The sequence below is a fragment of the Streptomyces sp. NPDC055254 genome (assembly GCF_053606025.1).
Genome location: NZ_JBSGQV010000005.1, coordinates 1 through 56,086, shown reverse-complemented (window position 1 = coordinate 56,086; position 56,086 = coordinate 1). Strand labels below are relative to the sequence as shown.

The window sequence follows — 56,086 nt, the reverse complement described above, 5'->3', positions numbered from 1 at the left end:
CGGACGAGAGCGACCGCAGCTTCCACAAGTACGCCCCGCAGGTCGCGATCATCCTCAACGCCGAGCTCGACCACCACGCGAACTACGCGTCGCTGGAGGAGATCTACGAGTCCTTCGAGACCTTCGTCGGCAAGGTCGTCCCCGGCGGCACCCTGGTCGTCGCCCACGGCCAGGAGGGCGCGGCCGAGATCGCCCGCCGGGTCGCCGGCAACGAAGGACTGAACGTCGTCACGTACGGCGAGGAGCCCGAGGCCGACGTCCGCATCACCAAGATCACCCCGCGCGGTCTGACCAGCGAGGTCACCGTCGTCCTGGACGGCCGGATGCTCACCTTCACCGTTTCCGTGCCCGGCCGCCACTACGCCCACAACGCCGTCGCGGCCCTCGCCGCCGGCGTCGCGCTGGGCATCCCGGCGCACAACCTCGCCTCCGCGCTCGGCAAGTACACGGGGGTCAAGCGCCGCCTCCAGCTCAAGGGCGAGGCCGCCGGCGTACAGGTGATCGACTCCTACGCGCACCACCCCACGGAGATGACCGCCGACCTGGAGGCCATCCGCGGCGCCGCCGGGGACTCCCGCATCCTGGTCGTCTTCCAGCCGCACCTCTTCTCCCGCACCCAGGAGCTGGGCCAGGAGATGGGCCGGGCGCTGTCCCTCGCCGACGCCTCCGTGGTCCTGGACATCTACCCGGCCCGCGAGGACCCGGTCCCCGGGGTGACCAGCGAGATCATCATCGCCGCCGCCCGGGCCGTGAACGCCGACGTCACCGCCGAGCCCGACCAGGGCGCCGTCGCCGACGTCATCGCGGGAATGGCCAAGCCCGGCGATCTCGTTCTCACCATGGGCGCGGGCGACGTCACGGACCTTGGACCGCAGATCCTCGCCCGGCTGTCGAACCGGTCGAACTGAGGGAGCGGGAACACCATGGCGTACGAGGTCGAGAAGACGGACGAGCAGTGGCAGGCGGAGCTGACCCCGTCCGAATACCAGGTGCTCCGCCTCGCGGGCACCGAGCCGGCCTTCCGGGGTGAGTACACGGACACCAGGACCGAGGGCGTCTACTCCTGCCGGGGCTGCGGGGCCGAGCTGTTCCGCTCCTCGGAGAAGTTCGAGTCGCACTGCGGCTGGCCGTCCTTCTTCGACCCGAAGGACACCGAGGCCGTCGAGCTGATCGCGGACACCTCCCACGGCATGGTCCGTACCGAGGTCCGCTGTGCGACCTGCGGCTCCCACCTGGGCCACGTCTTCGAGGGCGAGGGCTACCCCACCCCCACCGATCAGCGCTACTGCATCAACTCGATCTCCCTGCGGCTGACCCCGGCCACCGACGAGGGCTGATCGGCTCGGCGGCCGCAGACGTCAGGGCCCCCGAGACGTCGATGGGCGGACAGGTGCCCGAAGCACCTCAGCGGTGGGGTGGGGTCATGGTGATGTCGCGGGGGCGCTGCCCGCCGTCGCGCACGGCGGACCTCCGCCGGTTGTCCGGCGGTCGCCTCACGAGGCGCGGGCTTACCGCCATGGTGTCGAGGGTGTCGCGGTTGGGTTTCGATCAGATCTCTCGTCTGCGATGATCCGCCGCCAATAGCATGCTTCGGTCGCGGAAGACACCTATCAGTTTCCGCGGCGTGGCTGGTTATGATCGGCACCCCCACATCCCGCCGCAGCCGTCCTGGTTGCGCCCGTCCCTCCCCAGGACCGTCAGGTCCGGCCGATGGGCTGCCCCGCCGTCTCCTGCCCCGAGGACCGATGTCTGCCACAGAACCCGAAGTCGTACGAGGGCAGTCGACGACCCGTCGGCGGCGCACCGTGCGCCTGCGCACCCTGCTCATCTGGCTGGCGGTGCTCCCCACCGCGGCGATGGGCACCCAAGTGGCGGTGACGGCCGGGCGGCTGCTGGCGCAGTCGGAGCACCTGCGGGCCGATGTCGCGGCCGCCGAGCGGGTCGGCTCCCCGCTGTACACGCTCATGGTCGACATGCAGGCCGAGCGGACGGTGACCGCCGCGCTGTGGGCGGGTACCGCCGGGGCCGAGGAGGAGCTGCGGAACCGGCGGGAGGCCACGGACCTGGCCGCAGCCGAATTCCGTCGGCTGGCGACCGGTCCGGACGCGTCCTTCGGGGAAGTGAACCGGCGACTCGACGGCCTGGCCGCGTACCGCCTGCACGCGGATGCCCGCAGCGGCGGCGCCGACGGCACCCTCGCCTACTACACCGGGGTGATCGGCGCGGTCATCCAGGTGTACCAGCAGGCTTTCAGCCACGCGGAGGACGCCGAACTCGCCCAGGAGAGCCGGCCCGTGGTGTCCATGCTCTCGGCCACCGAGATGGTGGCGCGCGAGGACACGATCCTGGCCCTGGCCGGGCCGTCCGGGGAGCTGAACTCCGCCGCCTTCGACCAGTTCATCAGCGCCATGGGGGCCCAGCGGTACCTGCACGAGACATCGATCGCGCCCTATCTGTCCGAGCGGGACCGGCGGTTCTACGAGCGGATCCTCGCCTCCCCGGACTGGCAGACGAAGATCCGTATCGAGAACGCGATCCTCTCCGACCACAAGGACGTCGCATCCGGCATCAAGCTGCCCGCCGAGGTCAGCGGTTGGCGGTCCGCACACGAGAACTTCTCGGTGCAGATGGCCACGCTCAATGTCGACCGGGCGCGGCAGGTGCTCACGCGCGGCGAGGCCAGGGCCGCGGAGCTGCAGACCGAGGTCGCCTGGCTGATCGGCGCGAGCGGCGCCGGGCTGCTGGTCGTCGTGGTCGCGGTCGTGGTCACCACGCGGTCGGTGCTCCGCCGCCTGCACGTCCTGCACGAACGCACGGTGACCGTCGCCGAGGAGACCCTTCCCGACGTCGTCGCCCGGCTCCAGCACGGGCAGCCCGTCGACGATGCGGCGCTGCCGGCGGTGCGCGGAGACCGGGACGAGGTCGGACGCATCAGCGACGCGTTCGCCCGGGCCGTCGCCGTGTCCGTCGACGGACACCGGCGGCTCGCGGCCGAGCGACACGGCTTCGGTCTGTTCGCCGCGGGCATCGCCTCGCGCACCGGCAACCTGGTCAGCCGCCAGCTGAGCCTCACCGAAGACCTCCAGGACACCTTCGGCCACGACGAAACGCTGCTCGCCCAGTTGATGCGGGCCGACCAGTTGACGGTGGGCATGCGGCGTCAGATCGAGAACCTCCTCATCCTGGCGGGCGGCGAGGTCCCCGACCCGCACACCGAGCCCATGCGCATCGCCGACCTGCTGCGCGAAGCCGCCGCGGAGGTCGAGGACTTCCGGCGCATCGAGCGGCAGGCCCTGGACGAGACCAGCGTGGAACCGCGCGTGATCAGCCAGATCAGCCACCTGCTCGCGGAGCTGCTGGACAACGCCACCCGGTTCTCCCCGCCGCGGTCGAAGGTGGTCATCCGCGCCGAAGTGGTCGCGGACGGGTTGTCGGTCGAGATCGAGGACCGCGGGCCGCGGGTGACCCCCGAGAGGTACGAGGAGATGAACGGGCGCCTGCACCAGGCCCCGCCGTACTCCGTCCTGGCGCAGAACGCGCACCGGCTCGGGCTCTTCGTGGTCGGTCACCTCGCCGACCGGCTCGGGGCGACGGTCACCCTGCGCCGCTCGGTGTACGGAGGGACCTCCGCCGTGGTGATCCTCCCCGGGGAGCTGCTGGTGGCGACCGAGGGGGAGGCACCGCGCGAAGCCGCGCGGCCGGTCTCGACCCGGGCCCCGGCGGCGTCCGCCGCCGCTCCGTCCGCCCCCGCACCGCGCCGTGCGGAGGAACGCGAGCCCGAGCCGGTCCTGCCCGCGGGCGCCGGGCTGCCGCGCCGCCGTACGACGGTGCCTGCGCCCGGGCCCGCGGTCCGGCCGGCCCAGGCGGACGCCCCCGCGCGGCCGGCCCTCCCCGAGCGCGTCCCGCAGACCCATATCGCCGAGCAGCTACGCGCGCCCAGCGCACCGGAAACGGCCGTCCGGCAGGACACAGCGACTCCCGAAGAGGTGGCCGACGCCTGGGCGGACTACGAACACGGGACCCAGACAGTGGAAGAAGAGCTCCGACGGGATCAGCCATGACTACCTCCTCATCGAACACGACGACATCCAACGACGCGATCTACAGCGTCCTGGACAACAACCTGAGCAGGATCGCCGGCATCCAGGGAGCGGTGCTCCTGTCCAACGACGGCATCAAGCTCAGCGCCTACCTGCTGGACCAGCCCCAGGCCGAGCGCATGGCGGCCGCGGCCTCCGGCATCGCGGCCACGATGAAGGCCATATCCCGAGAGGTCGACGGCGGCCGTGTCATCCGCCAGTTGGTCGAGATGGACGACAGGTACCTCTGCATCGTCGGGTGCGGTGAGGGCAGCACGCTCATCGTGGTGACCTCCCGCAAGGCGCGGCTGGGGGAGCTGGGCGGCGAGGCCGTGCGGACCGCCCAGGCGCTCGGCGAGTGGCTGAGCACCCCGGAGCGCGCCCAGTTGCCGACCGCGTAATGCCGCAGGACGAGCCCCAGCCCGCAAGGCGCCGCCGGACACGGCTGTACGCCCTGACCGACGGACGTACAGCCGCTGCGCACACCGTCCTGACCATGGACACCACGATCACGGCGGTGGCCGAGGACACCCATGCCGGTCTGCCCACCGAGTGGCAGGAGATCCTCGCCATGTGCACGGCGCCGGGCGGCCGGGCGGTCGCCGAGATAGCGGCGCGCATGCACATCCGCCTCACCCCGATGACGCTGCTCCTCGGTGAACTCGCCGACCGCGGGCTGATCCACCACCGGCCGCCCCTGGCGGGCGCCGAGACCACCAACGTCCACCTGCTCATGAAAATCAGGGACAACCTTGCCCGGATATGACACGCCCGCCCCTCAGGAACCGGCCCCGGTCAAGATCCTCGTCGCCGGTGGATTCGGAGTCGGCAAGACGACTCTGGTGGAGACGATCTCCGAGATCGAGCCGCTGCGTACGGAGGAGCGGCTGACGTCCGCGGGTGTCGGCGTCGACGACCTCGACGGCATCGAGTCCAAGACGGTCACCACCGTGGCGATGGACTTCGGCCGGATCACCCTCACCGACGCCGCAGTCGTCCTGTACCTGTTCGGCACACCGGGCCAGGAACGTTTCTGGTTCATGTGGGACGACCTGCTGGCCGGGGCACTCGGGGCGATCGTGCTGGTCGACACGCGACGCCTGGACCGCAGCTTCCCGGCCGTCGACTTCTTCGAGAGCCGCGGACTGCCGTTCGTGGTCGGCGCGAACTGCTTCCACGGCGAGCAGCCGTACACCGCGGAGGAGATCGCCGCTGCCCTGCACCTGCGCGATCCGAACACCCCCGTGCTCATGCTCGACGCCCGCTCCCGTCAGGACGTCCGCGCCTGCCTGCTCTCGCTCCTCGACCGGCTCATCGCCGACGCGGGGGTCGGGGCGACCGTCTGAAGCGGTCGAGCCGGCCGCCCGGCCCCGAACCAGGTGGACGGTGCGTCTTCGGGCGCGAGGGCTGACCCGGCCCCCGACCGGCGTCATCGCGGCAACCCGATCCCGCTGCGGCTGCCCCCTGCCACCGACGCCGCGTGGTCCGCCAGGGTGCGGCGCGGGATCCAGCCCTGGGACCGGGCGCGGGTCAGGTCCAGGACCACCGGGTGCGCCAGCTGGTCCACCGCGTAGCGGCTGAGCGCCGGTTCGCGGCCCGTGCCGCGGGCCGCGGCCTCGGCGGCGCGGGCCGCCGCACGGGCCACCGGCAGCGGCAGGTGGCGGATCCGGGCGCCGACGCCGTGGGCGCGCAGGACCCGGGCCACCGCCGCGTCGCGGGCGTAGGGTTCGGCGTCGGCCACGTTGTACGCGCCCGGCGGCCAGCCGGCCGCCAGCAGGCAGGCCTCGGCGAGGTTCTCCACCGCCGTCAGGCTCAGGCGGACGTCCGGCCCCGGCAGCAGCAGGGTCGCGGCCCGCACCCGCGAGAGCAGCCGGGGCAGCAACTGGGTGTCGCCCGGCCCGTAGACGGCCCGCGGCCGCAGCACCACCGCGCCCGCGGCCAGGGCGAGTTCCTCACCGGCCGCCTTGGTCCGCCCGTACGCGTTGAGCCAGCCGCCGCGCGGATGGTCCTCGCCGACCAGGCTCCGGTCCGGCCGCGGATCGTAGACGCTGGCGCTGCTCACCCACACGACGGGCCGGCCTCCCGCAGCGCGCAGCAACCGCTCCGTCCCGTCCACGTTGACCGCGCGCATCAGCGCCTCCTGCGGGGAGCCCGGAGCCGGATCGCCCACGGCCGCCGCGCAGTGCACGACCAGGTCCATCCCCGTGAGGTCCGGTGCGCCCAGCGCGGCGTCCCAGAAGCGGTGCTCCCCCAGCGGGCCGGGCCGGCGGCCCAGGCACACCACCGCCGCCCCGCTCGCCGCCGCTGCCCGCGCCACGTGGCCGCCGCAGAAGCCGCTCGCACCGGTCACCGCCACCCGCACCCGGTCCGTACCGCCGCCCGGGCCCGTACCGCCGCTCATGCCCCGGCCCGTACCGTCAGCGCGCGCCACCCGGGCAGGGCCGCCCCCCGGTCCACCCGCGCCCGCGTCACCACCGGCCGCGACGGGGCCAGCGCCGCCAGGACGTCGGCCAGCTGTACGCGGGCCAGCCGGGCCCCCGGACAGGCGTGCGGCCCCGCCCCGAAGACCAGCCGGGCGACGGACGCGGGGCCGGGTTCGCGCGCGTCGGGATCGGACCGGTGTGCCTCGGCGGCGTGCCGCGCGACGAGCAGCAGCCGGTCCCCGGCGCGCACCGGGCACCCGCCTACCGAGCCGGCCCCGGCGGCCACCCGGGGCAGCAGCGGCGAGGCCGCCGTCACCCGCAGCAGTTCGGCCGCCAGCACCGGCCGCAACGCCTCGTCGGCGGCCTGCTCCCACAGCCCGGCGTCGGCGCACCAGGCGACCGCCCGGGGGAGCGCCGCGACGGTGGTGCTGACGGCGGCCACCGCCACCATCGCCGACCGGGCGCCGGCGCCCGGACCCAGCAGGCGGCGCAGCCGGTCCGCCGCGCGGGCGGCGGCGGCCTCCGCGCCCGGCCTGCGCGGCCCGGGCAAATGGGCACGTACGGACGCGGCCGCGGCCCCGGCGGCGGCCTCCGCGAGGAGGCGGGGGTCGGCGGCGCAGTCCAGCAGCGCGCACACCACCGAACCGGCCATCTCCCGCGCGAGTTCCACCAGGTCCACCTCGCCACCGCGGTCGAGCGGCGCGAGGCGGCGTACGAGCAGCGGCCGCCACACGGCGCGCAGCCGCTCCACCCCGGCCGCGCCGAGCTGCTCGGCGACCTCCCGGCGGCCCGCCCGGTGCGCGTCGCCCTCCTGGTCGAACAGCACGTCCCCGGCGCGGTCGTCCGTGTCCGAGAGCGCGGAGCGGGCCGCGCCGCCGGTCGTGCCGGCCGCCGTACGGTCGAGGGGCAGTCGGGTCAGCGCCTCCCGGTAGGCGTCGGCCCCGTGCACCAGCAGGGTCCCGCCGATCCGGCGCACGGGCCGCCCGCGCGTGGCCGCGAGCAGTCCGAAGAGCAGGGGGTGGCCGCCCAGGTACACGCGCCGGTCCCGGCGCCGGGCCCGTGCGGAGGACGTACTGGTCATGGATGAGCCCGTTCGTGTCGGTCGGCGGGGGCGGCGGGGGCGGTGAAGGCGGTGGGGTCGGCGTCCGCCGCCGCGAGATGCTTCATCGCAGGCCCAGGCGCCGGGCCGCGAGGGCGGAGGTCGCCGCGCGGTCCGGTTTGCGGGAGCGGCCGGAGAGCGGGATCCGGGCGAACAGCAGCGCGTCGGGGCGGGCGCTGCCCATCCGGCGCAGGGGCTGCGACAGGGCGGCGCGCAGGGCGCTCTCGCAGGCGCCGCCGCACGGCTGTACGACGGCCACCAGCCGCTCGTCGCCGTCGCCGTCGAGGACCCCGACGAGCACGGCCAGTTCCACGCCCGGCACCTGCAGCGTCGGCTCGTACAGCCCGGGGTAGATGTTCTCGGCGCGGCGCAGCACCATGTCCTTGCAGCGGCCCTCCAGGACGATCCGGCCCGCTGCGTCCAGGCGCGCCCGGTCGCCCGTACGGACCCACGGGTCGGGTTCCTCGCCGAGGTAGCGGTGCCGGGCCGCGGGGCCCGAGAGCAGCAGCTGACCGTCCGCGTCGGGCTCGGCGCGGACGCCCGGGAGCGGGGCGCCCACCAGGTCACCCGGTCCGTCGAAGGCGGCCTTCTCCCGCGCCTCGACGGCGGCCGCGGGGAACAGCTCGGTGAGCGCGTACACGCCCCACGCCCGGTCCGCGCCCGCGTCCCGCACCCGTTCCAGCAGTCCGGCGCCGGCCGGGGCCGAGCCCGTCCAGACCCGACCGTGGAAGCGTGCGCCGGCGCCGAGCGCGTCCCGCAGCCGCGGCGGCGTCAGATAGGTGTCCTGCGGCCGCAGCCGGTGCAACTGCCGGGCCAGGACGCGGGCGGAGCGGGCCGGGAGGGCGACCGGGGCGCCGCGCGTCAGCGAGGGGACCAGGACGAAGAAGGTGCCGCCGAGCACCGGCCGGTCCCCCTCCGCGTCGAAGAGGGAGGTGACCGAGTCCATCCCGGCGGCCAGGCTCGCCCGGGTGTGCACCACGGCCCGGGGCCGGGAGGTGGTGCCGGAGGTGAACACGATCACCGCGTCGGCGTCCCCGCCGGCGTCGCCGTGGACGGGCACGCCGAGCCGCGCCGCCGTCCGGTCCAGCGCGGGCGCGCAGCCCGGCAGGCGGGGCCCGACGGTGGCCACCGGCCCCAGCCCGGCCAGCTCCGGCAGCGCGAGCCCGGCCCGGCGGGCCAGCGGCCGGGCCCAGCCCGCCACCGCCTGCGCCGCAGCATCGGCCAGCACCAGCGCGGGCCGGGCCAGCGCCAGCCGGGCGCGCAGGACGTCGGGACCGGCGCCGGGGTCCAGCACGGCCCCGCGCAGCCCGAGCCGCCACAGGGCGAGCAGCACGGCCAGGGCCCGGGGGCCGGGGCGGACCGCGACGCCGACGGTGTCCCCCGGGCGCAGTCCGCGCGCGTGCAGCGCGGCGGCGTACGCGTCGGCCAGGTCGGCGAGTTCGCCGCGGGTGGCGCGGACCCGGGGTGCGCCGGTACGGGTCGCGGTGAGCACGGCGGGCCGCTCGGGGCGGTGGCGCAGCGCGTGGTCGAGGCGGTCGAGCATCAGCGGGGGTCCGTTCCGTGCGAGCCGCTGCCCCGGTCCAGGTACCAGCGGGCGGTGCCGGCGATCCCGTAGGCCCGCAGGCGACGGGTGGAGTTCTCGACGACCATCGCCCGGCAGTGCGTGATCCGGTCGGTGTGGCGGCGCACGGCGTTGAGGAAGAGCCGGTCGGTGGGCGAGGGGCGCCGGGGCATGCCGCCGACGGCCAGGTACAGCTCGGCGGTGACGGCCATGTTGTTCCCGGCGTGCATGCGGTACGGGGCCCGGTAGCCGTGGCGGCGGGAGTGCTCCGGGCGCAGCCGCCCGAACAGTGCGGCGAGCGCCACGAGCGCGCCGAAGCCGGCCCGGCCGAGCGGGCCGTGCTCGTCGCGGCGGGCGACGATCCGCCCGCACACCAGCCCGGGGCGGTCGAGGAGCGCGGCCCGCGCGGCCCGCGTCCAGCCGGGCCGGGGCAGGCAGTCGGCGTCCGTGCGGGCGAGCAGGGCCGCGCCCCGGCCGATCGCGTACCGGAAGCCGGTGTCCACGGCCGATCCGACGCCCTTGTCCGGCTCCTCGATCACCTCCACCGGGAAGGGCGCGGTCGCGGCGAACTCCCGGGCGATCGCGGCGGTGCCGTCCGTCGAGGCGTTGTCGACGACGAGCAGGGTGAAGTCCCGGTCGTGCTGGGCCGCGAGCGCCCGCAGGGTGTCCCCGAGCCGGGCCTCCTCCTCGTGCGCGGGCACCACCACCCACAGCGGCCGGCTCATGACTTCTCCCAGACCATCGTCATGATGCTGACGCCGCCGCCGAGGCCGACGAACATGACCTTCTCGCCCGGGGCGAGTGCGCCGAAGACCCGGTCCAGCTGGATGCCGATGCTCGCGCTCGCGACGTTGCCGAGCTCGGGCACCGTCACCACCAGCTTCCCGGCCGGCACCCCGGTCAGCTCCGCGAAGCGCTCCAGGTAGGGCACCGTCACCTGGTGGACGAGCACCTTGGCGAAGCCGTCCCAGTCCAGGCCCGTGCGGTGCAGGGTCCGGTCGATGACGGCCGTGCCGACCTTCTCGAAAACGCCCCGCAGTTCGCGCCCGTCACCGCGGAACCAGGTGTGCTCGTCCCCGCGCGGGTGGCGCGAGCCGCCGCCCGGTATGCCCCCGACCTCCCAGTGCCGGGAGTGGGTCTCGCTGTCCACGTCGAGGATGCCGCCCCGCTCCACGGCCTCCACGACCACGGCCGCCCCCGCGTCGCCGAAGGTGTAGCCGGCGAAGCCGCGCCGGAACTGCGCGAAGTCGGCGGGATTCCTGCGCACGGCCCGGCTGGGGGTCTCCCCGGTGACCACCAGGGCCCGCCGCGCCCGGCCGGCGAGGATCATCGACCGGGCCAGGTCGATGCCGTTGACGAAGCTGTTGCACGCGTTGGTGACGTCCAGGGCGTGGGCCTGCGAGCCGAGTTCGGCCTGCACGATGTGCGCGGTGGCCGGCTCGACCATGTCGCGCGAGGCGGAGGCGAAGAGCAGCAGGTCGATGTCGAGGGGGCCGAGCCCGGCGGCGGCCAGCGCCCGGCGGGCGGCGCCCGCGGCGAGGGTGGAGGCGTAGACCCCCTCGCCCGCGACCCGGCGCGAGAGGATGCCGGTGGCCTGGGTCAGCAGGTTCGGCGCGAGGGCGAGGCCGCTGCGGAGCGCGACCTCGCGCTGGAGGTCCGCGGAGGAGAGGGCCTCCTCCGGCAAGAGGGTGCCGACGCCGGTTATCCCGGCGCGCGGCGGCGGATCACAGGACTGAGTGGACATGTCCACACGATGGCAAGCCGCCTTCCTCCGGTCCTGAGTACGCGTGCTCAGATCGGTCCGCGGCGCGATGAGTAGGAGCGCAGGCCGCGCGGCGGGCGCGGACCGGGGGCCGGCGCCGGCCGCGGCACCGGGCCGAACGGGCGTGACACCCGGACCTGTTGCCCGCGCGCGATGTGCCCGCACCGGGCCACCGGCGGGACCGGGGACCACGGGGAGGACTTTCCGTTCTCCTGCTGTACGGCGCGGTGTCACGAGGTGATCCCCGTCCGGTACCCCGGGACCGCTGTCCTTGGGGCGCCCCTCGACTCCCCTCCTCACCCCCAGAGGTCGTCACGCCATGGCAGAACTCGACCGCCGCAGGTTCCTGCAGATCGCCGGAGGCGCCGCCGCCGTCGCGATGCTGAACGAGAGCATCGCGCGCGCCGCCGCGATCCCGGCGCAGGGCAGCACCGGGACGATCCAGGACATCGAGCACATCGTCGTCCTGATGCAGGAGAACCGCTCCTTCGACCACTACTTCGGCGCGATGAAGGGGGTCCGGGGCTTCGGCGACCCCCGGCCGGTCCTCCAGGACAACGGCAAGTCGGTCTTCCACCAGTCCGACGGCTCCAAGGACGTGCTGCCCTTCCACCCGCAGGTGAAGGACCTCGGCATGCAGTTCCTGACGGGCCTCAACCACGACTGGGCGGGCGGCCAGCAGGCCTACAACAAGTGCAAGTACGACAAGTGGGTCCCCGCGAAGACGGCGACCACCATGTCGTACATGACCCGGAACGACATCCCGTTCCACTACGCCCTGGCCGACGCCTTCACCGTCTGCGACGCGTACCACTGCTCCTTCATCGGAGCCACCGACCCCAACCGCTACTACATGTGGACGGGCTTCACCGGCAACGACGGCACCGGCGGCGGCCCGGTCCTCGGCAACCAGGAGCTCGGGTACGGCTGGAAGACCTACCCCGAGCGCCTGGAGACGGCCGGGGTGTCCTGGAAGGTCTACCAGGACGTCGGCGACGGCCTGAACGCGGCCGGCCACTGGGGCTGGATCAACGACGCCTTCCGCGGCAACTACGGCGACAACTCGCTGCTCTACTTCAACACCTACCGCAACGCCCAGCCGGGCAGCCCCCTGTACGAGAAGGCGCGCACGGGCACCGACGTGAAGGCGGGCGACGGCTACTTCGACCGGCTGCGTGCGGACGTGGTGAACGGCTCCCTGCCGCAGATCTCCTGGATCGCCGCGCCCGAGGCCTTCAGCGAGCACTCGAACTGGCCGACGAACTTCGGCGCCTGGTACATCTCGAAGGTGCTGGACGCGCTGACCGCGAACCCGGCGGTGTGGGCCAAGACCGCCCTCTTCATCACCTACGACGAGAACGACGGCTTCTTCGACCACGTCGTCCCGCCGTACCCGCCCGCCTCCTCGGCCTGGGGCCTGTCCACGGCCGACGTGACGGGCGACCTGTACGCCGGGGGCGGCGGCTACGCGGCCGGACCGTACGGCCTCGGTCCGCGCGTGCCGATGATCGTGGTGTCGCCGTGGTCCAAGGGCGGCTACGTCTGCTCCGAGACCTTCGACCACACGTCGGTCATCCGCTTCATGGAGAAGCGCTTCGGTGTGCACGAGCCCAACATCTCGCCCTGGCGCCGCGCGGTCTGCGGCGACCTGACCTCGGCGTTCGACTTCACCCGGGCCGACGCCGCGCCGGCCGCGCTGCCCTCCACCGCCGGGTACGCACCACCGGACAAGGACCGCCACCCGTCCTACTACCCGACCCCGCCGGCCACGGGCAGCCTCCCCGCGCAGGAGGCCGGCGGCAAGCCGACCCGCGCCCTCGGCTACCAGCCGTACGTGGACGGGAAGGCCACCGTCTCCACGGGCCGGTTCACCCTCACCTTCGCCGCCGGCCCGACCCTGGGCGCCCACTTCCACAGCACCTCGGGCAACCGCACCGACGGCCCCTGGCCCTACACGGTCGAAGCGGGCAAGACCCTCTCCGACACCTGGAGCACCAGCGGTTCCACCGGCAACCGGATCGACCTCACGGTATGGGGTCCGAACGGCTTCCTGCGCAGTTGGAAGGGTCCGGCGAAGAAGGCCGGCCCCGAGGTCACGGCCCGTCACGCGGCGGTGAGCGGGAACCTCGCCCTCACCCTCACCAACGCGGGCACGGCCGCGGTCGACCTCACGGTGACCAACGCCTACGGGGGCGCGGCCCAGACCTTCCGGGTCCCGGCCGGCGGGACGGTGCTCCACACGGTCGACCTGCGCGCGACCGGCCGCTGGTACGACGTGAAGGTGGTCTCCGCCGCCGACGCGACCTTCCTGCGCCGCTTCGCGGGCCACGTCGAGACGGGCGCGCCGGGCGTCTCCGACCCGGCCATCAGGACCGTCTGAGGGGTCCCGCGACGGACCCGGGCCCGGTGCCGGGACCACGGCGCCGGGTCCGCGGTGTGATGGTAGGCGCGGTGGGCAGAACGTACGGCGTCGGTTGTCTTCGCCCCGTCACTGAGGGAGAACGCATGGCCATCGCCCACCGCAGGATCGGCACCGGACCCGTCCGCTCCATCGTGCTGCACGACTGGTTCGGGACCTCCGCCAACTGGGGGTCCGTGCTCGACCACCTGGACCCGGACGGGTACTCGTACGCCTTCCTCGACTACCGGGGCTACGGCGACCGCCGGGACGTCCCCGGCCGCTACAACCTCCCCGAGATCGCCGACGACGTCCTCGAACTCGCCGACCAGCTCGGCTGGGACACCTTCTCCCTCCTCGGCCACTCGATGGGCGGCAAGGCGGCCCAGCAGGTCCTCGTCCGCGCCCCCGAGCGCATCGAGAAGCTGGTCGGGATCGCCCCCGTCCCCGCCGCGCCCTACGCGATGGACGACGCGACGCACGCGCTCTTCCACGGCGCCGCCGAGGACCCGGACAAGCGCCGGGCCATCCTCGACCTGGTCACCGGCAACCGGGTCGGCCGCCACTGGCTCGACCTGATGGTCGACCACTCGCTGCGGATCTCCCGGCCCCAGGCCTTCGCCGCGTACCTGGCGAGCTGGCAGCCCCTGGACCTGTCCTCCGCCGTGAAGGGCAACACCGTCCCCGTGCTGGTCCTCGTCGGGGAGTACGACCTCGCGCTCACCGCCGAGGTCATGCGCGCCACCTGGCAGGCCTGGTACCCGAACTGCCGGATCACCACGATCCCGGGCTCCGGCCACTACCCGCCGCACGAGACCCCGGTGGCCTTCACCACCGAGATCGAGGCGTTCCTGCGGAGCTAGCCCGTCATGTCCGGATCCTGCCAAGAAAAAGCCCCTGGGGGTACGAGGAGAACCTCGTACCCCCAGGGGTCGAAAGGGTGAGTGACGGGACTTGAACCCGCGGCCACCTGGACCACAACCAGGTGCTCTACCAACTGAGCTACACCCACCACGAAGGGCGGCGGACCACCGTTCGACGTGCATGCACAGCATAGCCGATCAGCGGGGTGCTTCCGCGACGCGTTATCGGGCGGCGGAGGCCGCGTACGGCCGAGGTGAGCTGCGTCACTCCCGGGCGGGCGCGCACCGTCGTGCCCGGCCCCCGGCCTCCGGCGCGGCGCGGCCCCCGCCCCGGGCGGGCGACGCGCGGCAGGATCGGCGTATGACCTCAGACGCCGCGGCCGCACCCGCCGCCGAGCCCGCCCCCTTCACCGCCGCCGACTACGCCGCCCGGATGGACGCCGCCGCGCGGGCCGCCGCCGACGCCGGGCTGGCCGGCCTGCTGATCGCTCCCGGACCCGACCTCACCCATCTCACCGGCTACCGTCCCACCGCCGAGACCGAGCGGCTGACCGTGCTCGTGCTGGCCGCCGGACAGGAGCCGGTGCTCGTCGTACCCGCCCTGGAGGCGCCGGACGCGGCCAAGGCGCCCGGTGCACCGGCCCTGACCCTGCGGGACTGGGCCGACGGGAAGAGCCCGTACACCGCGGCCGCCCCGCTGCTGGACGTCGCCGGCCGGTTCGGGGTGAGCGACAACACCTGGGCCCTGCACCTGCTCGGCCTGCAGCGCGAGCTGCCCGCCACCTCCTACGCGCCGCTCACGGACGCGCTGCCGATGCTCCGCGCGGTCAAGGACGAGCGGGAGCTGGAGTGCCTCGCCGCGGCGGGCGCCGCCGCCGACGCCGCCTACGCCCAGATCCTCCACCTCCCCTTCGCCGGCCGCCGGGAGACCGACGTCGCGGCCGACCTGGCCGCCCTGCTGCGCGCCCACGGCCACTCCCAGGTCGATTTCACGGTCGTCGGCTCCGGGCCCAACGGAGCTGACCCGCACCACGAGGCCGGCGACCGGGTCATCGCGCACGGCGACATGGTGGTCCTCGACTTCGGCGGGCTCCGGTACGGCTACGGGTCCGACATCTCCCGCACCGTCCACGTCGGCGAGCCGAGCGCCGAGGAGCAGCGCGTCCACGACATCGTCCGCGAGGCCCAGCAGGCGGGCGTGGCGGCCGTCCGGCCCGGGGTCTCCTGCCAGGAGGTGGACCGGGCGGCCCGCGCGGTGATCACCGAGTTCGGCTACGGCGACCGCTTCATCCACCGCACCGGCCACGGCATCGGTGTCACCACCCACGAGCCGCCGTACATGGTCGAGGGCGAGGAGCAGCCCCTGGTGCCCGGCATGTGCTTCTCCGTGGAGCCGGGCATCTACCTGCCCGGCCGGTTCGGCGTCCGGATCGAGGACATCGTGACCGTCACCGGCGACGGCGGCCGCCGGCTCAACCACGCCCCGCGCGAACTGGCGGTCGTCGAGTAGCCCTCACGGGGCCAGGACCAGCGCCGACTCGCCGGGTACGTGAACCCGGCCGTCCGGGCCCGGATGCTGCGCGGGCTCCCAGGCGGCCAGCACCCGCACCCCGTTGCGTCCCAGTGCGATCGTCGCGGGTTCGGCGCCGAAGTTCACGACCACCCGGACGTCTCCCCGCCGGAAGGTCAGCCAGCGCCGTTCCTCGTCGTGCGCGACCCGGAGCGCCGCGAGGTCCGGGTCGCGCAGGTCGGGATGGGTGCGGCGGAGCGCGACGAGGGTGCGGTACCAGGCCAGCAGCCGGGCGTGCGGGGCCTGTTCGGGCTCCGCCCAGTCCAGGACGGACCGGTCCCGGGTGGCCGGGTCCTGCGGGTCCGGGACCTCCTCGGCCTTCCAGCCGTGCGCCGCGAACTCCCGGCGCCTGCCGCTCCGCACGGCCTCGGCGAGCTCCGGATCGGGGTGGTCCGTGAAGTACTGCCACGGTGTGCCGGCGCCCCACTCCTCGCCCATGAACAGCATCGGCACGAACGGCCCGGTCAGCGCCACCGTCGCGGCGCACGCCAGCAGACCCGGGGAGAGGGAGGCGGAGAGCCGGTCGCCGAGCGCCCGGTTGCCGATCTGGTCGTGGGTCTGGGTGTAGCCGAGGAAGCGGTGGGCCGGGGTCCGGCGCCGGTCCACCGGGCGGCCGTGGGTGCGGCCCCGGAAGGAGGACCAGGTCCCGTCGTGGAAGAAGGCCCGGGTCAGGGTCTTGGCGAGGGCGCCGATCGGAGCCTCGGCGAAATCCGCGTAGTAGCCCTGGGACTCGCCGGTCAGCGCGCAGTGCAGGGCGTGGTGGAAGTCGTCGTTCCACTGGGCGTGCAGCCCCGGGCCGCCCGCCTCGCGGACGGTGGTCAGGCGCGGGTCGCACCGGTCGGACTCGGCGATCAGGAACAGCGGGCGGCCCGTCTCCGCCGCCAGCGCGTCCACGGCGGAGGCCAGTTCCTCCAGGAACGTCAGGGCCCGGTCGTCGGCGAGCGCGTGCACGGCGTCGAGCCGCAGCCCGTCGATCCCGTAGTCGCGCAGCCAGGCGAGCGCGCTGCCGAGGAGGTAGGCGCGCACCTCGTCGGAACCGGGCGCGTCCAGGTTCACCGCCGCGCCCCAAGGGGTGTGGTGGGTGTCGGTGAAGTACGGGCCGAAGGCCGGGAGGTGGTTGCCGGAGGGGCCGAGGTGGTTGTGGACCACGTCCAGCACCACGCCCAGTCCGGCGGCGTGGGCGGCGGCCGTGAAGCGCGCCAGCCCGGCCGGGCCGCCGTACGGCTCGTGCACCGCCCACGGCGCGACCCCGTCGTAGCCCCAGCCGTGCCGGCCGGGGAAGGGGCAGACCGGCATCAGCTCCACGTGCGTGACCCCGAGGGAGACGAGGTGGCCCAGGCGGGCGGCGGCCGCGTCGAAGGTCCCCTCAGGGGTGAAGGTGCCGATGTGGAGTTCGTAGAGGACCGCGTCCTGGAGCGGGGTGCGCGACGGGGGTCCCGGGGGCGTGAGCGCCTCGAAGTCGACCACCGCGGACAGGCCGTCGGGCCCGTCCGGCAGCCGGCGGCCGCGCGGGTCCGGCCGGACGACGGGGCCGGCGGCGGGGCGGCCCCCGTCACCCCCGCCGTCGCCCCCGCCGTCGCTGCGGCCCGCGCCGCCCCCGTCACCCCCGCCGTCCAGCAGGAACCCGTACCGGCTCCCGTCGGCGGCCGGGGCCCGTACGACCCACCAGCCGTCCCGGTCCGGGTCGCGTTCCATCGCGTACGTGGCGTCATCGAGCCGCAAGGCGACCCGACCTGTCAGCGGTGCCCAGACTTCGAACTGCACGGACGGTCCCCTCGTCTCCGGCGGTGCCCAGCATGCGTATCCTGCCCATCATTCCGGGCGTGGTGCGGGTGTTCTGGACACTCCGGCCCCGACGGGCCGACAATCACCCTGTGACGTCGAGTTTCGAGTTCCCCGCATACCCCGCGCCGCGGCTGTCCGACACCGAGCGGGACCGGGCCCTGGGCCAGCTCAGGGAGGGGGCCGCCCTCGGCCAGCTGTCCCACGACACCTTCCTGCGCCGGATGGAACTCGCCCTGGTCGCACGGCGGTCCGAGGACCTCGCCGTCCTCACCGCCGACCTGGGCGTGCGCGGCGCCACCGAAAGCCCCTGGACCAGCCGCCTGTTCGGCTGGGTGGGCCGGGCCTCGGCCGTGGGCGTGGGCGTACGGCGCGCCTGGACCGCCGAGCGGCTGCCCAAACTGCTGCTGCCGCACCCGAGCGCGGGGGCGCTGCGGATCGGCCGCGACCCGGGCAACGGGCTGCGGCTCAACCACGAGACGGTGTCCCGGGCGCACGCCGAACTCAGCCTGCGCGACGGGCTGTGGGTGCTCAAGGACCTCGGCTCCACGAACGGGACCACCGTCAACGGGCGCCGCGTGACCGGCTCGGCAGTGGTCCGGGACGGCGACCAGGTCAGCTTCGGGACGATGGCCTTCCGGCTCGCCGCCGGCTGAGCGCGGGCCCGGTCGCGCGGCGGCGGGAGCCGTCGCGGAGGATGGCGGCCATGGAAAACACGCCTGTCGTGCGCCGTGTGCGCCCCGAGGACCTGCCCCGCCTGGTGGAGCTCATCCACGAGCACATCGCCTACGAGAAGTCGGCGCCCCGCCCGCCGGGCCTCGCCGACCGGCTCGGCCCGCTGCTGTTCGCCGAGGACGCGAAGCTGTGGATGCTGCTCGTCGAGACCCCGGAGAGCGGGATCGTCGGATACGCCGCCTGCTCGGCCGAGTTCGCCTTCTGGGACGCCCGCTACTACATCCACATGGACTGCCTCTACCTGGCCGAGGACGCCCGGGGCCAGGGCCTCGGCGCCGCCCTGATGGACGGGGTCGCGGGGCTGGCCCGCGAGCTCGGCCTGGACCAGGTCCAGTGGCAGACCCCCGACTGGAACGAGGGCGCGATCCGGTTCTACGACCGGCTCGGGGCCACCGGCCTCTCCAAGCGGCGGTACAGCCTCGCCGTGGCCCCGGCCGCGTCCTGAGCCGGAGGCCGGGGGGCCCGGCCGCGGCCCGACCCCCGGCACCCCGGTCGCCCGGGCGGGGTCAGCCGGGCGGGCCGCCGGCCGCCAGGAGGCGTTCGTAGGTGGCGAGCACGGTCCGAGACTGGTGCTCGACCTGCGCGGCCACCGGGACCCAGCGGGCCTCGAACCGGGCCGAGAACTCCTCGCACCACCCGGTGACGAGCCGGTCCAGGGCCGGCGCCGCCGCGTCGCCCCGCGCGCGCAGCACCCGCAGCAGCATCGCGGCCGCGCGCAGCGGCAGCCGGCGCCCGAAGGCGTCGATGCTGGTGATGTACGAGACCGTCGCCTCGGCCGGGGCCCCGCCACCGGTCCACTCGGCGGTGATCCGCGGGATCAGGGAGAGCGTCCAGTCCACCGCGCGCAGCAGGGCCGCCGCGTCCGGATCCCCGTACGACGGCGGCCCGGACGGGGCGCCGAGACCGCTGCCGCCCCCGGCGGCGCCTTCACCGTGGGCGCCGTCACCGGGGGAGTCGCCCAGCCCGGCGCGGACCCGGGCCACGCGGGCGGCGTCCTCGGTGAGCCGCCGCGCCAGCATCCGCAGGGCCCCGCGCGGGTCGGAGTGGGGGGCCGGATCTCCGACCAGGTCGGAGGCCCACATGGGGACTTCGACGATGGCGGTGGTGCCGCCGTGGCGGTGGGCGTGGTACCAGGTGCTGAGCCGGGTGTCCTCGGGATGGAAGGCCCCGGTGCCCTCGCTGCCCGGCTCGGGGATCACGAAGATCCCCGGCCCGGGCGAGGGCCAGCCGGCGGCGTCCGAGGCGCCGTACTCCACCGGGATGCGCAGCTCGGCCGCCGAGGCGGCGAACGGCTCGGCGAGACCGGGTATGTCCCGGGTGAGCTGCACCCAGGAGCCGCCGAGATCGGTGGCGTGCAGGGAGACCTGCAGGACGGGACGCAGCTCGTCGATCAGGGCGGTCAGGGCCCGCGTCTCCGGCGGCAGCCGGTCCGCGGGCAGTAACGACGGCGCCCACTCGGGCTGTTCGGGACCGGGGGGCCGGAAGAAGTTCCGGTGGTAGTCCAGGAGCGAGGACGGGTGGGGCGTGCGGTGCAGCGCTGCCCCGTCCGGGTCCGCGCACAGCAGGAAGTGCCAGCCGCAACCGGCTCTCCGGGGCGGGTCGGACAGCAGTCGGCGGGCGAGGGAGAGTGCGGTCGCCCCGCCGACGGGCTCGTTGGCGTGCGCCCCGGCGACGACGAGGACGTTGCGGCCGGGCCCGGACGGCGCGGTCGAGGGCCCGGGTGCGGCGAGGAGGCTGCCGCCGGCGGCGACGGACAACAGCCACAGCGGCCGCCCGCCCCGCGAGGTACCGGCCCGGCGGAGCCGGACCTCGCCGGGGTGCCGGTCAGCCAGCGCACGGCCGGCGGCCGCGAGTTCGCGCGGTGTGGGGTAGCACAAGTCACGGAGGAGGGTCACAAGGGATGCCATGCCCCCCGCACCGGCCTCCTACTGCTCCGGGCGCCCCGCACTTCCCCGAAACTTTCCGCGAAAGCCCTGGCCAACGCTGCGCAGGCGGTCTGCCCCGGGGCCGGTCCCGGCACGCTTAACATGGGTCCCGTGCCCCCGACCGATCCCCGCCCCCGCCCGCGTCTCGAACTCCTGCGCCCCGACCACGGGCCGGCCCTCCTCGTGTTCGAGCGGGAGAACCGGGCCTGGTTCGCCGCCTCGGTTCCCGACCGGGGCGACGCCTACTTCGCCCGCTTCGACGCGCGTCACCGCGACCTGCTGGCCGAGCAGGCCGCGGGGCTGCACTTCTTCCACCTCCTGGTCGGCGAGGGCGGTGAGGTGCTGGGCCGGGTGAACCTGGTGGACGCCGCGGACGGTTCGGCCGAGCTCGGGTACCGGATCGCCGAACGGGCGGCCGGCCGGGGACTGGCGACCGCCGGCGTACGCGAGGTCTGCGCCCTGGCCGCCCGGGAATACGGGCTCCGCGAACTGCGCGCCGTCACCACGCTCGACAACGCCGGCTCCCTGGCCGTACTGGCCCGGACGGGCTTCGTGCCCACCGGGGAGCTCCGGCTGGACGGCCGCCCGGGCCGCACCTTCGTCCGGACCCTGCTGGACGAGGAGCCGGAGCCGGGGCGCCAATGAGCGGGGCGGAGGCCGCGCCGGCTCCTGCTGGTGCAGGCGTCCCCGGGTCCTGCTGACCGGCGCCGCCGCGGATTGCGCGGACCTAGTCAGCCCGCAGCAGCACCGCCACCGGCAGCGCGGACAGCAGCCCGGCCAGGGCCGCCCGGCCCTCGTACGTCCGGGCCCGGGCGCCCCCCGGGGCCGGGAGCGCGGTCCAGCGGCCCGCCGGGAGCGGCAGGACCGTGTCGCGCCAACCGCCCGCACGGGCCAGCCGGTGCGAGAGCCGGGTGGCCACCGCCACCAGGCCGGACGAACGGGCGAAGGCCAGGCAGTGCTCCGCGGCGGGACCCCGGGCCGGCAGCGGCTCGTATCCGGCGAACAGCGCCGGGCGGTCCCGGCGCAGCCGCAGCAGGGCCGCCGTCAGGGCCAGTTTCTCCTCGGCAGGGCCGTGCGGGGCGGCCCCCGCGTCCAGGCGGGCCAGCGCCTCGCGGGGCAGGATCGCGGGGCGCCGGTTGTCGGGGTCGACCAGGGCCCGGTACTCCGTTTCGGCGCCCTGGTAGACCTCGGGGACCCCCGGCATCGTCAGGTGCAGCAGGGTCGTGCCGAGCAGATTGGCGCGGGCCGCCTCCGCGAGGTGAGCCGGAAGCTCCAGCGGGGCCGGCGCGTACCGGGCGACGGCCGCCTCGTAGCCCTCGTCCGGGTCGGTCCAGCTGGTGCGCAGGGCGGCCTCGCGGACGGCCTTGAGCAGGGCCTGCTCCAGGCGGGGCACGGCTTGCGGGGCGTGCCCGAGCCCGAGCGCGGTCTGCCGGGCCACCCAGGCCAGCTGGGGGTCGAACGCGGCCGCGTTCTTCGGGTCCGTCGGCTTCGTGCCCGCCGCCGGATCCGGGCCCGGGTCCGACGGGCGGGGGGCCGAGGCGCAGGGGTCCGACGGGCGGGGGTCCGACGGCTCCGGGATCGCCGCGTCCGTGCCCGCCGGGTCGAACAAGGCCGGGTCCATCAGGGCCGGGTCCATCAGCTCGGGGGCCTGGGACAGCACCGCGATCCGGGCCCGGACGTCCGCGCTGCGCTTGGTGTCGTGCGTGGACAGCACCGTCCCCGACCCGGGCCAGTCCCGGGCCAGCCGGGCGCAGTACGCGTGGAACTCCTCCACCGGGACCGCCGGTCCCCCCGGCTCCCCGCCCACCTCGGTGGCCGACAGCAGCGGGGCGTACCGGTAGAAGGCCCGGTCCTCCAGCGACTTGGCCCGCAGGGCCGCCGAGGTCTGGGCGAACCGCGCGGCGAACGCGGCGTCCCGCAGCAGCAGCTCCCGCACGGCGGCCACCGCGCCCGGTCCGGCCGCCTCTGCCGCCCGGTCCAGGGCCTGCGGCGCCGGGTGCGGGTCGTCGGGGTACGGCCGGTACACGGGATAGGCGATCAACAACTCCCGCACGGCCGAGGCCAGTCCGTCGCCGGCCAGCCGCTCCAGGGTCCGCAGCTCGGCGGCCAGGTCCCCGGTCAGCACCTCCCGCGCGCACTGCGCGGCCGTCTTCTCCCACTCCGGCGTGCCCGTGAACCGCGCGTACCGCTCGGCCAGTTCCGCGGCCCCGACCGGATCGGTGAACACCCCGTCCAGGCGGTGCAGGGCGTCGTACCCGGTGGTCCCGGCCACCGGCCAGGTGCGGGGTAGGCGCTCCCGCCGGGCGAGGATCTTCTCCACGACCACCCAGCAGCGGCCACCCGTCGCCGCCCGCAGCCGCCGCAGGTACTCCCCGGGGTCGGCCAGCCCGTCCACGTGGTCGATCCGCAGCCCCTCCACGACCCCGTCCCGAACCAGTTCCAGCACCTTGGCGTGGGTGGCGGCGAACACCTCCGGATGCTCCACCCGGACCCCGATCAGGTCCGAGATCGTGAAGAAGCGGCGGTAGTTGAGCGCGGTCCGGGCCTCCCGCCACCACGCCGGCCGGTACCACTGCGCGGCCAGCCGGTCGGCCGGCGCCAGAGCCGCGGTGCCCGCCCGCAGCGGGAACTCCTGGTCCCCGTGGCGGAGCACCTCGCCGTCCGCCTCGAAGGCGGCGGGCTCCACGGGTCCGGGGAGGACCGGCAGCAGCAGCTGCCCGCCGCCCGCCTCCCAGTCGATGTCGAACCAGCGCGCGTACGGCGAACGCGGGCCCTCCCGCAGCACCTCCCACAGCGGCCGGTTCAGCCGCAGCGGCGTCGGCACCGCCATGTGGTTCGGCACGATGTCGAGCACCAGGCCCACCCCGTGCGCCCGGGCCGCGGCGGCCAGGGCGCGCAGACCCGGCTCCCCGCCCAGCTCGGCCCGCACCCGGGAGTGGTCGGTGACGTCGTACCCGTGCGCGGAGCCGGGCTGCGCCTCCAGCACGGGGGAGAGGTGCAGGTGCGACACCCCGAGGGAGGCGAGGTACGGCACCGCCGCCTCGGCCGCCGCGAAGGGGAACTCCGGCCGAAGCTGAAGGCGGTAGGTGGATGCCGGAGCGACACGCTCCGGAACATCGGATTCCGTTGGTGGGTCGGGCTGCGGCTGGCTCATGAGGACGTACGTACCCAGCCCGCGGGATTCTGTGCCATCACCCCATGCATCCGGGTGACCGCACCGGGTCGGCCTCGGTCACGTGGCCGGCCTGTGCCTCACGCTCGCGCTCGCCGCCCGGGTGCCGCAGGCCCGTACGCACACCCGGCCCTCCGCCCCGACCCGCCACACCGCCGAACCGGCGCTCGGTCCGGCCCCGCGGCGGGCCGGGCCGGGGCGCCGGGCCGGGGCGACCGCCCCCGTGCCCGGCCGGGCGGTCCCGGCTACGCCGGGCGCTGGAGCACCACCAGGCACCGTCCCGTCAGCGCCACCCGGTCGCCTGCCGCGAACTGCGGCCCGGTGCCGGGTGGCAGGACGTCCGGCCGCGCCGTGTCCACCACCAGCCGCCACTCGGTACCGTGCCCGGCCGGGACCGTGAACTCCTGCGGCTCGGGCGCCGCGTTGAACATCAGCAGGAACGAGTCGTCGGTGATCCGCTCGCCCCGGCTGCCCGGTTCGGAGATGGCCTCCCCGTTGAGGAACACCGTCAGTGCCCGCGCGTGCTGCGCCTGCCAGTCGCGGGCCCGCATCTCCTCGCCGTGCGGGGTGAACCAGGCGATGTCCGACAGCTCGTCGTGCGTCCCCTCCACCGGTCGGCCGTGGAAGAACCGCCGCCGCCGGAACACCGGGTGGTCGCGCCGCAGCCACACCATCTGCCGGGTGAACTCCAAGAGGGCGGGGGAGGGCTTGCCCGGCTCCGGCCAGCGCACCCACGACAGTTCGTTGTCCTGGCAGTACGCGTTGTTGTTGCCGCCCTGCGTCCGCCCGAACTCGTCGCCGTGGCTGAGCATCGGGACGCCCTGCGAGAGCATCAGCGTGGCCGTGAAGTTGCGCATCTGGCGCTCGCGCAGCTCCTGCACGTCCGGGTCCTCGGTCGGCCCCTCCACCCCGCAGTTCCAGGAGCGGTTGTGGGTCTCGCCGTCCCGGTTGCCCTCGCGGTTGGCCTCGTTGTGCTTCTCGTTGTAGGAGACGAGGTCGCGCAGGGTGAAACCGTCGTGGCAGGTGGTGAAGTTGATGGAGGCCAGTGGGCGCCGCCCGTCGTCCTGGTAGAGGTCCGAGGAGCCGGTCAGGCGGCCGGCGAACTCCGCGAGCGTGCGCGGCTGGCCGCGCCACAGGTCCCGTACGGTGTCCCGGTACTTGCCGTTCCACTCGGTCCACAGCGGCGGGAAGTTGCCCACCTGGTAGCCGCCCTCGCCCAGGTCCCACGGCTCCGCGATCAGCTTCACCTGGCTGACCACCGGGTCCTGCTGGACCAGGTCGAAGAACGAGGACAGCCGGTCCACCTCGTGGAACTGGCGGGCCAGCGTCGCCGCCAGGTCGAAGCGGAAGCCGTCCACGTGCATCTCGGTGACCCAGTAGCGCAACGAGTCCATGATCAACTGGAGTACGTGCGGGGAGCGCATCAGCAGCGAGTTCCCGGTGCCGGTGGTGTCCGTGTAGTGCCGGGGATCGTCGGCCAGTCGGTAGTAGGAGGCGTTGTCCAGCCCGCGGAAGGACAGGGTCGGGCCCAGGTGGTTGCCCTCGGCGGTGTGGTTGTAGACCACGTCCAGGATCACCTCGATCCCGGCTTCGTGCAGCGCCCTGACCGCGGACTTGAACTCCAGCACCTGCTGGCCCCGGTCACCCGAGGCGTAGCCGTTGTGGGGCGCGAAGAAGCCGATGGTGTTGTAGCCCCAGTAGTTGCTCAGTCCGTCGTTGACCAGCCGGTGGTCGTGGACGAACTGGTGCACCGGCATCAGCTCCAGCGCCGTCACCCCGAGCTTGGTGAGGTGCCCGATGACCGCCGGGTGCGCGAGGGCCCCGTACGTGCCGCGCAGCTCCTCCGGGAGGTCCGGATGGCTCATCGTCAGCCCCTTGACGTGGGCCTCGTACAGCACGGTGTGGTGGTACTCGTGTCGCGGCGGCCGGTCGTTGGCCCAGTCGAAGTACGGATTGACCACGACCGAGCTCATGGTGTGGGGGGCCGAGTCCAGGTCGTTGCGGGAATCGGGCCGCCCGAAGTGGTAGCCGTACACCTGCTCCCCCCAGACGACGCTGCCGCTGATCGCCCGGGCGTAGGGGTCCAGGAGCAGCTTCGCGGAGTTGCAGCGCATCCCGCGCTCGGGCTCGTACGGGCCGTGCACGCGGAACCCGTAGCGCTGGCCCGGCATGATGCCGGGCAGGTAGGCGTGGCGGACGAAGGCGTCCGTCTCGCGCAGTTCGACGGCGGTCTCCGAGCCGTCTTCGTGCAGCAGGCACAGCTCGATGCGTCGGGCGGCCTCGGAGTAGACCGCGAAGTTGGTGCCGGCGCCGTCGTAAGTGGCGCCCAGGGGATACGCCTGTCCCGGCCAGACCTGCATAGATAACGACTCTTCCCTCGGTGTCGGCGGATGTCCCGGCTGATCCGGCGTGGACCACGTCACGTGCCCGATCTTCCCCGAAAGAGCGGCCCCGCGCGGGGACTTGTGTTGCTCCTCCCGGGTGACCCGGTGAGCGGACAGTCGGGTCAGCGGACTGTGTGCGCATCGGATAATGGGTCAACGGACAGCCGGTGTACGGGCCATCGGGCTGCGTCGGGCCGCGCGCGCGGAGTACCCTTCCGTGATCACTGGAGACGGGCGTCCAGACGCAGAAGGCGGTGCACGGGTGAGCTCGGGAGGTCTGGAGCTGCCCCCTGGTGACAGCGGTCACGAGGGTGGCCCGGCGGACGCACCGGGGGGCGCCCCCGGCGGGGCGCCCGCGGGGGTCGCCGCGGGCGCGGTGTCCCTGGCGGGCGGACCGGCCGCGGCGGGGAGCGCGGGGGCCGGGGCCGAGCTGGACTGGGGCGCGGAAGCCTGGAGCGAGGTCCGGACCAGGGCCCAGCGGGCCGGCCGGGCGTACATCTGGCTCAACCTCGTCGAACAGCGGCTGCGGTCGGTGGTCGGCGCGGTACTGCGGCCGATCTACGAGCCCGTGCACGGCGGGGACGACTGGGTGGTGGCGGCGGCCGGGCCCGCCGGGCAGGAGTGGGTGCAGCGGGCCGTGGCCGTGCGCGAGGTCAGCCGGCGCAAGGGCTACCTGCTGGACTCGGCCGACGACAACGTGCTGAGCTTCCTGACCCTGCCCCAGCTGCGGGAGCTGATGGTCCAGCACTGGCCCTGCTTCGAGCCGTACTTCGACGACCGGCGCGAGATCGAGCTGGCCATGGACGAGCTGGAGGTCACCCGCAACGTCGTCTCGCGCAACCGGGCGCTGTCCCGGGCGGTGCTGGAACAGGCCGAGCGCGCCTCGGCCCGGCTGCTGGAGGTGCTGGGCGGCGGCGCGGGCAGCCCGGCGGCGGACCGGCTGCCGATCGACGCCGTCGAGGACCTGGTGGGCGACCGGTACGCGGACGTCATCTCGGTCCACCCGGACCGGGTGCGGCTCCAGCGGCAGCTGCCGGCGGAGGACCTCTTCGGCGGGGCGCGGCGCCTCGACGCCATCGGCATAGGGCTCAACCTGCTCGTGCAGAACTTCTCGGGCCGAAGACTCGTCCGGCTCACCGAGGCGGGCTGCCGGGTGCGGCTGCTGTTCCTGAACCCGGCGAGCAGCGCGGTCAAGCGGCGCGAGCGGGAGCTGGGCCTGCGCAAGGGGGAGCTGAGCCGCTCGGTCGAGATGAACATCCTGCACGTCCGCCGGGTCCGGGCGGGCCTGCGCGACCCCTCGCGCTTCGACATCCACGTCTTCGACGAGACCCCGCGTTTCACGGCCTACCTGGTGGAGGGGGAGTCCTCGGGCATAGCGGTCGTCCAGTCGTACCTGCGCCGGGCGCGCGGCATGGAGTCCCCCGTCCTGGTCCTGCGCGGCGGCGGACGCGTGGCGCGCAAGGACGCGGAGCTCGGCCTGTTCACGACGTACCGCGAGGAGTTCGAGTCGGTGTGGGAGGACTCCCGCCCGGTCTCCTAGTGCCGTGCCGGGCGTCGCGACCCGGTGGACCGCGCCGGTCGCGGCACGAGCGGCCCCCGACCCCCGGAAGCCGGCCTGTCAGTGGCCCGTGGCAGGCTGAATGCCGTTGACCGAAGGTGTTTGTTCGCACGGGGGAGGGGCGCGGGATGGGGGACTGGCACGGCGGTGTGCTGATCGGGTTCGACCTGGAGACGACCGGCACGGAGCCGGCGGAGTCGCGGATCGTGACGGCGGCCGTGGTCGAGGTGCACGAGGGCGAGGTCCGTGCCCGGTACGGCTGGCTCGCGGATCCGGGGATAGCGATCCCCGAACAGGCGTCGGCGATCCACGGGATCAGCACGGCGCGGGCGGTCGCCGAGGGCCGGCCGGTGCGGGAGGTCGCCGACGAGGTCGCGCGGGCCCTGGTGGGGTACTGGCGGCAGGGAGCGGTGGTCGTCGCCTACAACGCGGCCTTCGACCTGACGCTGCTGTCGGCGGAACTGGCCCGGCACGGCCTGCCGTCCCTGGCCGAGCGGCTGGGCGGCGAGGAGACGGGCCCGGTGGTGGACCCGCTGACGATCGACCGGGCCGTGGACCGCTACCGGCGCGGCAAGCGGACATTGGAGGCGGTCTGCGGGGTGTACGGGATCACCCTCGACGACGCGCACGACGCGGGCGCGGACGCGCTGGCCGCCGTGCAGGTCGCCCGCGCGATAGCCGCGCGCCACCCCGAGGTCGCCGCGCTCACGCCGACGGAACTGCACGCCCGGCAGGGCGGCTGGCACGCGCGCTGGGCCCGGGACTTCCAGTCGTACCTGCGCAAGCAGGGCACTGCGGACGCGGTGATCGACACGGCCTGGCCGCTGCGCGGGGCGGTCCCGGCCGGTACCTGACGGGCCGAAACCTCCGCGGGGCCTTCGCTGACGCTCCCGCCCGGAGCCGGCGGCCGCGCGGGGTCCGGCGACGAGCTCCGCCGGGGTTCACCGCGGGACCCGGCGCCCGTGCGCCTCAGAACGCGTGCCAGCGGGTCTCGTGGTCGGCGGTGCGCAGTGAGGTGACGCGGCGGCGGAATTCGGCGAGGGCCTTCGGGTTGGTCGGGGCGTGCTGGGCGACCCATGCGCAGGCGGCCGTCTCGCGGGCTCCGCGCAGGACCGCGCAGCCCTCCCAGGTGCGGACGTCCCATCCGTAGGCCTTCGTGAACGCTCCGTACGCCTCGGCGGGCAGACCGTACCGGTCGCGGGAGAGGGCCATCACCACCAGATCGTGCTCGCGCAGGTCCGACGACACGGTCTCCAGGTCCACCAGGACGGGGCCGTCCGGCCCCACGTGGACGTTGCGGGGGAGGGCGTCGCCGTGGACGGTGCCCCGGGGCAGGTGCGGGGTGAGGGCCGCGACCTCACCGGCGTAGGCGTCGCGCCGGGCCCGCAGGTAGGCCGCGTCCTCGGGGTCGACGGCGTCCCCGGCCAGCCGCAGCCAGCGCTCGACCCCGCCCAGCAGGTCGCGCGGCGCAAGGGCGAACGGCGGTGCGGGCAGGGCGTGCACGGCGCGCAGGAGCACGGCCAGGTCCTCGGGGCCCGCGGGCCGGACGGCTTCCGGCAGCCGGTGCCACAGGGTGACCGGGTGTCCGTCGACCAGCCGGGGCTCCGGCGCGGCCGCGCGTACCGCCGGGACACCGGACGCGGCGAACCAGCCCGCCACCGCCAGTTCCCGCTCGGCCCGCGCCAGCAGGGACGCTTCCCGGCCCACCTTCACGACCAGTTCGCCGACGGCGAAGACGGCGTTCTCGCCGAGGGAGAGGAGCGCCGGCTCCCGCCCCGGCTCCTCCCCGAGGGCCGCTGCCCTCAGTACGTCCCTGGCCCGCGCCTCGTCCATGCCCGTTCGTCCCCGTCCTTCGCCGGACCGCCGTGAGTCCGGCCAGTCTCCCATCCCCGTCCGCGACCCCCGGTTACCGCTTGCACGAGACGTATCGTCTCGTTACAGTCGAGTCATGACCTCTACCGAGCCCGCACACATCGCCATGTTCTCCATCGCCGCCCACGGGCACGTGAACCCGAGCATCGAAGTCGTCCGGGAGCTCGTCGCCCGGGGCCACCGCGTCAGCTACGCCATCCCGGCATCCTTCGCCGAGAAGGTCGCCGCGACCGGCGCCACGCCGGTGGTCTACCACTCCGTCCTCCCCACCGACGACGACCCCGAGGCCTGGGGAACCGAACTCATCGACCACCTGGAGCCGTTCCTCGACGACGCCGTGCAGGTCCTCCCGCAACTCGCCGCCGCCTTCGAAGGCGACGAGCCGGACCTCGTCATCCACGACATCACCTCCTACCCGGCGCCCGTGCTCGCCCACCGCTGGGGCGTCCCCGCCGTCTCCCTCTCCCCGAACCTCGTCGCCTGGGAGGGGTACGAGGAGGAGGTGGCCGAGCCGGCGTTCGCCGAACTGAAGGCCTCCGAACGCGGGAAGGCGTACTACGCCAGGTTCGCCGCGTGGCTCACCGAGAACGGACTCGGCGACCAGGTGGACCGCTTCCAGGGCCGCCCGCGCCGCAGCATCGTCCTGATCCCCCGGGCGCTCCAGCCGAACGCCGACCGGGTCGACCCGTCCGTCCACACCTTCGTCGGCGCCTGCCAGGGCGAGCGCGCCGACCAGGGGAGTTGGCGGCGGCCGGCCGCCGCCGAGGGCAAGAAGGTCGTCCTGGTCTCCCTGGGCTCCGCCTTCACCAAGCAACCCGCCTTCTACCGGGCCTGCACGGACGCCTTCGCGGACCTCCCCGACTGGCACGTCGTCCTGCAGATCGGCAAGTTCACCGACGAGGCCGACCTCGGGGCGCTCCCCGCCCACGTCGAGGTCCACCGCTGGGTCCCGCAGCTGGACGTCCTGCGCCAGGCCGACGCCTTCATCACCCACGCGGGCGCCGGCGGCAGCCAGGAGGGCCTCGCCACCGGCACGCCCATGGTCGCCGTCCCCCAGGCCGTCGACCAGTTCGGCAACGCCGACATGCTGGTCTCCCTCGGCGTGGCCCGCCACGTCCCGATGGCGGACGCGGACGCCGCGACCCTGCGGGAAGCGGTCCTGGCGCTGGTGGCGGATCCCGCGGTGGCGGCCCGCGCCCGTGACATCCGGGCGCAGATGGCCACCGAGGGCGGTACCCGCCGGGCCGCCGACCTCATCGAGGCCGAGTTGTCGTAGGCACCCCCTAGGGTGCCCGCATGACGAAGAAGGGCACCACGACGACGTACGCGGCACTGCTGCGCGGGATCAATGTCGGCGGGAACAAGAAGGTCCCCATGGCGGAGCTGCGCTCCGTACTGGAGGGGCTCGGCCACGGCGACGTGCAGACGTACCTGCAGAGCGGCAACGCCGTGTTCAGCAGCGCCGGCGAGGACCCGGCGGCGCTCACCCGGCAGCTGGAGGCGGCCATCGAGGCCCACTTCGGCTTCCGGGTGCCCTGCCTCGTGGTGGAAGGGGGGTACCTGCGCGCCGTCGCCGAGGCCTGCCCCTTCCCCGCCGCCGAGCTGGAAGGGAAGCAGCTGCACGCCACCTTCTGCTCCGAGCAGCCCGGCGCCGAGCGGTTCGCCGCGCTGGACGCGGCGGCGTACCTCCCGGAGGAGTACCGGATCGGCGACCGCGTCGTGTACCTCTACGCACCGGACGGACTGGGCCGCTCCAAACTGGCCGAGGCCCTCGCCAGGCCGGCCGTCGTCAAGGGCATCGACGTCACCACCCGCAACTGGAACACCGTCCTCAAGCTCGTCGAGCTGACCGGGGAGTGAAGCCCGTGGCCCCGGGCGAGCATCGCTTCCGCCATGCCCCGAAGGCAACGCGGGGGGCGGGATGTGCCAGGCTCGGTGCATGCGTTACATCATCATCGGCGCGGGCGCGGTCGGCGCCACCATCGGCGGACGGCTCGCCCGGGCGGGCGCAGACGTCGTCCTCGTCGCCCGGGGCGCCCACGCGCAGGCCCTGCGGGTGGACGGACTGCGGCTCACGACCGCCGACGGGACCCGGGTGCACCGGCTGCCCGTGGTGGCGGGACCGGAGGAGCTCGGCGAACTGCGGCCCGACGACGTCCTGCTGCTGGCCGTCAAGACCCAGGACGCCCTCGCCGCCCTCGACGCCTGGGGCGACGCGGAGGTCGCGGGCGGCGGCACGGCGGCCCAGCGGCTGCCCGTGCTGTGCGCGCAGAACGGTGTGGAGAGCGAGCGCCTCGCACTGCGCCGCTTCGCACGGGTGTACGGGGTGTGCGTGTGGCTGCCCGCCACCTTCCTGGAGCCGGGCGCGGTCTCGGCGCTGTGCGCACCGCTGACCGGCATCCTGCACCTGGGTCCGGCGGCGGGCGGCGCGGACGCGCTCGCCCGGGCCGTCGCGGCGGACCTCGACGGGGCCGGCTTCGAGGCACCGGTCGTCGAGGACGTGATGCGCTGGAAGTACGGCAAGCTGCTGGGGAACCTGGGCAACGCGATCCAGGCGACGACCGGCCCGGAGCCGGACCCGGCGAAGGCCGCGCTGCTGCTGCGCGCCGTCCGCGAGGCGAAGGCCGCGCTCGCGGCCGCGGGCATCGCGTACACCCCGGAGGCCGAGCAGTCGGCGGCGCGCGACGGGAAGGTGAACCAGCCGGAGGGGGTCCGGGGCGGCTCGTCGTGGCAGAGCCTGGCCCGGGGGACGGGGTCGGTGGAGGCGGACTACCTCAACGGCGAGATCTGTCTGCTGGGCCGGCTGCACGGGGTCGCGACCCCGGTCAACGACGTCCTGCGGCACGCCGCGAACATCTTCGCCCGCGAGGCGCTGCCGCCGGGTTCGATGTCCGTCGCGGACCTGACGGCGCTGGCGGACGAGGCCGCGACCCGCGGCCGGTGAGACCGGTCGCGGCTCGCGGCCCCGGTCCGAGCTCGCGGTCCGGGCCGGCGGTCCCGGCTCCCGGTCGCCGACCGGGGCCGCGCCGGGCCGCGCCGGGCCGCGCCGACGTTACTTCGGGGCGACCCAGACCTGGCGCTTGTTGGTGTTCGCCGTGTAGAGCTGGATCAGGGTGCCGTTGGCGGTCGAGCCACCCGTCACGTCGAGCACCTTGCCCGACGCCACGTGCACGATCTGCCCCTTGGCGTTGACGGACCACCGCTGCGCGGGGGAGCCGTTGCAGTCGTGGAGGCTGATCCTGTTGCCGTTCGTGCTCGCGTTGCGCGCGTTGTCCAGGCACTTGCCGAAAGCGCGGAACGTGCCGTCCCGGCCCAGGATCCACGACTGCGCGGGCGAACCGTTGCAGGTGTAGAGCTGGATCCGCGTGCCGGTGACCGCCTTGCCGCCCTTGACGTCCAGGCACTTGCCGCCCAGCCCGCTCACCCTGCCCTGCGGAGGCAGCGCGGCGCCCGCGCCCGCGGCCAGGAGGCGCAGGCCCTGCACGTCGAACTGCTGCACGTAGCCGCCGGCGCGCTTGTCCTGGTACGCGTACGCGGGCGAGCACATGACCGGGAACTGGCCCGAGTCCGTTCCCTTGACGCAGTCGCTCTTGGTCAGGCTGCGGTTGGCGTGCGTCAGTCCCAGGGTGTGCCCGAGCTCGTGGCTGATGTGGTTGCGCATGTACGTCTCGCCCATGGCGGCGGTCGGCTTGCCGGCCGAGGTGAAGAACTCGCTGTCGATGTAGGCGTGCCCGCTGGTGACCGTCTGGGGTACGGAGGAGTTCGTGAAGCCGCAGCTCAGGTTCGCGGTCCCGGAGCCGTCACGGACCACCTTCCAGCCCGTGCTTCCCATGGTGCCCTCACCGGCGGGCGGCAGGCACGGCCGGTGCAGCACGCCGATGATCACCTCGCCCTTGGGCCGCACGTACTCCCAGCCGACCGGCCGCGGGTCGACCGTGACCGGCAGGTTCGTGATGCGCTGCAGGTCCGCAGCCGAGGCCCGTACGTAGGGGCCGAGCCAGTCCGCGGACTTCTGGTCGTAGAACTTGATCGTGTAGCCGGTCGCCAGCCACTTCGTCGCTCCGCTCAGCTTCCACCCCGCGCCCTGCGGCGGTGCGGGGCTGTCGGCCGCCGCCGACGCCGCCATCGGCGCCGGCCGGGCCGCGGCGGGGTCGAGCGACATCACCCCGTTCTTGAAACCGGTGTGGTCGCTGCCGTACGGCGCGGAGTCCCCGTGGTGCGCGTCGGGCGCCGCCTCGGGCAGCGCCGCCGACACCTCCTGCCCGCTCACGGCCGTCGGCCCGCTGTCCTGTGTGCCGAAGGCACTGGGGGAGAGCTGGAGCCCTCCCACGATCGCCGCCACGGCCGCTGCCGCGACGACGGATATGCGTCGCTTGCCTGTGAATGCCAAGTCCCCGTTGCCCCTTCATCGTTCGTCGATTCACCTGCCCCCGGACCACGTCCGGGCGGCGGGAATCGAACAGATGATAGGGGAGGCGACGAAGAACCCCCGCAGGCAGTCCAGTTGGCGGCCTGCGGGGGTCGTGCCCGCAGCGGGTCTACGCGCTCAGCGCCGGCAGCCTCGCGGGCGCCGCGGCGGCCGCGTCGTAGCGGCGCAGCAGCAGCGAGGCCAGTTCCGGCGCGGGGCCCAGCACCCCGGCGAGGACATCGGCGCCCCCGGCCCGCGCGCCTGCCTCGATCCGGTCCGGCAACCGCCCCGGGGCGATGACGTACGGCGCCACCGCCACCCGGGCGAAGCCCTCGGCGCGCAGGGTCCGTACCGCGTCCTCGGTACGGGGGAACCCCTCGGGAGAGGCAGCGGAGGCGAACGCAGGCCGCACGGCGCACCAACCGGTGTGCCGCCACTCCCGCGCGGTTCGAGCGATCGCTGCGATCGCCTCCGGGTCTGTGGAGCCGGCGGACGCGAGCACCACCGCGGTGGTGGCGCGGTCCGCCGGGGTGAGGCCGGCTTCCGCGAGCCGGCGGTCGAGGGCGCCGAGGAGCAGCGGGGACGGGCCGAGGACGTCCGCCACCCGCACCGAGAGCCCCGGCAGCCGCCCGGTCGACTCGGCCAGCGCCGCCGGGATGTCGGCCTTCGCGTGGAAGGCGCGGGTCAGCAGCAGCGGTAGCGCCACGACCTCCCGTACGCCGGACAGGTACAGCGAGGACAGGACCGGTCCGACCGACGGCGTGTCGAAGTCCAGGAACGCCGTCTCCACCCGCAGCCCGGGCCGCAGCGCCCGCGCGCGCCGGGTGAGGGCGTGCACGGTCGCCGCGTGCCGCGGGTCGCGGCTGCCGTGGGCGATGACGAGGAGGGCGGGGGAGCCGAACACGGTGATCAGCTCTTGACCAGCAGGCCGCGGCTGCGCAGCACGTACCGCTCGATCGGGCTGAAGATCAGCAGGTCGATGGCGATGCCGACGACCAGGATCAGGATGATCGCGAGGAACACGCCCGGCAGGTCGATGTTGTTGCGGCCGTTCTCCAACAACTGCCCCAGCCCCAGGCCCAGGTCGGGCGAGCTGGCGATGATCTCCGCGGCCATCAGCGAGCGCCAGGAGAAGGCCCAGCCCTGCTTCAGTCCGGCCAGGTAGCCCGGCAGCGCGGCGGGCATCACGATGTGCCGGGCCCCGCGCAGACCGGTGGCGCCCAGGGTGCGGCCGGCCCGCAGGAACAGCGGCGGCACCTGGTCGATGCCGGAGACCAGGCCGTTGGCGATGGACGGGACGGCGCCCAGCAGGATCACCGTGTACATCATGGCGTCGTTGAGGCCGAACCAGAGCACGGCCGGCGGCACCCAGGCCACCGAGGGCAGGGACTGCAGGCCCTGGAGGATCGGGCCGATCGCGGCGCGGACGAACTTCACCCGGGCGACCAGCAGGCCGAGGGGGGTGCCGATCGCCAGGGCCAGCAGGAAGCCGAGCAGACCGCGCGAGACGCTGGTCCAGATGACCTCCAGCAGGGTCCCCTGGAGCCACATCGTGGACAGGCTGTCCCAGACCGCGGACAGCGGGGGCAGCTTGGTCTCCTCGGTGACCTTCGCCGCGACGAGGACCTGCCACACCGCGAGCACCAGACCGACGGCCAGGAGCGGCGGGAGGACCTTCTTGAGGAGGACCTCCCGGATCGGCGTGCGGTGGGTCTGGACCGCGTCGAGCGCGTCGAGGCCCGCCTCCAGACCGGCCAGGTCGTCGTTCTTGCCCGCGGCCTTCGGGGTGGTGTCAGTGCTGGCCATGGCGGCGGATCTCCCCACGCAGGTGTTCAGTGATCTCCAGGGACAGCTCCGCGACGTCCGCGTCCTCGATGCGGCGCGGCTGCGGGATGCCCACGGTCCATTCCTTCGCGATCCGGCCGGGCCGGGAGGAGAGGAGGACCACGCGCTGGGCGAGGCGCACGGCCTCGCGCACGTTGTGCGTGACGAAGAGGACGGACAGGTTCGTCTCTTCCCAGATACGGGTGAGCTCACCGTGCAGTACGTCCCGGGTGATGGCGTCGAGCGCGGCGAACGGCTCGTCCATCAGCAGCAGTTGGCTGTCCTGGGCGAGCGCCCGGGCCAGGGCCACGCGCTGGCGCATACCGCCCGACAGTTCGTGGACGCGCTTGCCGTACGAGCCGCCGAGGCGGACCAGCTCCAGCAGCCGCTCGGCCTCCGGGCGGCGGTCGGCCTTGGCCACCCCGCGCAACCGCAGGGCCAGTTCGATGTTCTTGCCCGCGGTCAGCCACGGGAAGAGGGCGTGCTCCTGGAACATCAGCGCCGGACGGCCGCCGGGGGTCGCGATGGACCCCGCGGACGGCTTGTCCAGTCCCGCGACCAGGTTGAGCAGGGTGGACTTTCCACACCCCGACGCCCCCAGGAGGGTGACGAACTCTCCCGGAGCGACATCGAGGCTGATGTCGTCCAGGACGAGCTGCGATCCGGCCGGGCCGGTGAAGGACTTCGAGACGTGCTCGATGCGCGCGGCGTGCGTCTGCTCCGCTACGGTGCCCTCGGCAGCCTTGGCAAGCGTGGTGGCCATGGTCGTCACCTCCTGGGGTAGCTGGTTACGGGGTTACTTGGCGCCGAGGCCGGCGTCGGAGACCTCGGGCTTGCCGGCGGCCTTCAGGACCTTGTTCAGGAGCGTCAGGTCGTAGATGCCGGCCAGGTCGGGCTGCTCGATGAGCTTGGCCTTGACCGCCCAGTCGGCCTGCGTCTTCAGCGTCGACGCCAGCGGGTCGTCGGTGATCGCGATGCTCGGCCACGCCGGGTCGATGACCTTCGCGTCGAGCGGCTTGCCGCCCTCCGCCTCCAACTTCGCGTTCGCGGAGGCCTTCGCCTTGTCCGGGTTCGCGTTGATCCACTCGTTGGTCTTCACCGTGCCCTTGAGCACGGCCTCGACCACGTCCGGGTGCTCCTTGAGGAACTTCTGCGACACGATGATGTTCGTGATCACGAACTTCTTGTCGGGCCACAGGGCGGTCTCGTCGAGGAGGACGGCGCCGCCGTCGGAGACGAGCTTGGAGGCCGTGGGCTCCGGCACCCAGGCGCCGTCGATCGAGCCCTGCTTGAAGGCGTCCGGGGTGACCTTGTTGTCCGTGCGGACGACGGAGACGTCACCCTTGCCGGACTCGGGGTCGACCGTCCAGCCCTTCTCGGAGATCCAGTTGAGGAACGCGACGTCCTGCGTGTTCCCCTTCTGCGGGGTGGCGATCTTCTTGCCCTTGAGGTCGTCCAGGGTCTTGATCTTGTCCGGGTTCACGACGAGCTTCACGCCGCCGGAGGCGGAACCGGAGATGATCCGCAGGTTGGAGCCCTTGGACTTCACGTAGCCGTTGATCGAGGGCGAGGGACCGATGAAGCCGATGTCGAGAGAGCCGCCGTTGAGGGCTTCGATCTCGGACGGGCCGGCGTTGAAGGCCTGCGGCTTGATCCTGGTGCCGTTCAGCTCCTTCTCGATCAGGCCTTCCTGGAGCCCGACGAGCGCGGTGGCGTGCGTCAGGTTCGGGAAGTAGCCGATGCGCACCTCGGGAGCGGAGAGCTTCTTGCCCGCGTCGGCCACGTTGGCGGCCTTGTCCTCGGGCTCGTCCTTCTTGGCCTCGGCGCCGTAGCCGCAGGAGGCGAGCGCGCCGATCAGGAGCGGGAGGGCGGCAGCGGCGACGACGCCGCGGCGCAGACCGGTCTTACGGGAACGGCTGGAACGGGTGGTACCGGTGGCAGGCACGGGAGGACTTCCTCTCGGTGCGCCGTGGGGTCACGACGCATGTCTTCGTCTGTGGAGCAGGGGCGGGTACAGCTCGTGGGAGGTGTGGGCGCGCATGCGGTGCGCGTACGTCATCACGCACATCGCGCCACCCCTCCCTGGCCGCTGCCGAGGGAGCCGCTGCCTACGCGGCCGCCCTCCTTCGCGAAGGTGGAGTAGATGTCGTCGAGCATGGGCTAGAAGTCCCACCCTTCCTCATCGGCCTGGACGGTGGTCTCGGCCTGGGAGGCGAAGGACTCGCCCGCCATGCCGGCCGCGAGGGTCGTACCGTCGGCCGGGTCGATCAGCAGGAAGGAACCGGTGCGGCGCGAATCCGCGTACGCGTCGAGCGCGAGGGGCTCGGCGGTGCGGACGACGACGCGGCCGATGTCGTTGGCCACCAGCTGCCCCGGGTTCGGGTGCTGCGACAGGTCGTCCAGGGTCAGCCGCGAGGGGATCTCCTTGACGATCGCCTTGACCGTGCGCGTCGTGTGCTTGATCAGCACCCGGGCGCCGACGGCCAGCGGCTGGTCCGCCACGTGGCAGACCGTCGCCTCGACGTCCTGCGTCGTGGCCGGGGCACTCGCGGACGGCGCGATCAGGTCGCCGCGCGAGATGTCGATGTCGTCCCGCAGCCGCAGGGTCACCGACTGCGGGGCCCAGGCGATGTCGACGCTCTCGCCGAGGGCGTCGATGCCCTCGATGACGCTCGTACGGCCCGAGGGCAGCACGGTCACGGTCTCGCCGACGCGCAGCACGCCGGAGGCGATCTGGCCCGCGTAGCCGCGGTAGTCGGGGTGCTCCGCGGACTGCGGGCGGATCACGTACTGCACCGGGAAGCGCGCCGGGCAGGTGGTGAGGTCGTGGCTGACCGGGACGGTCTCCAGGTGCTCCAGCACCGTCGGGCCGCCGTACCAGTCCATGTGGGCGGAGGCGTCCACCACGTTGTCGCCGGCCAGGGCCGAGATCGGGATCGCGGTGATCTCCGGGACGCCCAGCTCCGAGGCGTACGCGGTGAACTCCTCGGCGATCGAGGCGAAGACCGCTTCCTGGTAGTCCACCAGGTCCATCTTGTTGACGGCCAGGACCACGTGCGGGACGCGCAGCAGCGCGGCGACGGCCGCGTGCCGGCGGGTCTGCTCGATGACGCCGTTGCGGGCGTCGACGAGGACCACGGCCAGGTCGGCCGTGGAGGCGCCGGTGACCATGTTCCGGGTGTACTGCACGTGCCCCGGGGTGTCCGCGAGGATGAACCGGCGGCGCGCGGTGGCGAAGTAGCGGTACGCGACGTCGATGGTGATGCCCTGCTCCCGCTCGGCCCGCAGGCCGTCGGTGAGCAGCGCGAGGTCGGGGACGTCCTGGCCGCGCCGGGCGGAGACGGCCTCCACGGCCTCCATCTGGTCGGTCAGGACCGACTTGGAGTCGTGCAGGAGCCGGCCCACCAGGGTGGACTTGCCGTCGTCGACGGAACCGGCGGTCGCGAAGCGCAGCAGCGTGGTCGCCGCGAGGTCGGCGAACTGCTCTGTGGTGCTGGTCATGTCTAGAAGTACCCTTCGCGCTTGCGGTCTTCCATCGCGGCCTCGGACATCTTGTCGTCGGCGCGGGTCGCGCCCCGCTCGGTGAGCCGGGAGACGGCGATCTCGGCGATCACGGCGTCCAGCGTGGCGGCGTCGGAGTCGACGGCGCCGGTGCAGGACATGTCACCGACGGTGCGGTAGCGGACGAGACGCGTCTCGGGCACCTCGCTCGACTTCGGACCGCCCCACTCGCCGGCCGTCAGCCACATGCCGTTGCGCTGGAAGACCTCGCGCTCGTGGGCGAAGTAGATCTCCGGCAGCTCGATGCCCTCGCGGGCGATGTACTGCCAGACGTCCAGCTCGGTCCAGTTCGAGAGCGGGAAGACCCGGACGTGCTCGCCGGGGGCGTGCCGGCCGTTGTACAGCTGCCACAGCTCGGGGCGCTGGCGACGCGGGTCCCACTGCGAGAACTCGTCGCGGAGGCTGAACACCCGCTCCTTGGCACGGGCCTTCTCCTCGTCACGCCGGCCCCCGCCGAAGACCGCGTCGAACCGGTGGCTCTGGATCGCCTCGGTCAACGGGACGGTCTGCAGCGGGTTGCGGGTGCCGTCCGGACGCTCGCGCAGCTTGCCCGCGTCGATGTAGTCCTGGACGGACGCCACGTGCAGCCGCAGTCCGTGCTCCTCGACCGTGCGGTCGCGGTACTCCAGCACCTCGGGGAAGTTGTGCCCCGTATCGACGTGCAGCAGCGTGAAGGGCACCGGCGCCGGCGCGAACGCCTTCAGCGCCAGGTGCAGCATGACGATGGAGTCCTTGCCGCCGGAGAAGAGGATCACCGGCTTCTCGAACTCGCCCGCCACCTCGCGGAAGATGTGCACGGCCTCGGATTCGAGGGCGTCCAGGTGCGACAGCGCGTACGGAGCGTCCGTGCCGCCGTGCAGGTGAGCGACGGTGGTCATGCCAGACCCCTCTCGGTGAGCAGCGCGTGCAGGGCCGAGGCCGACTCCTGCACGGACTGCGTGTGCGACTCGATGCGGAGGTCCGGGGACTCCGGTGCCTCGTACGGGTCGTCGACCCCGGTCAGACCGGTGATCTCGCCCGCCGCCTGCTTGGCGTACAGGCCCTTCACGTCACGCTCCGAGCACACCTCGACCGGAGTGGCCACGTGGACCTCCAGGTACGCGGTGCCCTCGGCGGCGTGCCGCTTGCGCACGGCCTCACGGCTGTCCGCGAACGGCGCGATCACCGGTACCAGCGCCTTGACGCCGTTGCTCGCGAGGAGTTCGGCCACGAAGCCGATCCGCTGCACATTGGTGTGCCGGTCCTCGCGGCTGAATCCGAGGCCGGCGGAGAGGAACTCGCGGATCTCGTCGCCGTCGAGCACCTCCACGCGGTGGCCCTCGGCGCGCAGCCGCTCGGCCAGCGCGTAGGCGATGGTGGTCTTGCCCGCGCTCGGCAGCCCGGTCAGCCACACGGTGGCGCCCTGGTCGCTCACGCTCATCTGGTTCTCCGTCAGTTCTTTGCTGTCCGTCATCAGCCGTGCCATCAGCCGTGGAGTCCGCACTCGGTCTTGCCGCGCCCGGCCCAGCGGCCCGCCCGCGCGTCCTCGCCCTGCGCCACGCGGCGGGTGCAGGGGGCGCAGCCGACGGAGGCGTAGCCGTCCATCAGCAGCGGGTTGGTGAGTACGCCGTGCTCGGCGACGTAGGCGTCCACGTCGTCCTGGGTCCAGCGCGCGATCGGCGAGACCTTGACCTTCCGCCGCTTCTCGTCCCAGCCGACCACCGGGGTGTTCGCCCGGGTCGGGGACTCGTCGCGGCGCAGGCCCGTGGCCCAGGCGTCGTACGCGGTCAGGCCCTCTTCGAGCGGCTGCACCTTGCGCAGCGCGCAGCACAGGTCCGGGTCGCGGTCGTGCAGCTTCGGACCGTGCTCCGCGTCCTGCTCGGCGACGCTGCGACGCGGCGTGAGGGTGATGACGTTGACGTCCATCACCGCCTCGACGGCGTCACGCGTGCCGATGGTCTCCTCGAAGTGGTAGCCCGTGTCGAGGAAGACCACGTCCACGCCCGGGAGGACCCGGGACGCGAGGTGGGCGACGACCGCGTCCTCCATCGAGGAGGTCACGGCGAACTTCTTGCCGAAGGTGTCGGCCGCCCAGCGCAGGATGTCCAGGGGGGAGGCGTCCTCCAGGTCCCGGCCCGCGCGCTCGGCCAGTTCCCTCAGGTCGGCCGTTTCCGTCCCCGTGTCCTGAATGGTCGTCATATCGCGTCCCCTCCAGCGGTGTCGGACCGGACTCCTCGGGCCAGCAGCCCGAGGTACTTCAGCTGGAAGGCCCGGTTGCAGGCCCTGCATTCCCAGGCGCCGTGGCCCTGCTCGTGGGGGAACAGGTCCTCGTCGCCGCAGTACGGGCAGTAGAACGGGGCGGCGCGCTCGCTCATGACAGCGCCTCGTCACTGGCGCGGGTCACCCAGGAGGCGAAGCGCTCGCCGTCCTCGCGCTGCTCCTGGAAGCGGGTGACGACCCGCTCGACGTAGTCCGGCAGACCGGCCGAGGTGACCTTGAGGCCGCGGACCTTGCGGCCGAAGCCGGCCTCCAGGCCGAGGGCGCCGCCGAGGTGGACCTGGTAGCCCTCCACCTGGTTGCCCAGGTCGTCCAGGACCAGCTGCCCCTTGAGACCGATGTCCGCCACCTGGATACGGGCGCAGGCGTTCGGGCAGCCGTTGATGTTGATGGTGAGCGGCTCGGCGAAGTCCGGCAGGCGGCGTTCCAGCTCGTCGATCAGCGAGGCGCCGCGCGCCTTGGTCTCGACGATGGCCAGCTTGCAGAACTCGATGCCGGTGCAGGCCATCGTGCCGCGGCGGAACGGGGACGGCTGGACCCGCAGGTCCAGTGCCTCCAGGGCCGCGACGACCGAGTCGACCTTGTCCGCGTCGATGTCGAGCACGATCATCTTCTGCTCGGCGGTGGTGCGCAGGCGGGTGGAGCCGTGCTGCTCGGCGACATCCGCGATCTTGGTGAGGGTGGCGCCGTCGACGCGGCCGACGCGCGGGGCGAAGCCGACGTAGAAGCGGCCGTCCTGCTGCTGGTGGACGCCGACGTGGTCGCGCCACTGGCCGCTGGGCTGCTCGGGGGCGGGGCCGTCCGTCAGCTTGCGCCGGAGGTACTCGTCCTCCAGGACCTGGCGGAACTTGGCCGGGCCCCAGTCGGCGACCAGGAACTTCAGCCGGGCGCGGGTGCGCAGGCGGCGGTAGCCGTAGTCGCGGAAGATCGAGATGACGCCCTCGTAGACGTCCGGGACCTCGTCGAGCGAGACCCAGGTGCCGAGGCGGACGCCGAGCTTGGGGTTGGTGGACAGCCCGCCGCCGACCCAGACGTCGAAGCCGGGACCGTGCTCGGGGTGGTGCACGCCGACGAAGGCGATGTCGTTGATCTCGTGCGCCACGTCGAGCAGCGGTGAGCCGGAGACCGCGGACTTGAACTTGCGGGGCAGGTTGGAGAAGTCCGGGTTGCCCACGATGCGGCGGTAGATCTCGTCGATGGCGGGCGTGCCGTCGATGATCTCGTCCCGCGCGATGCCGGCGACCGGCGAACCGAGGATGACGCGGGGCGTGTCACCGCAGGCCTCGGTGGTGGACAGGCCCACCGCCTCCAGGCGGCGCCAGATCTCCGGGACGTCCTCGATCCGGATCCAGTGGTACTGCACGTTCTGGCGGTCCGTGAGGTCCGCCGTGCCGCGGGCGAACTCCTCGGAGATCTCGCCGATGACGCGCAGCTGGTCGGTGGTCAGCCGGCCGCCGTCGATGCGCACGCGCAGCATGAAGTACTTGTCGTCCAGCTCCTCCGGCTCCAGGATCGCGGTCTTGCCGCCGTCGATCCCGGGCTTGCGCTGGGTGTACAGGCCCCACCAGCGCATCCGGCCGCGGAGGTCGTTGGGGTCGATCGAGTCGAAGCCCGCCTTGGAGTAGATCGTCTCGATGCGTGTCCGCACGTTGAGACCGTCGTCGTCCTTCTTGAACTGCTCGTTGCCGTTGAGGGGCGTGTGGTGTCCGACGGCCCACTGGCCCTCACCGCGGTGACGGCCGGTCTTGCGGCGCGCGGCGGCTGCGGGCGCGGCTGCGGGCGTTTCGGGGGTGGCGGCCATGGCGGTACGTCCTTCTTCGGCGGCTCGACGCAGGGGCAGGGGGAGTGGCGGCGCGCCCCTGCCGCGTCGGCGACGCTGAGCGGGTGTGGCTGGTCACCGCGCCGTGTCCGGGATTGCCGGCGGGCAGGGCGGTATTCGGCCTACAGGGAGCGAGCGGGTGATCGACGCGTCCGCGGCGGCGGGGACTGCGGCGATGTGCGGCGGGTGCTGGTTCCGTCAGCGCGCCGGACAGATGGCGCTGGACATGCGGCCGAGGTCGACGTGCCGCCGACTCACCAAGGCAATTCCAGCTCCATTCATGGCGGAAGCGTGTCATGTGCCGATTGGAGGAGTCCACTACTGTCCACGATGCGGACGAAGTCGTCCCGAATCGCGAGATGACGTGACCGGGGTCACGCTGCGGGGAGGTTCCGCCGCCCCGGCGCGGCCCCGGCGCGGCCCGGCTCCCGCCGCCGCCGATCCCCGTCCGGAACCCCCCCGCGCCGCCCGTGTCCACGGCCGAGCGCTGCTTTTCGGCCGCCCGGAGCCCCAGCGGGGACGTGCGCGCCTCCGCGGCCCGTCCGAGGGCTACGCGCCGGGCCAGGGGCCCGGGGTCGGGGCCTCCTCCTTCGGCTCCGTCTCCGTCCTGAACAGCTTGAAGCCCCGCCGCAGGTAGTTGTCCATGGCCGTCGGGCCGTCCTGGCTGCAGGTGTGGAGCCAGACGCGGCGCGTCGGCTCGCGATCCGGCCAGCGCGACGCCAGGTCCCACGCGCGGGCGACGCCCACCGACAACAGGTGCCCGCCCGTCCGGCGGCCCCGGAAGTCCGGCAGCAGACCGAAGTACATGATCTCCACCACACCGTCGTCCTGCGGATCGAGCTCGACGTATCCCGCCGGTGTCCCCCGGTCGTACGCCACCCAGGTCTCCACTCCCGGCCGGGCCAGCTGCTCCACCCACTGCGCGCGGGTCAGCGACAGCCGGTCCGTCCAGTGGATGTCCCCGCCCACCGAGGCGTAGAGGAAGCGGCTGAACTCGGGCGAGGGGACCTCCGCGCGGACGACGGTGACGCCGGGGCCCGCCGGGGCCGCCTCGACGAGGTCCGACGGCGACGTCATTTCCAGGGACCAAGTGGTGACAGTGATGGTGCTCATGCAGGTCAGGGAATCATGCCCGTACCCGTCCGGCCCAGTCCGCCGGTCCCCGCGCCGGCGCCGCGCGCGCGGGCCCGGACCACCGACGGGGCCGTGGAGTGGGGGAGCAGCGACGCCGGGTCCTCGGGGCGGATCAACTCCACCTCCATGTCCTGCGCGAAGCGGTACGGCCGGTGCGACAGGACGCCCGCCAGGTAGCGCCGTACCCGGGACAACTCCGCCCGCACCGTCACCGTCCGCGTCGGATCCCCGAACAGCTCCCCCGCCAGCTCCGCCGCCGAGCGGCCCCGCGCGCTGTCCGCGAGCAGGAACAGCAGCTCCGCGTGGCGCGGGCTCAGCACCTGCGACCAGCTCCCGGCGGCCCCGTAGACCGTCGCCGACCAGGCGCCGGGACGGCTGAGGTCCAGTACGAGCCGGGTCGCCGTCGCGCCGGTACGCCGGCCGGTGCCCGCAGGGCCCCCGCCCGCACCCTCCGCTCCGCCCCCGTCCGCGCCCGTACGCTGCTCCGCGACCCGCAGCAGCCAGCCGCCCGGCAGCGGCTCCACCACGCAGTGGCCGAGCTGCGGCACCCACACCGGCCCCGGCCCGAAGCCCTTCGGGAGCGGGATGCGGTCGACCGGCGCCATGCCCGTGACCGCCGCCGCCCAGCCGTCCCCGTCCACCGCCAGCGCCCGCCCCGCCAGCCGGGCCAGCAGCGGGGCGGCGAAGGTCCGCAGCCGCTCCAGCGACTCCAGGTGCCGGATCCGCAGCTCCCGCTCCGCGAGCCGGGCCACCGAACTCACCCACGCCAGCGTCGCCGGGTGCATCGTGGCCAGCGGCCCGCTCACGTCGAGCACGCCCAGCAGCCGCCCGTCCCGCGGGTCCCGTACGGGCGCCCCCGCGCACGTCCAGTCGTGGTGGCTGGAGACGAAGTGCTCCGCCGAGAACACCTGCACCGGCCGCCGCGTCACCAGGGCGGTGCCCACCCCGTTCGTCCCCACCACGGCCTCGTCCCAGTCCGCCCCCACCGCGAACCCCAGCCGGTCCGCCTTGCGCAGGATGGAGCTGTGGCCCTCCCGCCACAGCAGCCGGCCGTCCGCGTCGGCGACGACCATGATGTGCAGCGCCTCGTCCAGCGAGGGCAGCAGACCCTCCCGCAGGACCGGCAGGACCTCCCGCAGCGGCGAGACGTGCCGCCGCTCCTCGGTCTCCGCCGCCGACAGCATGCGCGAGCGCGCGTCCCGGTCCGGGTGCACCCCGCCGGCGAGCATGCGCCGCCAGGACTCGGCGATCTCCGGTCGCGGCGCCGCCGGCGGGCGGTCCCCGGCCAGCGCCGCGGCCCGTACCCCCTTGAGCAGACGGGCGGCGTCCCGCGCGTCCATGGCCGAGATGCGTGCCACGTCGACCGTGCTGCCTGCGGTGTGGGCCACCGGAACCTCCCCGTGCGAACAGGACGTACTGCGCAGGCCGCCCGGGTGGTCCGGAGGTGCCGCGTCCCGGCGGCGCCCCCGGCGGGCGACCGCCGACTCAAGGTTGCAACGGTATGCAACTCTCGCCAAGTCCCGGTCGGGCGACCGAAACTGTGCGGACGCCGCCCAGCGGCGCGACAGCTCCTCCTCGGGGCTTCTCGGGTCAGGGGTGGTGCCGAGTCGGCGCGGTGCCACCCCTGGTCCCGGTCAACGCGTCCGGATCCCGGCGCGGGGCGTTTCGGGGACCGGGCTCGTGCCCGTGATCCGAGCCCGTTCCACCACCGCGCCCAGGTTCAGGCTGTGCGGCAGCGTGCCGAAGGCCGCCCCCCAGTCCCCGCCCAGCCGCGAGGCGCAGAACGCGTCCGCCACCTCCGGCGGCGCCCAGCGCACCAGAAGTGACCCCTGGAGCACCAGTGCCATCCGCTCCACGACGCGGCGGGCCCGGGCCTCGACGCCCTCCAGGTCCGCGAGGTCCGTGAGCAGGTTCTTCACGGCCGCGTCCAACCGGTGGTCGGCGCCCCGGGCCAGGCCGATCTCCTCCAGGAAGGCGCCGAGGGCCTGCGGCTCCCGCTGGAGCGCCCGCAGCACGTCCAGGGCCTGGACGTTGCCCGAACCCTCCCAGATGGAGTTCAGCGGGGATTCGCGCAGCAGCCGCGGCAGCCCGGACTCCTCGACGTAGCCGTTGCCGCCCAGGCACTCCAGGGCCTCCGCGACCATCGGCGTACAGCGCTTGGTCACCCAGTACTTGGCCGCGGGCACCGCCAGGCGCAGGAAGGCCTTCTCCTGCTCGGTGCCCGCGTCGTAGGCGGCCGCCAGGCGCAGGGTCAACGTGGTGGCGGCCTCCGACTCCAGGGCGAGGTCGGCGAGGACGTTGCGCATCAGCGGCTGGTCGATGAGCGGTGATCCGAAAGCAGAGCGGTGCTCCGCGTGGTGCACCGCCTGGGTCAGCGCCTGGCGCATCAGTGAGGCCGAGCCGATCACGCAGTCCAACCGGGTCGCCGCGACCATCTCGATGATGGTCCGCACCCCCCGGCCCTCCTCGCCCACCCGCCGCGCCCAGGTCCGGTCGAACTCCACCTCGCTCGACGCGTTCGACCGGTTCCCCAGCTTGTCCTTCAACCGCTGGATGGCGAAGACGTTGCGCGTGCCGTCCGGCAGCACCCGCGGCACCAGGAAGCAGGTCAGCCCGCCCGGCGCCTGGGCCAGCACCAGGAAGCCGTCGCACATCGGCGCCGAGCAGAACCACTTGTGCCCGGTCAGCAGGTACTCCCCGGAGGCGTCCAGCGGCACGGCGGCCGTCGTGTTCGCCCGTACGTCGCTGCCCCCCTGCTTCTCCGTCATCCCCATGCCGAAGAGCACCCCGGCCTTCCGCGAGGCCGGCCGCAGCCCCTCGTCGTACACGTGCGAGGTAAGCCGGGGCTCCCATTCGGCCGCCAGCACCGGATCGGTCCGCAGCGCCGGTACGGCGGCATGCGTCATCGAGACCGGGCACCCGTGCCCCGCCTCGGCCTGCGACCAGACGAAGAACCCGGCGGCGCGGCGCAGGTGCCCCGCCGGCCGGCCCCAGGCGTCCGTCAGCCCGGAGGTCACCGCGTGCCCCAGCAGCCGGTGCCAGGACGGGTGGAAGTCGACCTCGTCGATCCGGTTCCCGTACCGGTCGTGCGTGCGCAGCTTCGGCGGGTTCTCGTTCGCCTGCGCACCCCACTCCTGGGCCTGCGCCGAGCCCGCCGCGCGCCCGATTCCGGTGAGTTCCTCCCTTACCTCGCCGAGCAGTGCGGGTTCCGCGGCGGCGAGGTGCCGCTCCACGCCCTCGGTGAGGACCCGGTCGCTTCCGTAGACGTCGTGGCCCACCAGGGGCGGGGCCTGGTTGCTGACTGTGTGGGTGGTGGCTGCCATGCGGATACCGTAAGGACGTGCAGCCAGCAAAAGAAACACCCGAGCGGCTCCCGGGACGGCTCCACCGGGCCCGCGCCCTCTACCGCAACGTCTCCAAGCGGAAGATGACCTGGCTGCTGCTGAAAGACACCGTCAACTCGTGCATCGAGTACCGCATCCTCGGACTCGCCGCCGAAGCGGCCTTCTTCACCCTGCTCTCGCTGCCCCCGCTCTTCCTCGGCCTGCTGGGCCTGCTCGGCTACGTGGACGGCTGGACCGACACCCACACCGTGGCCAGCATCGAGGAGAACGTCCTGGGCGCCGTGGGCACGGTCCTGTCCGAAAGCGGCGTCAACGACATCGCCAGGCCCCTCCTGGACGACGTCACCGGGCGCGGCCGCCCCGACCTGATCTCGATCGGCTTCGCCATCGCCCTGTGGTCGGGCTCGCGCGCGGTGAACGTCTTCATCGACACGATCACGGTGATGTACGGGCTCGACGGGCAGCGCGGGATCGTCAAGACCCGCCTGCTGGCCTTCCTGCTCTACCTGATCGCGCTGCTGATCGGCGCGATCGTGCTGCCGCTGATGGTGGTCGGACCGGACGCGGTGGTACGGCTGGTGCCGTGGGGCACGGAAGTGATCGCGGTCCTGTACTGGCCGACCGTCACGCTGCTGTCCATCGCCTTCCTGACCACGCTCTACCACGTGTCCGTCCCGGTGCGCTCGCCGTGGATCGAGGACGTGCCGGGCGCGCTGGTGGCCCTGGCCATGTGGGTGGTGGGCTCGTTCCTGCTGCGCATCTACCTGACGAACACCGTCGAGGGCCCGACGATCTACGGATCACTGGCGGCGCCGGTGGCGGTACTGCTGTGGATCGGCATCTCGGCCTTCGCCGTGCTGGTCGGCGCGGCCGTGAACGCCGCCATCGACCGGGTCTGGCCCTCGGTGGCCACGGCGGCGGCGCGCGAGGCCAACGAGCGGGCGCGCGAGCTGGAGGCCGCGCAGTTGATCGCTCGGGCCGCGGCCTGGCGGGCGATGGCGGAGGGGGAGTCGGAGGACGACGACGACGAGGGGATGCCGTCGGAGTTCCCCGAGCGCTGGTCGAAGTTCCTGCCGCCGGAGGACTACTCGGCGCGGCTGCGCAAGCACTGACGGGCGGCGGGAGGGGCGGCCGGAGGGGCCCCGGGAGGAGCGCCGGGAAGGCCCCCGCCGCCGATCACCGGGGGCTCCGCACGCCCCAGGCCGTGAGCATGCCGGGGGAGAGCGCCGCGCAGTCCGGCGAGTGAAGGTAGCGGATCGCCGCGTCGACCGTCGCGTCGTCGACCAGCCCGGTGGCCGTCATCGCCTCCCGTGCGCGGTCCCACGTACCGGCCCAGAAACGGCTGATGGGGCTGCCCGGCAGCAGCGGGGGGACGTGGATCTCGGCGCCCACGGACGTGAGGCCGGCCTCCTGGAGCCGGCGCGGGTAGTCCGGTACCCCCGAGACGTCGGTCCCCAGCGTGTCCCCGAGCCCTTGCCACATGGCCCGCATCGCCCGGTGGTAGGCGGTGGTCGGCGCCGCGGGGGTGGTCAGGTCGACGGCGTCGCTGAGCACCAGCACGCCGCCGGGGGCCACCAGGGAGGCGAGCTTGCCGATCATCCGCTGCCGGTCGCGCAGGTGCATCAGGACGAACCGGGCATGGACCAGCCGGAACCGGCCGGGCATGAACTCCGGATCGGTGATGTCCGCCTCCAGGGCCGTGAGCCCGGGTGCCGGGTGCTCCCGGAGGAATCGCGTGTCGCGGTCGACGGCGAGGACCTCCGCGACGCCGGCCGCGTCCAGGAGGAGGCGGGCGACGGTGCCCGTTCCCGCCCCCACGTCCAGGCAGCGCCAGCCGGGGCCCGCCCCGAGCTCTCGCAGCCGCGCCAGGGTGACGGCGTCGTACGTGAGTGCGCCCAGGTCGATGCGTTCGTCCTCGCCGGCCTGCTCGGGCCGGAACACCGCCTCGCCGTACCGGCCGGCGGGCGCGCCGTCGCCGTCGCCGCTCATGGCGCCGCCCCGGTGTCGGGAACGGGCGTCGCGGGGGTGCCGGGCTCCGGCGGGTGGTCGTCGAGCGGTCTCACGTCCGGGCCTCTTCACGGAGCAGGGGCAGCGCGTGCGGCCCGTGTCCGCGCCGCCGCCCACCGATCCTGCCCCGACCGCCCCCCGCCCCGCCGAGGCGCGCCGGGCCTGCTCCGAAAGAGACGCCGCCGCGCGGCCCTCCGCCGTGCGACGCACCGCACCGGACGCCGCGACCCGGCAACACTTTCCGGCCCGGCACTAGCCTGGAGGGGTGTACGAGGAAGCACCGTCGGCGGCCGTACCCGGGGCCGTGCTGTGGCGGGCCGACGGGGGCGGCGGGACGGTGCTGCCCGACGGGTGCATGGACCTGCTGTGGGTCGACGGGCGGCTGCTGGTGGCGGGGCCGGACACGCGTCCGCATCCCGCCGGGGAGGTCGCGGGCGGCGCCTTCGCCGGCATCCGGCTCGCGCCCGGTACCGCGCCCGCGCTGCTCGGCGTACCCGCGCACGCGGTGCGGGACGGGCGGGTGGAGCTGACCGAGCTGTGGCCCGCCCGGGAGGTGCGCCGACTGGCCGGCGGGGCGGGGCTGGCGGCGGGGTGCGAGGACCCCCGTACGGCGCCGGAGGCGCTGGTCGCGCGCCGCGCCGCCGGGAGCGCGCCGCCCGACCCGCTGGCCGCCGAGGTCGTGGCCCGACTGCGGGCCGGCTCGGCCGTCGCGGACATCGCGCGGGCCGTGGGGCTGGGACCGCGCGGGCTGCACCGGCGCTCGCTCGACGCGTTCGGGTACGGCCCGCGGACCCTCGGCCGCATCCTGCGGCTGCGGCGGGCGCTGGCGCTGGCCCGGGCGGGCCTGCCGTACGCGGAGGTCGCCGCCGTCGCCGGCTACGCCGATCAGGCGCACCTCGCCCGGGAGGTACGGGCCCTGGCGGGGACCACGCTGAGCGCCTACACCAGGGGGCCGGACGGGGGTCCGGACGGGGGCTCGGACGGGGCTTCCGACGGGGCTTCCGACGGGGCGAACAGGGAGACTCCGCAGCCGTCCGGGTCCAGGACCACGGCGTAGCGCTGCCCCCAGAAGGCGTCCCAGGGCTTCAGGTGGCCGGGGTGTCCGGCGGCCGTCAACTCGGCGTACAGCGCGTCCACCTCGGCAGGTGAGTCGCACAGGAAGGCCAGGTCGCGCCGGCCCTCGCCGACCGGCGGGGTCCAGCCGGGATCGAAGGAGCGGATGACCTCCTCCGTGTCCCAGGCGATCCGCAGCCCACCGGGAAGCACGGCCTCCACGTGCGGCTGCTCCTCGGAGCCGGCCGGTACGTCCAGCCCGAGGCGGCGGTAGAAGGCGAGCGAGGCGGCCATGTCGGAGACGACCATGCCGATCATGTCGAGTCGTGGAGTCATACCGGCAGGCTAGCCACGCCGCCGTCCGCCCGTCTTGAACGTTTCGGACACGCCGCCGCCGGCCCGCATACCGTCGGCGCCGCCTGGGCTCGGACCCGGCGTCGGGGCCAAGTACCCGCCCGAGCGCCCTGGTCGAGCCCCGCCGGGGCCGGTGGGTGCGCGTGGGGCGGCCGTCCGGGCCCGACCGGCAGCCGGGTCCGTAAAACAGGTGGCCCCGCCCTTTGCGTGCTTGTTACGGTGTTGGTGTTCCCGCCGATCGGCGGGGACTTCGGCACGTGCATGACCCGGAGGTGAGTTCGTTGATGACTGTCGTCGCGCAGGGCGCTGCCCGCACTCAGAAGTCCATCGATGTCACTTCCGTGGTCTCCGGCTGACCTCACACTTTTCCGCCCGCCGCCCAGCGAGCGCGCGCTGCCGGGGCCGCCCTGTGAAGGGTTCCCCTTGTCTCTCTCCGTTTCTTCTTCCTCCACCTCCAGCTCTTCCCCGTCCGTCCAGTCCCTCGCCCCCTTCGGCTGGGACGACGCATGGCAGGCCGAGTTCGCCCCCTACGCCGAGCAGGGGCTGCTGCCCGGTCGGGTCGTACGGGTCGACCGGGGCCAGTGCGACGTCATGACGGCGGACGGCATCGTCCGCGCCGACACCGCGTTCGTCACCCCGCACGACCCGCTCCGGGTGATCTGCACCGGCGACTGGGCCGCCGTCGAGGCGGCCGGAACCCCGCGCTACGTGAAGGCGTACCTGCCGCGCCGGACCGCCTTCGTACGGTCCACCTCCTCGAAGCGGTCCGAGGGGCAGATCCTCGCCGCGAACGTCGACCACGCGATCATCGCCGTCTCCCTCGCGATCGAACCGGACCTGGGGCGCATCGAGCGCTTCCTGGCGCTGGCGTGGGAGTCGGGCGCGCAGCCGCTGGTGGTCCTGACCAAGGCGGACCTGGTCCCGGACCCGGTCTCCCTCGGCTACCTCGTACAGGACGTGGAGACCGCGGCACCGGGCGTCCAGGTGCTCACCGTGTCCTCCCGCACGGGGGCGGGCATGGACGTCCTCGCCGCCGTCGTCGGGGGCGGCACGAGTGTGCTGCTCGGCGTCTCCGGCGCGGGCAAGTCCACGCTGGCCAACGCGTTGCTCGGGGAGGACGTGATGGAGGTCCAGGCAGCCCGCGAGGTCGACGGCAAGGGCCGCCACACGACGACGACCCGCAACCTCCTCGTGCTGCCGGGCGGCGGCGTCCTGATCGACACCCCGGGCCTGAGGGGCGTCGGCCTGTGGGACGCGGAGGTCGGGGTCGGCCAGGTGTTCTCGGAGATCGAGGACTACGCCGGCCGCTGCCGCTTCCACGACTGCGCGCACGAGGCGGAACCGGGGTGCGCGGTGCTGGCCGCCGTGGACGCGGGGGAGTTGGCCGAGCGGCGCCTGGACAGCTACCGGAAGCTGCTGCGGGAGAACCAGCGGATCGTGGCCAAGACGGACGCGCGGCTCCGTTCGGAGATCCGCCGCGAGGGGCGCCTCCGGATGGCGGAGGGCCGAGCGAACTACGAGGCCAAGCGCCGCGGCCGAGCCTGACCCGCCCGGGGGGCCGGCGCCGCCCGAGGCGCGCCCGGGCGGCGCCGGCTGCCGCGCGGCCGTGCCTGTCGGGCGCGGCCGTGCCCCTGCGGGGCCGCTCCCCTTGCGGGGCGGGGGTTTCTGGCCGGAGTGCGGGGGGTCGGGGTGGGGGTGTTGTCCGGACTCATGATTCATGGCGCCTGCGGGCGGTTGTTCTGTGCGAGGGCGTTGGCGCCCACACATCAGTTCTGCGTCCCGGACAACACCCCACCTCGCCCCGGCCCGTGTCCAGGTTCCCGCACTGGGGGCCCGGGCCGGCAACCGGCTGCGGCGGGAGGCCGCTGGACTTCCAGGTCCTCCCGGAGGAGGACAGGGACACGCCCACGGCGGTCGAGGCGGTCGTGATCAGGCGGAGGACGAGGCGGCGGGTCCTGGTGACGGTCATGGGAGGCCTTCGCGGGGAGGGGCGGGGGTCGTGCCGCGCGGGGCCGGTGCGGCCGGCGGGCGGAACTCCATTGCGCCCCGGACGGGTGCCCCGCGTCACGGCCCGGAAAGTCGGGGCTTGACAGCCCGGCGGGTGTCACGACCCCGCCGCCGCCGGGGGCAGCGGGCGTGTGGTCAGCTCTCCGTCAGGACCGCGGTCAGCCAGGCCGCCAGGAGCAGCAGGCACGCGAAGAGTTCCACCAGCACGCTCGTCCCCACCGCCCGCATCATCGCGCGCACCGACGACCACGCATCGCCGTGGCCGCCCAGCCGGAGCCGTTCACACAGGTAGATGCCGCCCACGAAGCCCGGGACCGCGCCGAGGACCGGGACCAGTACGAAGCCGAGCAGGGCCCCCGCGCCCGCGAACACCGCTGTCCTCGGGGTCACCCCCACCCCCCGCGGCCGGCGCGGCGGGAGGAGCCACTTCACCACCTGCACCACCAGCAGCAGGGCCGTCGCCGCGACCAACAGGCTCCAGGACAGCGACGACCGCTCGTGCAGCGCCCACCACAGCAGCCCCGCCCACACCAGCCAGGTCCCCGGTACGCCCGGGACCATCACCCCGAGCGCGCCGAGCAGGAGCACCAGCCCCACCAGGAGCAGCTGAGGCAGATCCATCTGCTCAGCGTGACCGACCTGGGGCTATCGGGCCACCCAGCCCCGTTCGTACGCGTGCCAGCCCAGCTGGAGCCGCGTCGTGACTCCGGACAGCTCCATCAGGCCCTTCACCCGCCGCTGCACCGTCCGCAGGCCCAGCTCCAGGTGCTTGGCCACGCTCGTGTCCGTCATGCCCGCCAGCAGCAGCGAGAGGATCTCCAGGTCCGTCGCGTCGGGGGTGCCCCCGGACTCCTCCGCCGTGCCGGCCGCGCCCAGCCGCAGCGGCAGCGATTCCCGCCACACCGCCTCGAACAGCCCCAGCAGGGATTCCAGCAGGCCCGACGCGTGCACCACCAGCGCCGCCGGCTCCGCGCCGCGCGAGGTCAGCGGCACCATCGCCAGCGTCCGGTCCGCGATGACCAGCTTCGACGGGACCTGGCCCGTCACCCGCACCCGCTCGCCCCGCGCCAGTGCCGTCGACGCCTCCCGGATGCCGCTCGGCAGGGTCAGTACGTCCCGTTCGATCACCACCCGGTACTCGACCCCGCGCCCGGCGGCCCGGTCCTCCGCCTCGTTGTCGGTGCCCGGCACCACCTGCGGCCGGCCGCTGACCAGCGCGCACACCTCCTTGGCGGCGCCCAGCTGGAGTTGGTGGAAGCGGTGCGCGACGGCGCCGGCGCCCTGCACCACCTCCACGAGGTCGTGCACGGCCGGCTCGGAGGCTTCCGCCCGGTACTCCTGCGCCAGCAGCGCCGCCGCCCGCTCCGCCTGCTCCAACTCGTGCCGCTGGCGGGTGAGGAGGGCGCCCAGCGCCACCCCCGGCGGGGCCGCCACCCACCGGCCCGGGCGGGCCGAGGACCGCGCAGCCAGGCCGTGCCGCTCCAGGTGGCGCAGGGCCCGTTCGGTCTGCGGCACCGGCAGGGTCAGCCGGTGCGCGAGGTCGGGCACCTCCGCCGCGCCCAACGCCACCAGCGTCCGGTACGCCGACTCCTGACCCTCGTCCAGGCCTATCGCACCCAGCAACCCGTCCACCCCTCCACCTGCCTCTCAGCACCGCGCCCGGCGGGAAGCGGCCACGGCGGAACCCGCCGCGGCCATCATCGCCGCACCCCCCGCCTCTCTGTACAGGTGGCGCCACCTCAGCACCGACATCCGTCGGCCGAAGGCCACTTGTACGGCAGCTTTGCCGCGCGATGCGGCAGTTGGCCGGAATTCACCTGGGCAGAGCGACGTGCCCGATATCGCGTATCGCGTACGGCGGTACGAGGGGCCACCGCGGCCGTCCCGGCCGTCGCCGCCGTGGGCTCGTCCACGGCACAGCCGAGTGGCGGAGCGCCCACCGGCAGACCCCTCGCCGGGAGGGAAGCGGCCGGCCACCCCGCCGACACGGCCATGCCGCGCGCGGTTGGCTCACGGCCGCTGGTGCGGACCCGCCGGCCCGGCAAGACCTGTACGTCTACTCCGAGAACGCCGTCAGGCGCTCGCGGCGGGACCGGTCGACCCCGTGCTCTCCCGCGCGACCCCGGCCGCGAGGACGCGCTGGCCGCGGAACGGCGTGGCGACCCGATCGGCCCGGCCGCCGTGGGAGGCGACGGCGCCCGTCTTCGATGTCCCGGCCGGCGAGACCCGGTACGAACTTACCCAGCACATCGAGAAGTTCGGCCCGCCGTCGCGCGTCCGGCAGCGGTCCACGTCGGTCAGTACGCCGTGGGCGTCGCCTCGAAGCTCGACGCGTCGGCGTACTCGCGGGGCCTGCCGGTCCTCTTCCCGAGGTACGCGGCCCCGCTGGACGGGACGAAGACCGTCGCGGCGGCGGACGGCCGGCGCATCGGGCTGGGCGTCAGCGGGCACGCGGGCTGCGCGCCGGGCGCGTTGACGGCGGCGAAGCTCGTACTTCTACGACGGCGAGCTGGACCGAAGCCGAGGTCGAGGCCGTGCGGCGCGGTGGCGCCCGGACCACGCCGGAGCCTTCGGCGAGCCGGTGTCCTCGAAGGTCGAACCGACGGGCGCGAAGGGCGCCCGGGTCACCCAGCCGGTCGCGGACGGGCGTATGACGTCCGCCCGTCCGTACGGGTTGTACGGGAGGAGTCCACCGGGCGGCGGCCCGGTGGACCCTTTTCGCGCGTTTCGCGTTTTCGGCCCCGGCGGGAGGCCGACAATGAGGGCATGAGTCAGCGGGGCGCGGACGACTGGTGGCAGAAGCTCTACGAGGACCCGGACCCGGGAACGGAGCCCGATCCGGGGGACACGCTGGACAACCGCTTCCGGTCGGCGGCGGTGGTCGTGACCGACCCGGCGCCCGGCGCGCCGGGCCGGCCGGCGGCCCCGGCCCCCGGGCAACCGGGGCCTGCCCCGGTCCCCGAGGCGCGCTCCGGCCGCACGGCCCCGCCGCGGCCCCCGGAGCCGCTGCTGCCGGGACCCCGCCGCGCGGAGACACCGCCGGCGCGCGCGGACGACGGCGGGACGGCTCCGCCGTACTCCCTGCCGCCGCCGGAGTACCGCCCGGCCGCGGACCCCGTCCCGCCGCCGGAGTACC

General features: G+C 74.0%; 49 protein-coding genes, 1 tRNA gene and 2 pseudogenes (1 of these 52 cut by a window edge). 21 read left to right on the top strand and 31 right to left on the bottom strand.

Features of this window, described 5'->3' with window-relative positions; all coding sequences use genetic code 11:
* From murC to ACWFQ8_RS07165, 6 genes are all read left to right on the top strand, one after another.
* Positions 1–908, top strand: the 3' portion of a protein-coding gene (murC, locus tag ACWFQ8_RS07190; protein WP_453785203.1) for a UDP-N-acetylmuramate--L-alanine ligase. Its footprint begins 499 nt before the window's first position; only the last 908 of its 1,407 coding nucleotides appear in the window; its start codon lies off the left edge, out of view; the stop codon is at positions 906–908.
* Between the two features lie 15 nt (positions 909–923).
* Positions 924–1,337, top strand: coding sequence for a peptide-methionine (R)-S-oxide reductase MsrB (gene msrB, locus ACWFQ8_RS07185; protein ID WP_453785202.1), 414 nt, complete (start codon positions 924–926; stop codon positions 1,335–1,337).
* Between the two features lie 408 nt (positions 1,338–1,745).
* Complete coding sequence (locus ACWFQ8_RS07180; RefSeq protein WP_453785201.1) at positions 1,746–4,061, top strand: nitrate- and nitrite sensing domain-containing protein; 2,316 nt, start codon at positions 1,746–1,748, stop codon at positions 4,059–4,061.
* Positions 4,058–4,480, top strand: coding sequence for a roadblock/LC7 domain-containing protein (locus ACWFQ8_RS07175; RefSeq protein WP_453785200.1), 423 nt, complete (start codon positions 4,058–4,060; stop codon positions 4,478–4,480). The genes ACWFQ8_RS07180 and ACWFQ8_RS07175 overlap by 4 nt, the downstream gene beginning before the upstream one ends.
* On the top strand, positions 4,480–4,845 hold the full coding sequence (locus ACWFQ8_RS07170) for a DUF742 domain-containing protein (RefSeq protein WP_453785199.1): 366 nt from the start codon (positions 4,480–4,482) through the stop codon (positions 4,843–4,845). The genes ACWFQ8_RS07175 and ACWFQ8_RS07170 overlap by 1 nt, the downstream gene beginning before the upstream one ends.
* Complete coding sequence (locus ACWFQ8_RS07165) at positions 4,832–5,425, top strand: GTP-binding protein (protein WP_453785198.1); 594 nt, start codon at positions 4,832–4,834, stop codon at positions 5,423–5,425. Before ACWFQ8_RS07170 ends, ACWFQ8_RS07165 begins: the two co-directional genes overlap by 14 nt.
* A gap of 83 nt (positions 5,426–5,508) precedes the next feature.
* On the opposite strand, the gene ACWFQ8_RS07160 is transcribed toward ACWFQ8_RS07165, so the two are convergent.
* From ACWFQ8_RS07160 to ACWFQ8_RS07140, 5 genes are all read right to left on the bottom strand, one after another.
* Complete coding sequence (locus ACWFQ8_RS07160) at positions 5,509–6,480, bottom strand: NAD-dependent epimerase/dehydratase family protein (protein ID WP_453785197.1); 972 nt, start codon at positions 6,478–6,480, stop codon at positions 5,509–5,511.
* Positions 6,477–7,583, bottom strand: a complete 1,107-nt coding sequence (locus tag ACWFQ8_RS07155) for a cytochrome P450 (protein ID WP_453785196.1) — start codon at positions 7,581–7,583, stop codon at positions 6,477–6,479. Before ACWFQ8_RS07155 ends, ACWFQ8_RS07160 begins: the two co-directional genes overlap by 4 nt.
* A gap of 82 nt (positions 7,584–7,665) precedes the next feature.
* Positions 7,666–9,144, bottom strand: coding sequence for an AMP-binding protein (locus ACWFQ8_RS07150; protein WP_453785195.1), 1,479 nt, complete (start codon positions 9,142–9,144; stop codon positions 7,666–7,668).
* Positions 9,144–9,887: a glycosyltransferase family A protein gene (locus ACWFQ8_RS07145; RefSeq protein WP_453785194.1), complete on the bottom strand. Its 744-nt coding sequence runs from the start codon at positions 9,885–9,887 to the stop codon at positions 9,144–9,146. Before ACWFQ8_RS07145 ends, ACWFQ8_RS07150 begins: the two co-directional genes overlap by 1 nt.
* Positions 9,884–10,906, bottom strand: coding sequence for a 3-oxoacyl-ACP synthase III family protein (locus ACWFQ8_RS07140; RefSeq protein WP_453785193.1), 1,023 nt, complete (start codon positions 10,904–10,906; stop codon positions 9,884–9,886). The genes ACWFQ8_RS07145 and ACWFQ8_RS07140 overlap by 4 nt, the downstream gene beginning before the upstream one ends.
* Before the next feature lie 337 nt (positions 10,907–11,243).
* Here ACWFQ8_RS07140 and ACWFQ8_RS07135 point away from each other — a divergent pair, with 337 nt between their 5' ends.
* Positions 11,244–13,304: a phosphocholine-specific phospholipase C gene (locus ACWFQ8_RS07135; protein WP_453785192.1), complete on the top strand. Its 2,061-nt coding sequence runs from the start codon at positions 11,244–11,246 to the stop codon at positions 13,302–13,304.
* Between the two features lie 125 nt (positions 13,305–13,429).
* Positions 13,430–14,185, top strand: a complete 756-nt coding sequence (locus ACWFQ8_RS07130; RefSeq protein ID WP_453785191.1) for an alpha/beta fold hydrolase — start codon at positions 13,430–13,432, stop codon at positions 14,183–14,185.
* Positions 14,186–14,261: 76 nt separating this feature from the next.
* On the opposite strand, the gene ACWFQ8_RS07125 is transcribed toward ACWFQ8_RS07130, so the two are convergent.
* Positions 14,262–14,334, bottom strand: a tRNA-His gene (locus tag ACWFQ8_RS07125).
* A gap of 212 nt (positions 14,335–14,546) precedes the next feature.
* Between ACWFQ8_RS07125 and ACWFQ8_RS07120 the strand changes: the two genes are divergently transcribed.
* A complete protein-coding gene (locus ACWFQ8_RS07120; protein ID WP_453785190.1) occupies positions 14,547–15,695 on the top strand; it encodes a M24 family metallopeptidase in 1,149 nt (382 codons plus the stop codon).
* Between the two features lie 3 nt (positions 15,696–15,698).
* On the opposite strand, the gene treZ is transcribed toward ACWFQ8_RS07120, so the two are convergent.
* On the bottom strand, positions 15,699–17,519 hold the full coding sequence (treZ, locus tag ACWFQ8_RS07115) for a malto-oligosyltrehalose trehalohydrolase (RefSeq protein ID WP_453785189.1): 1,821 nt from the start codon (positions 17,517–17,519) through the stop codon (positions 15,699–15,701).
* A gap of 110 nt (positions 17,520–17,629) precedes the next feature.
* Here treZ and ACWFQ8_RS07110 point away from each other — a divergent pair, with 110 nt between their 5' ends.
* Together ACWFQ8_RS07110 and ACWFQ8_RS07105 are read left to right on the top strand one after the other, a co-directional pair.
* Positions 17,630–18,193 (top strand): DUF1707 and FHA domain-containing protein, encoded by a 564-nt coding sequence (locus tag ACWFQ8_RS07110; RefSeq protein ID WP_453785188.1) that lies wholly within the window; start codon positions 17,630–17,632, stop codon positions 18,191–18,193.
* A gap of 50 nt (positions 18,194–18,243) precedes the next feature.
* Positions 18,244–18,717, top strand: coding sequence for an N-acetyltransferase family protein (locus tag ACWFQ8_RS07105; protein ID WP_453785187.1), 474 nt, complete (start codon positions 18,244–18,246; stop codon positions 18,715–18,717).
* Positions 18,718–18,778: 61 nt separating this feature from the next.
* Here ACWFQ8_RS07105 and ACWFQ8_RS07100 read toward each other — a convergent pair whose 3' ends face one another.
* The gene (locus ACWFQ8_RS07100; protein ID WP_453785403.1) at positions 18,779–20,167 is read right to left on the bottom strand and encodes a M14 family zinc carboxypeptidase; all 1,389 of its coding nucleotides are present in this window, start codon (positions 20,165–20,167) and stop codon (positions 18,779–18,781) included.
* 141 nt (positions 20,168–20,308) lie between these two features.
* Between ACWFQ8_RS07100 and ACWFQ8_RS07095 the strand changes: the two genes are divergently transcribed.
* Positions 20,309–20,842, top strand: coding sequence for a GNAT family N-acetyltransferase (locus tag ACWFQ8_RS07095; RefSeq protein WP_453785186.1), 534 nt, complete (start codon positions 20,309–20,311; stop codon positions 20,840–20,842).
* Positions 20,843–20,924: 82 nt separating this feature from the next.
* On the opposite strand, the gene treY is transcribed toward ACWFQ8_RS07095, so the two are convergent.
* Positions 20,925–23,351, bottom strand: a complete 2,427-nt coding sequence (gene treY / locus ACWFQ8_RS07090; RefSeq protein WP_453785185.1) for a malto-oligosyltrehalose synthase — start codon at positions 23,349–23,351, stop codon at positions 20,925–20,927.
* Between the two features lie 263 nt (positions 23,352–23,614).
* A complete protein-coding gene (glgX, locus tag ACWFQ8_RS07085) occupies positions 23,615–25,729 on the bottom strand; it encodes a glycogen debranching protein GlgX (protein WP_453785184.1) in 2,115 nt (704 codons plus the stop codon).
* 286 nt (positions 25,730–26,015) lie between these two features.
* Between glgX and ACWFQ8_RS07080 the strand changes: the two genes are divergently transcribed.
* Complete coding sequence (locus tag ACWFQ8_RS07080) at positions 26,016–27,293, top strand: SAV2148 family HEPN domain-containing protein (RefSeq protein ID WP_453785183.1); 1,278 nt, start codon at positions 26,016–26,018, stop codon at positions 27,291–27,293.
* Between the two features lie 146 nt (positions 27,294–27,439).
* On the top strand, positions 27,440–28,165 hold the full coding sequence (locus ACWFQ8_RS07075) for an exonuclease domain-containing protein (protein ID WP_453785182.1): 726 nt from the start codon (positions 27,440–27,442) through the stop codon (positions 28,163–28,165).
* Positions 28,166–28,280: 115 nt separating this feature from the next.
* Here the strand turns inward: ACWFQ8_RS07075 and ACWFQ8_RS07070 are convergent, their stop codons facing one another.
* A complete protein-coding gene (locus tag ACWFQ8_RS07070) occupies positions 28,281–29,144 on the bottom strand; it encodes a phosphotransferase enzyme family protein (protein ID WP_453785181.1) in 864 nt (287 codons plus the stop codon).
* A gap of 80 nt (positions 29,145–29,224) precedes the next feature.
* Here ACWFQ8_RS07070 and mgt point away from each other — a divergent pair.
* The 3 genes and pseudogenes from mgt to ACWFQ8_RS07055 all read left to right on the top strand — a co-directional run bounded on the left by mgt (position 29,225) and on the right by ACWFQ8_RS07055 (position 32,127).
* A pseudogene (gene mgt / locus ACWFQ8_RS07065) lies at positions 29,225–30,459 on the top strand (macrolide-inactivating glycosyltransferase).
* 20 nt (positions 30,460–30,479) lie between these two features.
* Entirely contained in the window at positions 30,480–31,043 is a 564-nt protein-coding gene (locus ACWFQ8_RS07060; protein ID WP_453785180.1) for a DUF1697 domain-containing protein, read from the top strand.
* A 79-nt stretch (positions 31,044–31,122) separates the two neighbouring features.
* Positions 31,123–32,127, top strand: a complete 1,005-nt coding sequence (locus ACWFQ8_RS07055) for a ketopantoate reductase family protein (protein WP_453785179.1) — start codon at positions 31,123–31,125, stop codon at positions 32,125–32,127.
* Between the two features lie 108 nt (positions 32,128–32,235).
* Here the strand turns inward: ACWFQ8_RS07055 and ACWFQ8_RS07050 are convergent, their stop codons facing one another.
* The 15 genes from ACWFQ8_RS07050 to ACWFQ8_RS06980 form a co-directional block, all read right to left on the bottom strand.
* Complete coding sequence (locus ACWFQ8_RS07050; protein WP_453785178.1) at positions 32,236–33,573, bottom strand: RICIN domain-containing protein; 1,338 nt, start codon at positions 33,571–33,573, stop codon at positions 32,236–32,238.
* Between the two features lie 148 nt (positions 33,574–33,721).
* Positions 33,722–34,495, bottom strand: coding sequence for a sirohydrochlorin chelatase (locus tag ACWFQ8_RS07045; RefSeq protein ID WP_453785177.1), 774 nt, complete (start codon positions 34,493–34,495; stop codon positions 33,722–33,724).
* A gap of 5 nt (positions 34,496–34,500) precedes the next feature.
* On the bottom strand, positions 34,501–35,397 hold the full coding sequence (locus ACWFQ8_RS07040) for an ABC transporter permease (protein ID WP_453785176.1): 897 nt from the start codon (positions 35,395–35,397) through the stop codon (positions 34,501–34,503).
* Entirely contained in the window at positions 35,384–36,178 is a 795-nt protein-coding gene (locus tag ACWFQ8_RS07035; protein WP_453785175.1) for an ABC transporter ATP-binding protein, read from the bottom strand. Before ACWFQ8_RS07035 ends, ACWFQ8_RS07040 begins: the two co-directional genes overlap by 14 nt.
* 33 nt (positions 36,179–36,211) lie before the next feature.
* Positions 36,212–37,360, bottom strand: a complete 1,149-nt coding sequence (locus ACWFQ8_RS07030) for an aliphatic sulfonate ABC transporter substrate-binding protein (protein WP_453785174.1) — start codon at positions 37,358–37,360, stop codon at positions 36,212–36,214.
* Positions 37,361–37,575: 215 nt separating this feature from the next.
* Positions 37,576–38,916 carry a sulfate adenylyltransferase subunit 1 gene (locus ACWFQ8_RS07025; RefSeq protein WP_453785173.1) on the bottom strand — a complete coding sequence of 447 codons (1,341 nt, stop codon included), beginning with the start codon at positions 38,914–38,916 and terminating at the stop codon, positions 37,576–37,578.
* Between the two features lie 2 nt (positions 38,917–38,918).
* Complete coding sequence (cysD, locus tag ACWFQ8_RS07020) at positions 38,919–39,854, bottom strand: sulfate adenylyltransferase subunit CysD (RefSeq protein WP_453785172.1); 936 nt, start codon at positions 39,852–39,854, stop codon at positions 38,919–38,921.
* Complete coding sequence (gene cysC, locus ACWFQ8_RS07015) at positions 39,851–40,396, bottom strand: adenylyl-sulfate kinase (protein ID WP_453785402.1); 546 nt, start codon at positions 40,394–40,396, stop codon at positions 39,851–39,853. Before cysC ends, cysD begins: the two co-directional genes overlap by 4 nt.
* Before the next feature lie 44 nt (positions 40,397–40,440).
* The gene (locus ACWFQ8_RS07010; RefSeq protein ID WP_453785171.1) at positions 40,441–41,154 is read right to left on the bottom strand and encodes a phosphoadenylyl-sulfate reductase; all 714 of its coding nucleotides are present in this window, start codon (positions 41,152–41,154) and stop codon (positions 40,441–40,443) included.
* Positions 41,151–41,330 carry a hypothetical protein gene (locus tag ACWFQ8_RS07005; protein WP_453785170.1) on the bottom strand — a complete coding sequence of 60 codons (180 nt, stop codon included), beginning with the start codon at positions 41,328–41,330 and terminating at the stop codon, positions 41,151–41,153. Before ACWFQ8_RS07005 ends, ACWFQ8_RS07010 begins: the two co-directional genes overlap by 4 nt.
* Positions 41,327–43,033 carry a nitrite/sulfite reductase gene (locus tag ACWFQ8_RS07000; protein ID WP_453785169.1) on the bottom strand — a complete coding sequence of 569 codons (1,707 nt, stop codon included), beginning with the start codon at positions 43,031–43,033 and terminating at the stop codon, positions 41,327–41,329. The genes ACWFQ8_RS07005 and ACWFQ8_RS07000 overlap by 4 nt, the downstream gene beginning before the upstream one ends.
* A 216-nt stretch (positions 43,034–43,249) precedes the next feature.
* Entirely contained in the window at positions 43,250–43,333 is an 84-nt protein-coding gene (locus ACWFQ8_RS06995; protein WP_312847410.1) for a putative leader peptide, read from the bottom strand.
* A gap of 267 nt (positions 43,334–43,600) precedes the next feature.
* A complete protein-coding gene (locus tag ACWFQ8_RS06990; protein ID WP_453785168.1) occupies positions 43,601–44,164 on the bottom strand; it encodes a GNAT family N-acetyltransferase in 564 nt (187 codons plus the stop codon).
* 5 nt (positions 44,165–44,169) lie between these two features.
* The gene (locus tag ACWFQ8_RS06985; RefSeq protein WP_453785401.1) at positions 44,170–45,525 is read right to left on the bottom strand and encodes a GAF domain-containing protein; all 1,356 of its coding nucleotides are present in this window, start codon (positions 45,523–45,525) and stop codon (positions 44,170–44,172) included.
* Between the two features lie 294 nt (positions 45,526–45,819).
* Entirely contained in the window at positions 45,820–47,508 is a 1,689-nt protein-coding gene (locus ACWFQ8_RS06980) for an acyl-CoA dehydrogenase family protein (protein ID WP_453785167.1), read from the bottom strand.
* 17 nt (positions 47,509–47,525) lie between these two features.
* On the opposite strand from ACWFQ8_RS06980, the gene ACWFQ8_RS06975 reads away from it, so the two are divergent.
* On the top strand, positions 47,526–48,641 hold the full coding sequence (locus ACWFQ8_RS06975; RefSeq protein ID WP_453785166.1) for a YihY/virulence factor BrkB family protein: 1,116 nt from the start codon (positions 47,526–47,528) through the stop codon (positions 48,639–48,641).
* A gap of 64 nt (positions 48,642–48,705) precedes the next feature.
* On the opposite strand, the gene ACWFQ8_RS06970 is transcribed toward ACWFQ8_RS06975, so the two are convergent.
* Entirely contained in the window at positions 48,706–49,518 is an 813-nt protein-coding gene (locus tag ACWFQ8_RS06970; protein ID WP_453785165.1) for a class I SAM-dependent methyltransferase, read from the bottom strand.
* A gap of 283 nt (positions 49,519–49,801) precedes the next feature.
* Between ACWFQ8_RS06970 and ACWFQ8_RS06965 the strand changes: the two genes are divergently transcribed.
* Positions 49,802–50,593, top strand: coding sequence for a helix-turn-helix domain-containing protein (locus tag ACWFQ8_RS06965; RefSeq protein WP_453785164.1), 792 nt, complete (start codon positions 49,802–49,804; stop codon positions 50,591–50,593).
* Here the strand turns inward: ACWFQ8_RS06965 and ACWFQ8_RS06960 are convergent.
* Positions 50,476–50,925: a VOC family protein gene (locus ACWFQ8_RS06960; RefSeq protein WP_453785163.1), complete on the bottom strand. Its 450-nt coding sequence runs from the start codon at positions 50,923–50,925 to the stop codon at positions 50,476–50,478. The genes ACWFQ8_RS06965 and ACWFQ8_RS06960 overlap by 118 nt on opposite strands.
* Before the next feature lie 441 nt (positions 50,926–51,366).
* Here ACWFQ8_RS06960 and rsgA point away from each other — a divergent pair, with 441 nt between their 5' ends.
* On the top strand, positions 51,367–52,488 hold the full coding sequence (rsgA, locus tag ACWFQ8_RS06955; RefSeq protein WP_453785162.1) for a ribosome small subunit-dependent GTPase A: 1,122 nt from the start codon (positions 51,367–51,369) through the stop codon (positions 52,486–52,488).
* Between the two features lie 597 nt (positions 52,489–53,085).
* Here rsgA and ACWFQ8_RS06950 read toward each other — a convergent pair.
* The 3 genes from ACWFQ8_RS06950 to ACWFQ8_RS06940 all read right to left on the bottom strand — a co-directional run bounded on the left by ACWFQ8_RS06950 (position 53,086) and on the right by ACWFQ8_RS06940 (position 55,379).
* Positions 53,086–53,571 (bottom strand): DUF456 domain-containing protein, encoded by a 486-nt coding sequence (locus tag ACWFQ8_RS06950; RefSeq protein WP_453785161.1) that lies wholly within the window; start codon positions 53,569–53,571, stop codon positions 53,086–53,088.
* A gap of 24 nt (positions 53,572–53,595) precedes the next feature.
* Positions 53,596–54,573 (bottom strand): helix-turn-helix domain-containing protein, encoded by a 978-nt coding sequence (locus tag ACWFQ8_RS06945; protein ID WP_453785400.1) that lies wholly within the window; start codon positions 54,571–54,573, stop codon positions 53,596–53,598.
* A 674-nt stretch (positions 54,574–55,247) separates the two neighbouring features.
* Entirely contained in the window at positions 55,248–55,379 is a 132-nt protein-coding gene (locus ACWFQ8_RS06940; RefSeq protein WP_453785160.1) for a hypothetical protein, read from the bottom strand.
* A 337-nt stretch (positions 55,380–55,716) separates the two neighbouring features.
* On the opposite strand from ACWFQ8_RS06940, the pseudogene ACWFQ8_RS06935 reads away from it, so the two are divergent.
* Positions 55,717–56,086: pseudogene (locus ACWFQ8_RS06935) on the top strand (protein phosphatase 2C domain-containing protein); the annotation flags it as partial.

Bases quoted from the DNA above. Each gene is read 5' to 3' on its own strand.
- treY (WP_453785185.1), bottom strand. From the start codon at position 23,351: ATGAGCCAGCCGCAGCCCGACCCACCAACGGAATCCGATGTTCCGGAG.
- ACWFQ8_RS07150 (WP_453785195.1), bottom strand. From the start codon at position 9,144: ATGCTCGACCGCCTCGACCACGCGCTGCGCCACCGCCCCGAGCGGCCC.
- ACWFQ8_RS06980 (WP_453785167.1), bottom strand. From the start codon at position 47,508: ATGGCAGCCACCACCCACACAGTCAGCAACCAGGCCCCGCCCCTGGTG.
- cysD (WP_453785172.1), bottom strand. From the start codon at position 39,854: ATGACCACCGTCGCTCACCTGCACGGCGGCACGGACGCTCCGTACGCG.
- ACWFQ8_RS06995 (WP_312847410.1), bottom strand. From the start codon at position 43,333: ATGAATGGAGCTGGAATTGCCTTGGTGAGTCGGCGGCACGTCGACCTC.
- ACWFQ8_RS07170 (WP_453785199.1), top strand. From the start codon at position 4,480: ATGCCGCAGGACGAGCCCCAGCCCGCAAGGCGCCGCCGGACACGGCTG.
- ACWFQ8_RS06970 (WP_453785165.1), bottom strand. From the start codon at position 49,518: ATGAGCGGCGACGGCGACGGCGCGCCCGCCGGCCGGTACGGCGAGGCG.
- ACWFQ8_RS07175 (WP_453785200.1), top strand. From the start codon at position 4,058: ATGACTACCTCCTCATCGAACACGACGACATCCAACGACGCGATCTAC.
- ACWFQ8_RS06960 (WP_453785163.1), bottom strand. From the start codon at position 50,925: ATGACTCCACGACTCGACATGATCGGCATGGTCGTCTCCGACATGGCC.
- ACWFQ8_RS07005 (WP_453785170.1), bottom strand. From the start codon at position 41,330: ATGAGCGAGCGCGCCGCCCCGTTCTACTGCCCGTACTGCGGCGACGAG.
- ACWFQ8_RS07035 (WP_453785175.1), bottom strand. From the start codon at position 36,178: ATGGCCACCACGCTTGCCAAGGCTGCCGAGGGCACCGTAGCGGAGCAG.
- ACWFQ8_RS07160 (WP_453785197.1), bottom strand. From the start codon at position 6,480: ATGAGCGGCGGTACGGGCCCGGGCGGCGGTACGGACCGGGTGCGGGTG.
- ACWFQ8_RS07120 (WP_453785190.1), top strand. From the start codon at position 14,547: ATGACCTCAGACGCCGCGGCCGCACCCGCCGCCGAGCCCGCCCCCTTC.
- ACWFQ8_RS07075 (WP_453785182.1), top strand. From the start codon at position 27,440: ATGGGGGACTGGCACGGCGGTGTGCTGATCGGGTTCGACCTGGAGACG.
- ACWFQ8_RS07060 (WP_453785180.1), top strand. From the start codon at position 30,480: ATGACGAAGAAGGGCACCACGACGACGTACGCGGCACTGCTGCGCGGG.
- ACWFQ8_RS07180 (WP_453785201.1), top strand. From the start codon at position 1,746: ATGTCTGCCACAGAACCCGAAGTCGTACGAGGGCAGTCGACGACCCGT.
- glgX (WP_453785184.1), bottom strand. From the start codon at position 25,729: ATGCAGGTCTGGCCGGGACAGGCGTATCCCCTGGGCGCCACTTACGAC.
- ACWFQ8_RS06985 (WP_453785401.1), bottom strand. From the start codon at position 45,525: ATGGACGCGCGGGACGCCGCCCGTCTGCTCAAGGGGGTACGGGCCGCG.
- ACWFQ8_RS07140 (WP_453785193.1), bottom strand. From the start codon at position 10,906: ATGTCCACTCAGTCCTGTGATCCGCCGCCGCGCGCCGGGATAACCGGC.
- ACWFQ8_RS07040 (WP_453785176.1), bottom strand. From the start codon at position 35,397: ATGGCCAGCACTGACACCACCCCGAAGGCCGCGGGCAAGAACGACGAC.
- ACWFQ8_RS07055 (WP_453785179.1), top strand. From the start codon at position 31,123: ATGCGTTACATCATCATCGGCGCGGGCGCGGTCGGCGCCACCATCGGC.
- ACWFQ8_RS07010 (WP_453785171.1), bottom strand. From the start codon at position 41,154: ATGACGACCATTCAGGACACGGGGACGGAAACGGCCGACCTGAGGGAA.
- ACWFQ8_RS07130 (WP_453785191.1), top strand. From the start codon at position 13,430: ATGGCCATCGCCCACCGCAGGATCGGCACCGGACCCGTCCGCTCCATC.
- ACWFQ8_RS07135 (WP_453785192.1), top strand. From the start codon at position 11,244: ATGGCAGAACTCGACCGCCGCAGGTTCCTGCAGATCGCCGGAGGCGCC.
- ACWFQ8_RS07070 (WP_453785181.1), bottom strand. From the start codon at position 29,144: ATGGACGAGGCGCGGGCCAGGGACGTACTGAGGGCAGCGGCCCTCGGG.
- cysC (WP_453785402.1), bottom strand. From the start codon at position 40,396: ATGAGCGTGAGCGACCAGGGCGCCACCGTGTGGCTGACCGGGCTGCCG.
- ACWFQ8_RS07155 (WP_453785196.1), bottom strand. From the start codon at position 7,583: ATGACCAGTACGTCCTCCGCACGGGCCCGGCGCCGGGACCGGCGCGTG.
- msrB (WP_453785202.1), top strand. From the start codon at position 924: ATGGCGTACGAGGTCGAGAAGACGGACGAGCAGTGGCAGGCGGAGCTG.
- ACWFQ8_RS07025 (WP_453785173.1), bottom strand. From the start codon at position 38,916: ATGACCAGCACCACAGAGCAGTTCGCCGACCTCGCGGCGACCACGCTG.
- ACWFQ8_RS06950 (WP_453785161.1), bottom strand. From the start codon at position 53,571: ATGGATCTGCCTCAGCTGCTCCTGGTGGGGCTGGTGCTCCTGCTCGGC.
- ACWFQ8_RS06990 (WP_453785168.1), bottom strand. From the start codon at position 44,164: ATGAGCACCATCACTGTCACCACTTGGTCCCTGGAAATGACGTCGCCG.
- ACWFQ8_RS07000 (WP_453785169.1), bottom strand. From the start codon at position 43,033: ATGGCCGCCACCCCCGAAACGCCCGCAGCCGCGCCCGCAGCCGCCGCG.
- ACWFQ8_RS07145 (WP_453785194.1), bottom strand. From the start codon at position 9,887: ATGAGCCGGCCGCTGTGGGTGGTGGTGCCCGCGCACGAGGAGGAGGCC.
- ACWFQ8_RS06940 (WP_453785160.1), bottom strand. From the start codon at position 55,379: ATGCGCCGGCCGTCCGCCGCCGCGACGGTCTTCGTCCCGTCCAGCGGG.
- ACWFQ8_RS07105 (WP_453785187.1), top strand. From the start codon at position 18,244: ATGGAAAACACGCCTGTCGTGCGCCGTGTGCGCCCCGAGGACCTGCCC.